The sequence below is a fragment of the Stenotrophomonas daejeonensis genome (assembly GCF_001431505.1).
Classification (GTDB): Bacteria; Pseudomonadota; Gammaproteobacteria; order Xanthomonadales; family Xanthomonadaceae; genus Stenotrophomonas; species Stenotrophomonas daejeonensis.
In genome coordinates this window covers 1-53,639 of sequence record NZ_LDJP01000029.1, presented here as the reverse complement: position 1 = coordinate 53,639, position 53,639 = coordinate 1, and the positions used below count along the sequence as shown (strand labels likewise).

The 53,639-nt window shown below is 68.0% G+C and carries 60 protein-coding genes and 7 tRNA genes; 37 read left to right on the top strand and 30 right to left on the bottom strand.

All coding sequences use genetic code 11. The features are described from left to right. The first annotated feature begins 268 nt into the window (after positions 1 to 268). A complete protein-coding gene (fdxA, locus tag ABB34_RS05670; protein ID WP_057640281.1) occupies positions 269 to 592 on the top strand; it encodes a ferredoxin FdxA in 324 nt (107 codons plus the stop codon). A gap of 69 nt (positions 593 to 661) precedes the next feature. Here the strand turns inward: fdxA and ABB34_RS05665 are convergent, their stop codons facing one another. Together ABB34_RS05665 and dapA are read right to left on the bottom strand one after the other, a co-directional pair. Beyond that, positions 662 to 1,162: a hypothetical protein gene (locus ABB34_RS05665; protein WP_057640280.1), complete on the bottom strand. Its 501-nt coding sequence runs from the start codon at positions 1,160 to 1,162 to the stop codon at positions 662 to 664. Between the two features lie 31 nt (positions 1,163 to 1,193). After that, positions 1,194 to 2,087: a 4-hydroxy-tetrahydrodipicolinate synthase gene (dapA, locus tag ABB34_RS05660; protein ID WP_057640279.1), complete on the bottom strand. Its 894-nt coding sequence runs from the start codon at positions 2,085 to 2,087 to the stop codon at positions 1,194 to 1,196. 161 nt (positions 2,088 to 2,248) lie between these two features. Here dapA and ABB34_RS05655 point away from each other — a divergent pair, with 161 nt between their 5' ends. The 10 genes from ABB34_RS05655 to ABB34_RS05610 all read left to right on the top strand — a co-directional run bounded on the left by ABB34_RS05655 (position 2,249) and on the right by ABB34_RS05610 (position 8,277). Then, positions 2,249 to 2,809, top strand: a complete 561-nt coding sequence (locus ABB34_RS05655; RefSeq protein WP_057640278.1) for a glycine cleavage system transcriptional repressor — start codon at positions 2,249 to 2,251, stop codon at positions 2,807 to 2,809. An 80-nt stretch (positions 2,810 to 2,889) separates the two neighbouring features. Then, complete coding sequence (locus tag ABB34_RS05650) at positions 2,890 to 3,369, top strand: peroxiredoxin (protein ID WP_057640277.1); 480 nt, start codon at positions 2,890 to 2,892, stop codon at positions 3,367 to 3,369. Between the two features lie 81 nt (positions 3,370 to 3,450). Then, a complete protein-coding gene (locus ABB34_RS05645; protein ID WP_057640276.1) occupies positions 3,451 to 4,851 on the top strand; it encodes a PhoH family protein in 1,401 nt (466 codons plus the stop codon). A gap of 28 nt (positions 4,852 to 4,879) precedes the next feature. After that, entirely contained in the window at positions 4,880 to 5,107 is a 228-nt protein-coding gene (locus ABB34_RS05640; protein ID WP_057640275.1) for a PF20097 family protein, read from the top strand. A 24-nt stretch (positions 5,108 to 5,131) separates the two neighbouring features. After that, the gene (locus ABB34_RS05635; RefSeq protein ID WP_057640274.1) at positions 5,132 to 5,626 is read left to right on the top strand and encodes a hypothetical protein; all 495 of its coding nucleotides are present in this window, start codon (positions 5,132 to 5,134) and stop codon (positions 5,624 to 5,626) included. An 18-nt stretch (positions 5,627 to 5,644) separates the two neighbouring features. Further along, positions 5,645 to 6,319: a YoaK family protein gene (locus ABB34_RS05630; RefSeq protein WP_057640273.1), complete on the top strand. Its 675-nt coding sequence runs from the start codon at positions 5,645 to 5,647 to the stop codon at positions 6,317 to 6,319. 35 nt (positions 6,320 to 6,354) lie between these two features. Beyond that, the gene (gene thiD / locus ABB34_RS05625; RefSeq protein WP_057640272.1) at positions 6,355 to 7,173 is read left to right on the top strand and encodes a bifunctional hydroxymethylpyrimidine kinase/phosphomethylpyrimidine kinase; all 819 of its coding nucleotides are present in this window, start codon (positions 6,355 to 6,357) and stop codon (positions 7,171 to 7,173) included. After that, a complete protein-coding gene (locus tag ABB34_RS05620; protein WP_057640271.1) occupies positions 7,170 to 8,033 on the top strand; it encodes an alpha/beta hydrolase family protein in 864 nt (287 codons plus the stop codon). Before thiD ends, ABB34_RS05620 begins: the two co-directional genes overlap by 4 nt. A gap of 40 nt (positions 8,034 to 8,073) precedes the next feature. After that, positions 8,074 to 8,150 (top strand) — tRNA-Arg (locus ABB34_RS05615). Positions 8,151 to 8,200: 50 nt separating this feature from the next. Then, positions 8,201 to 8,277: transfer RNA gene (locus tag ABB34_RS05610), tRNA-Arg, on the top strand. Between the two features lie 52 nt (positions 8,278 to 8,329). Here ABB34_RS05610 and ABB34_RS15180 read toward each other — a convergent pair. Then, positions 8,330 to 8,797, bottom strand: coding sequence for a hypothetical protein (locus tag ABB34_RS15180; RefSeq protein WP_161808897.1), 468 nt, complete (start codon positions 8,795 to 8,797; stop codon positions 8,330 to 8,332). Between the two features lie 98 nt (positions 8,798 to 8,895). Here ABB34_RS15180 and ABB34_RS05605 point away from each other — a divergent pair. From ABB34_RS05605 to ABB34_RS05590, 4 genes are all read left to right on the top strand, one after another. Further along, positions 8,896 to 8,971, top strand: a tRNA-Ala gene (locus ABB34_RS05605). Between the two features lie 52 nt (positions 8,972 to 9,023). Further along, a tRNA-Glu gene (locus tag ABB34_RS05600) sits at positions 9,024 to 9,099 on the top strand. A gap of 136 nt (positions 9,100 to 9,235) precedes the next feature. Continuing rightward, positions 9,236 to 9,311: transfer RNA gene (locus ABB34_RS05595), tRNA-Ala, on the top strand. Between the two features lie 54 nt (positions 9,312 to 9,365). Continuing rightward, positions 9,366 to 9,441, top strand: a tRNA-Glu gene (locus tag ABB34_RS05590). 246 nt (positions 9,442 to 9,687) lie between these two features. On the opposite strand, the gene ABB34_RS05585 is transcribed toward ABB34_RS05590, so the two are convergent. The 11 genes from ABB34_RS05585 to ppsR form a co-directional block, all read right to left on the bottom strand. Beyond that, positions 9,688 to 9,774 (bottom strand) — tRNA-Leu (locus tag ABB34_RS05585). Between the two features lie 163 nt (positions 9,775 to 9,937). Further along, a complete protein-coding gene (locus ABB34_RS05580) occupies positions 9,938 to 12,295 on the bottom strand; it encodes a Tex family protein (RefSeq protein WP_057640270.1) in 2,358 nt (785 codons plus the stop codon). Positions 12,296 to 12,394: 99 nt separating this feature from the next. Then, entirely contained in the window at positions 12,395 to 12,610 is a 216-nt protein-coding gene (locus tag ABB34_RS05575; RefSeq protein ID WP_057640269.1) for a hypothetical protein, read from the bottom strand. A gap of 231 nt (positions 12,611 to 12,841) precedes the next feature. Further along, positions 12,842 to 13,303, bottom strand: a complete 462-nt coding sequence (locus ABB34_RS05570) for a hypothetical protein (RefSeq protein WP_057640268.1) — start codon at positions 13,301 to 13,303, stop codon at positions 12,842 to 12,844. Between the two features lie 8 nt (positions 13,304 to 13,311). Continuing rightward, on the bottom strand, positions 13,312 to 13,671 hold the full coding sequence (locus ABB34_RS05565) for a YfeK family protein (protein ID WP_057640267.1): 360 nt from the start codon (positions 13,669 to 13,671) through the stop codon (positions 13,312 to 13,314). Continuing rightward, a complete protein-coding gene (locus tag ABB34_RS05560) occupies positions 13,668 to 14,735 on the bottom strand; it encodes a class III poly(R)-hydroxyalkanoic acid synthase subunit PhaC (RefSeq protein ID WP_057640266.1) in 1,068 nt (355 codons plus the stop codon). The genes ABB34_RS05565 and ABB34_RS05560 overlap by 4 nt, the downstream gene beginning before the upstream one ends. Further along, positions 14,732 to 15,715 carry a class III poly(R)-hydroxyalkanoic acid synthase subunit PhaE gene (gene phaE / locus ABB34_RS05555; RefSeq protein ID WP_057640265.1) on the bottom strand — a complete coding sequence of 328 codons (984 nt, stop codon included), beginning with the start codon at positions 15,713 to 15,715 and terminating at the stop codon, positions 14,732 to 14,734. Before phaE ends, ABB34_RS05560 begins: the two co-directional genes overlap by 4 nt. A gap of 49 nt (positions 15,716 to 15,764) precedes the next feature. Beyond that, positions 15,765 to 16,379 carry a CDP-alcohol phosphatidyltransferase family protein gene (locus ABB34_RS05550; protein ID WP_057640264.1) on the bottom strand — a complete coding sequence of 205 codons (615 nt, stop codon included), beginning with the start codon at positions 16,377 to 16,379 and terminating at the stop codon, positions 15,765 to 15,767. A 61-nt stretch (positions 16,380 to 16,440) separates the two neighbouring features. Beyond that, positions 16,441 to 16,929, bottom strand: coding sequence for an NUDIX hydrolase (locus ABB34_RS05545; RefSeq protein WP_057640263.1), 489 nt, complete (start codon positions 16,927 to 16,929; stop codon positions 16,441 to 16,443). 118 nt (positions 16,930 to 17,047) lie between these two features. Beyond that, positions 17,048 to 17,530, bottom strand: coding sequence for a DUF1249 domain-containing protein (locus ABB34_RS05540; RefSeq protein WP_057640262.1), 483 nt, complete (start codon positions 17,528 to 17,530; stop codon positions 17,048 to 17,050). 64 nt (positions 17,531 to 17,594) lie between these two features. Then, positions 17,595 to 18,416, bottom strand: coding sequence for a posphoenolpyruvate synthetase regulatory kinase/phosphorylase PpsR (gene ppsR, locus ABB34_RS05535; RefSeq protein ID WP_057640261.1), 822 nt, complete (start codon positions 18,414 to 18,416; stop codon positions 17,595 to 17,597). 196 nt (positions 18,417 to 18,612) lie between these two features. On the opposite strand from ppsR, the gene ppsA reads away from it, so the two are divergent. Beyond that, entirely contained in the window at positions 18,613 to 20,991 is a 2,379-nt protein-coding gene (gene ppsA / locus ABB34_RS05530; RefSeq protein WP_057640260.1) for a phosphoenolpyruvate synthase, read from the top strand. Between the two features lie 289 nt (positions 20,992 to 21,280). Here ppsA and ABB34_RS05525 read toward each other — a convergent pair whose 3' ends face one another. Continuing rightward, positions 21,281 to 22,108 (bottom strand): glycine zipper 2TM domain-containing protein, encoded by an 828-nt coding sequence (locus ABB34_RS05525; protein WP_057640259.1) that lies wholly within the window; start codon positions 22,106 to 22,108, stop codon positions 21,281 to 21,283. 155 nt (positions 22,109 to 22,263) lie between these two features. Here ABB34_RS05525 and ABB34_RS05520 point away from each other — a divergent pair, with 155 nt between their 5' ends. Both ABB34_RS05520 and ABB34_RS05515 read left to right on the top strand, forming a co-directional pair. Then, on the top strand, positions 22,264 to 22,488 hold the full coding sequence (locus ABB34_RS05520; protein ID WP_057640258.1) for a DUF6116 family protein: 225 nt from the start codon (positions 22,264 to 22,266) through the stop codon (positions 22,486 to 22,488). Between the two features lie 3 nt (positions 22,489 to 22,491). After that, on the top strand, positions 22,492 to 23,271 hold the full coding sequence (locus ABB34_RS05515) for a TatD family hydrolase (RefSeq protein ID WP_057640257.1): 780 nt from the start codon (positions 22,492 to 22,494) through the stop codon (positions 23,269 to 23,271). A gap of 73 nt (positions 23,272 to 23,344) precedes the next feature. On the opposite strand, the gene ABB34_RS05510 is transcribed toward ABB34_RS05515, so the two are convergent. Further along, complete coding sequence (locus ABB34_RS05510) at positions 23,345 to 24,139, bottom strand: tRNA threonylcarbamoyladenosine dehydratase (RefSeq protein WP_057640256.1); 795 nt, start codon at positions 24,137 to 24,139, stop codon at positions 23,345 to 23,347. Positions 24,140 to 24,212: 73 nt separating this feature from the next. Here ABB34_RS05510 and ABB34_RS05505 point away from each other — a divergent pair, with 73 nt between their 5' ends. After that, positions 24,213 to 24,644, top strand: coding sequence for a cytochrome c (locus tag ABB34_RS05505; RefSeq protein ID WP_057640255.1), 432 nt, complete (start codon positions 24,213 to 24,215; stop codon positions 24,642 to 24,644). Between the two features lie 111 nt (positions 24,645 to 24,755). Continuing rightward, positions 24,756 to 25,250, top strand: a complete 495-nt coding sequence (locus ABB34_RS05500; RefSeq protein WP_057640254.1) for a glycine zipper 2TM domain-containing protein — start codon at positions 24,756 to 24,758, stop codon at positions 25,248 to 25,250. Between the two features lie 72 nt (positions 25,251 to 25,322). Here the strand turns inward: ABB34_RS05500 and ABB34_RS05495 are convergent, their stop codons facing one another. After that, positions 25,323 to 25,532, bottom strand: coding sequence for a cold-shock protein (locus tag ABB34_RS05495; protein ID WP_057640253.1), 210 nt, complete (start codon positions 25,530 to 25,532; stop codon positions 25,323 to 25,325). Between the two features lie 224 nt (positions 25,533 to 25,756). Between ABB34_RS05495 and ABB34_RS05490 the strand changes: the two genes are divergently transcribed. From ABB34_RS05490 to ABB34_RS05475, 4 genes are all read left to right on the top strand, one after another. Next, on the top strand, positions 25,757 to 26,242 hold the full coding sequence (locus tag ABB34_RS05490; RefSeq protein WP_057640252.1) for a DUF456 domain-containing protein: 486 nt from the start codon (positions 25,757 to 25,759) through the stop codon (positions 26,240 to 26,242). An 83-nt stretch (positions 26,243 to 26,325) separates the two neighbouring features. Beyond that, positions 26,326 to 27,453 carry a phospholipase A gene (locus ABB34_RS05485; RefSeq protein ID WP_057640251.1) on the top strand — a complete coding sequence of 376 codons (1,128 nt, stop codon included), beginning with the start codon at positions 26,326 to 26,328 and terminating at the stop codon, positions 27,451 to 27,453. Positions 27,454 to 27,457: 4 nt separating this feature from the next. Continuing rightward, entirely contained in the window at positions 27,458 to 27,805 is a 348-nt protein-coding gene (gene arsC / locus ABB34_RS05480; protein ID WP_057640250.1) for an arsenate reductase (glutaredoxin), read from the top strand. A 191-nt stretch (positions 27,806 to 27,996) separates the two neighbouring features. Next, complete coding sequence (locus tag ABB34_RS05475; protein WP_057640249.1) at positions 27,997 to 29,106, top strand: sterol desaturase family protein; 1,110 nt, start codon at positions 27,997 to 27,999, stop codon at positions 29,104 to 29,106. 7 nt (positions 29,107 to 29,113) lie between these two features. Here ABB34_RS05475 and ABB34_RS05470 read toward each other — a convergent pair whose 3' ends face one another. From ABB34_RS05470 to ABB34_RS05460, 3 genes are all read right to left on the bottom strand, one after another. After that, positions 29,114 to 29,749 carry a glutathione S-transferase family protein gene (locus ABB34_RS05470; RefSeq protein WP_057640248.1) on the bottom strand — a complete coding sequence of 212 codons (636 nt, stop codon included), beginning with the start codon at positions 29,747 to 29,749 and terminating at the stop codon, positions 29,114 to 29,116. A 71-nt stretch (positions 29,750 to 29,820) separates the two neighbouring features. Continuing rightward, positions 29,821 to 30,135: a hypothetical protein gene (locus tag ABB34_RS05465; RefSeq protein ID WP_152979528.1), complete on the bottom strand. Its 315-nt coding sequence runs from the start codon at positions 30,133 to 30,135 to the stop codon at positions 29,821 to 29,823. Positions 30,136 to 30,211: 76 nt separating this feature from the next. Further along, positions 30,212 to 31,729, bottom strand: a complete 1,518-nt coding sequence (locus ABB34_RS05460; RefSeq protein WP_057640246.1) for a fumarate hydratase — start codon at positions 31,727 to 31,729, stop codon at positions 30,212 to 30,214. 102 nt (positions 31,730 to 31,831) lie between these two features. Between ABB34_RS05460 and ABB34_RS05455 the strand changes: the two genes are divergently transcribed. From ABB34_RS05455 to ABB34_RS05420, 8 genes are all read left to right on the top strand, one after another. Next, positions 31,832 to 32,731 carry an RNA polymerase sigma-70 factor gene (locus tag ABB34_RS05455; protein ID WP_057640245.1) on the top strand — a complete coding sequence of 300 codons (900 nt, stop codon included), beginning with the start codon at positions 31,832 to 31,834 and terminating at the stop codon, positions 32,729 to 32,731. Between the two features lie 35 nt (positions 32,732 to 32,766). Then, a complete protein-coding gene (locus ABB34_RS05450; protein ID WP_057640244.1) occupies positions 32,767 to 33,213 on the top strand; it encodes a carboxymuconolactone decarboxylase family protein in 447 nt (148 codons plus the stop codon). An 83-nt stretch (positions 33,214 to 33,296) separates the two neighbouring features. Then, a complete protein-coding gene (locus tag ABB34_RS05445; protein WP_057640243.1) occupies positions 33,297 to 33,941 on the top strand; it encodes a trimeric intracellular cation channel family protein in 645 nt (214 codons plus the stop codon). A gap of 159 nt (positions 33,942 to 34,100) precedes the next feature. After that, positions 34,101 to 35,966 carry an ABC transporter ATP-binding protein gene (locus ABB34_RS05440; RefSeq protein ID WP_057640242.1) on the top strand — a complete coding sequence of 622 codons (1,866 nt, stop codon included), beginning with the start codon at positions 34,101 to 34,103 and terminating at the stop codon, positions 35,964 to 35,966. An 88-nt stretch (positions 35,967 to 36,054) separates the two neighbouring features. Further along, positions 36,055 to 36,837, top strand: a complete 783-nt coding sequence (locus tag ABB34_RS05435; protein ID WP_057640241.1) for a ferredoxin--NADP reductase — start codon at positions 36,055 to 36,057, stop codon at positions 36,835 to 36,837. A 170-nt stretch (positions 36,838 to 37,007) separates the two neighbouring features. Beyond that, positions 37,008 to 37,286 (top strand): type II toxin-antitoxin system RelE/ParE family toxin, encoded by a 279-nt coding sequence (locus ABB34_RS05430; RefSeq protein WP_057640240.1) that lies wholly within the window; start codon positions 37,008 to 37,010, stop codon positions 37,284 to 37,286. After that, positions 37,286 to 37,579, top strand: a complete 294-nt coding sequence (locus ABB34_RS05425; RefSeq protein WP_057640239.1) for a HigA family addiction module antitoxin — start codon at positions 37,286 to 37,288, stop codon at positions 37,577 to 37,579. Before ABB34_RS05430 ends, ABB34_RS05425 begins: the two co-directional genes overlap by 1 nt. Before the next feature lie 220 nt (positions 37,580 to 37,799). Next, positions 37,800 to 39,968: a M3 family metallopeptidase gene (locus tag ABB34_RS05420; RefSeq protein WP_057640238.1), complete on the top strand. Its 2,169-nt coding sequence runs from the start codon at positions 37,800 to 37,802 to the stop codon at positions 39,966 to 39,968. 66 nt (positions 39,969 to 40,034) lie between these two features. Here ABB34_RS05420 and ABB34_RS05415 read toward each other — a convergent pair whose 3' ends face one another. The 5 genes from ABB34_RS05415 to ABB34_RS05395 all read right to left on the bottom strand — a co-directional run bounded on the left by ABB34_RS05415 (position 40,035) and on the right by ABB34_RS05395 (position 43,655). Next, positions 40,035 to 40,538, bottom strand: a complete 504-nt coding sequence (locus tag ABB34_RS05415; RefSeq protein ID WP_057640237.1) for a hypothetical protein — start codon at positions 40,536 to 40,538, stop codon at positions 40,035 to 40,037. A 73-nt stretch (positions 40,539 to 40,611) separates the two neighbouring features. Further along, positions 40,612 to 41,196: a TetR/AcrR family transcriptional regulator gene (locus ABB34_RS05410; protein ID WP_057640236.1), complete on the bottom strand. Its 585-nt coding sequence runs from the start codon at positions 41,194 to 41,196 to the stop codon at positions 40,612 to 40,614. A 133-nt stretch (positions 41,197 to 41,329) separates the two neighbouring features. Further along, positions 41,330 to 42,445, bottom strand: coding sequence for a cyclopropane fatty acyl phospholipid synthase (cfa, locus tag ABB34_RS05405; protein ID WP_057640235.1), 1,116 nt, complete (start codon positions 42,443 to 42,445; stop codon positions 41,330 to 41,332). A gap of 18 nt (positions 42,446 to 42,463) precedes the next feature. After that, positions 42,464 to 43,300, bottom strand: coding sequence for a DUF3298 and DUF4163 domain-containing protein (locus ABB34_RS05400; RefSeq protein WP_057640234.1), 837 nt, complete (start codon positions 43,298 to 43,300; stop codon positions 42,464 to 42,466). A 61-nt stretch (positions 43,301 to 43,361) separates the two neighbouring features. Further along, a complete protein-coding gene (locus ABB34_RS05395; RefSeq protein ID WP_057640233.1) occupies positions 43,362 to 43,655 on the bottom strand; it encodes a GNAT family N-acetyltransferase in 294 nt (97 codons plus the stop codon). A 200-nt stretch (positions 43,656 to 43,855) separates the two neighbouring features. Here ABB34_RS05395 and ABB34_RS15450 point away from each other — a divergent pair, with 200 nt between their 5' ends. Beyond that, a complete protein-coding gene (locus tag ABB34_RS15450) occupies positions 43,856 to 44,020 on the top strand; it encodes a hypothetical protein (RefSeq protein WP_169788705.1) in 165 nt (54 codons plus the stop codon). 100 nt (positions 44,021 to 44,120) lie between these two features. On the opposite strand, the gene ABB34_RS05390 is transcribed toward ABB34_RS15450, so the two are convergent. Continuing rightward, the gene (locus tag ABB34_RS05390; protein ID WP_057640232.1) at positions 44,121 to 44,738 is read right to left on the bottom strand and encodes a rhomboid family intramembrane serine protease; all 618 of its coding nucleotides are present in this window, start codon (positions 44,736 to 44,738) and stop codon (positions 44,121 to 44,123) included. Between the two features lie 11 nt (positions 44,739 to 44,749). Next, positions 44,750 to 46,318: a POT-type proton-dependent oligopeptide transporter gene (locus ABB34_RS05385; protein ID WP_057640231.1), complete on the bottom strand. Its 1,569-nt coding sequence runs from the start codon at positions 46,316 to 46,318 to the stop codon at positions 44,750 to 44,752. 158 nt (positions 46,319 to 46,476) lie between these two features. On the opposite strand from ABB34_RS05385, the gene ABB34_RS05380 reads away from it, so the two are divergent. Beyond that, on the top strand, positions 46,477 to 47,625 hold the full coding sequence (locus ABB34_RS05380) for a hypothetical protein (protein ID WP_057640230.1): 1,149 nt from the start codon (positions 46,477 to 46,479) through the stop codon (positions 47,623 to 47,625). A 129-nt stretch (positions 47,626 to 47,754) separates the two neighbouring features. Here the strand turns inward: ABB34_RS05380 and ABB34_RS05375 are convergent, their stop codons facing one another. Continuing rightward, positions 47,755 to 48,366, bottom strand: coding sequence for a superoxide dismutase (locus ABB34_RS05375; RefSeq protein ID WP_057640229.1), 612 nt, complete (start codon positions 48,364 to 48,366; stop codon positions 47,755 to 47,757). 233 nt (positions 48,367 to 48,599) lie between these two features. Between ABB34_RS05375 and ABB34_RS05370 the strand changes: the two genes are divergently transcribed. Both ABB34_RS05370 and ABB34_RS05365 read left to right on the top strand, forming a co-directional pair. Beyond that, positions 48,600 to 49,061 (top strand): guanyl-specific ribonuclease, encoded by a 462-nt coding sequence (locus tag ABB34_RS05370; RefSeq protein ID WP_057640228.1) that lies wholly within the window; start codon positions 48,600 to 48,602, stop codon positions 49,059 to 49,061. Then, positions 49,054 to 49,482 (top strand): barstar family protein, encoded by a 429-nt coding sequence (locus ABB34_RS05365; protein ID WP_057640227.1) that lies wholly within the window; start codon positions 49,054 to 49,056, stop codon positions 49,480 to 49,482. Before ABB34_RS05370 ends, ABB34_RS05365 begins: the two co-directional genes overlap by 8 nt. Positions 49,483 to 49,559: 77 nt before the next feature. On the opposite strand, the gene ABB34_RS05360 is transcribed toward ABB34_RS05365, so the two are convergent. Together ABB34_RS05360 and ABB34_RS05355 are read right to left on the bottom strand one after the other, a co-directional pair. Next, positions 49,560 to 51,437, bottom strand: a complete 1,878-nt coding sequence (locus ABB34_RS05360) for an ATP-binding cassette domain-containing protein (RefSeq protein ID WP_057640226.1) — start codon at positions 51,435 to 51,437, stop codon at positions 49,560 to 49,562. Between the two features lie 92 nt (positions 51,438 to 51,529). Next, positions 51,530 to 52,429 (bottom strand): LysR family transcriptional regulator, encoded by a 900-nt coding sequence (locus tag ABB34_RS05355; RefSeq protein WP_057640225.1) that lies wholly within the window; start codon positions 52,427 to 52,429, stop codon positions 51,530 to 51,532. A gap of 97 nt (positions 52,430 to 52,526) precedes the next feature. On the opposite strand from ABB34_RS05355, the gene ABB34_RS05350 reads away from it, so the two are divergent. Next, positions 52,527 to 53,582 (top strand): YeiH family protein, encoded by a 1,056-nt coding sequence (locus ABB34_RS05350; protein ID WP_057640224.1) that lies wholly within the window; start codon positions 52,527 to 52,529, stop codon positions 53,580 to 53,582. Positions 53,583 to 53,639 lie beyond the last annotated feature (57 nt).

The window sequence follows — 53,639 nt, the reverse complement described above, 5'->3', positions numbered from 1 at the left end:
CACCCCGCATCCGCGGGGTTTTTTGTTGCCGCCGTCCATGGCGGCAACCCTCCGGGCCATCGACAAGCGATGTCAAAAACCGCTCCCGGCGGTTTTTTGTTGTCCGCATGAATCACTGCAGGAGCGACGCGAGTCGCGACCGAGCTTTCCCGGTGAAGCCTCGGTCGCGACTCGCGTCGCTCCTGCGGACGTACTCCGAATTGAGAATGCCTCCGCCCATCTTCTGCTTACTGCACTAGAATTGAGCGGTTCAAAGCCGGACCCCGTCATGCCTTTCGTCGTCACCGAAAACTGCATCAAGTGCAAGCACACCGATTGTGTCGAAGTCTGCCCCGTGGACTGTTTCCATGAAGGCCCCAACTTCCTCGTCATCGATCCGGACGAGTGCATCGACTGCACCCTGTGCGAGCCCGAATGCCCGGTCAACGCGATCTTCCCGGAAGACGACGTACCGGCCGGCCAGGAGGGTTTCGCCGCGTTGAACGCAGAGCTGTCCAAGGAGTGGCCGGTGCTGGCCGTGCGCAAGGACCCGCCGCCGGATGCCGCCGAGTGGGACGGCAAGCCGGACAAGCTCAAGCTGCTGGAGCGCTGATAGGCGGCAGGGCCGCAAACGAAAACGGGCGCCGCAAGGCGCCCGTTTCGCATCCGTGGCCGGCCGGCATCAGCCGCCGAGCCTGGCCTTCAGCGCGTCGACCAGCTTGACCGCCGCCGCATCCGTGGCCGGGATGCCACGCGGGTCCACCGCCGACACGTAGGCGCCGGCGTCCACGGCCACCACGCGCACCAGGAAATTGCTGCCTTCGTAGGCCACGTCATAGGAACCCAGCAGCTGCGCGCGGCTGGCGATGGTCACGCCATCGATGGCTTCCAGCGCAGTGCCGACCTTGCCGAACACCTCGTCGCGGCTGCCGCCGACGGTGAAGCCACCCTGCGCCGGTGCGGCCTGTGCCGCCGGGCGCGAGGCCGAGGCCAGCGCCGGCACCTGCGAGGCGCCGGCGGTGTTGGGCAGGTTCAGGTCCGGCGGCACTTCGAGCGGGCGCATTTCCGGCGCCAGCGCATAGTCGCCACGCGCGCCGCGGTGGCAGCCGGTGGCGGTGACCGTGGTGGCGATGGCAAGCAACGCCAGCGAAAGTGCGCGGACAGCGGTTCGGGAATGACGCATCGTGGATCTCCAGGTTCAGGCCACTGCAGATTCAGTGGCTGGATAGTGCTTCCAGCGCGTCCACCGCGGCCGCCAGGTGGTCGGCGGCGGCATGGTGCGCGTCGGAAAGGGACAGCAACGGCAACCGCAACCCGTGGCCGATGCCCAGCCGCTGCAGCAGCGCCTTCACCGGAATGGGGTTGGGCTCGACGCCACAGAAGTCATGGTACGGCTGCAGGCGTGCATCCCAGGCTTCGGCAGCACCATGGTCGCCGGCCCGGGCAAGGTCGCACAAGGTGCGGAACGTCCCCGGCAGGACGTTGGACCCCACCGAAACCAGGCCGTCGGCACCGGCCAGCAGCGCGCGCGCGGCGCTGCCGTCGTCGCCACTGAGGATGGCGAAGCCGTCGCCCTGCAAGGCCAGCAATGCCTTGAGCCGGGCCATGTCGCCGACCGCCTCCTTGATGCCGACGATGTTCGGGTGGCCGGCCAGTTCGGCCACGGTCTCCGGCAGCAGGTCGCACCCGGTGCGCGCCGGCACGTTGTAGAGCACCACCGGCAGGCCGCCCTGCTCGGCCACCGCCAGGTAATGCTGGCGCAGGCCCTGCTGGGTGGGGCGCACGTAGGGTGGCGTGACTACCAGGGCATGGCTGGCGCCATTGCGCGCGGCGCGGCGGGTCGCTTCGATGGTCCGGGCGGTGGCCGAGGCGCCGGTGCCGGCCATCACCGGCATGCGCCCGCCGAGCGTGGCCACGGCCGCGCGCAGCAGGGCGTCGTATTCCTCGTCGGCGAGCGCCGCCGCCTCACCGGTGGAACCGGCCACCACCACGCCCTGCACGCCTGCGGCCAGTTGCCGCGCCAGCAGGCGCTGCCATGCCTCGGCGTCGACCGTGCCATCGGCCCGGAAAGGTGTCGCCAAAGCGGTGATGAGGCCGGAAATGGACAAGGAGGCGCCGTTGCGGGTGGGGGCTGGAAAACCCGCGGAAACGCGGGTTCGTGACCGGCCGCATGTTACTTGCCGGTCGAAAGCACGGGCAAGTATGCTGGACGCCAGCGAGCGCGCCGCCGTTGGCGTCGTTCAGACTCACAGCGCATCCCGGAACCGTCTTGACCAATACCACCCCGCGGCCGCAGCCGACCGAAAACCACCTCCTGATAAACGCCTACACGACGCATCCGGAGTCCCCCCTGCTGTCCGTCACCCGCCGCATCGCCGACAGCGGCTGCAACCTGGTCGACGCCCGGCTCTCCACCGTGGGCCGCGACGTCTCGGTCACCACGCTGGCCACCGGCTCGTGGGACGCGGTGGCCAAGCTGGAGGCGATGCTGGGCCGGCTGGAGCGCGAGGAAGGGCTGAAGCTGGTGTGGTACCGCACCGCGGCCAAGCAGGTGCAGTCCAACCTGCTGCCGTACATCGTCGAGGTCATCGCCGCCGACAAGCCCGGCATCCTGTTCCAGCTGGCCGACTTCTTCGACCGCCAGGGCATCACCATCGAGAACCTGCAGAGCACCCGCTACCAGGCGATGCAGACCGGGGCGGAAATGTTCTCGGCGCAGGTCACCATCGGCGTACCGGCGAACATGCACATCGCCGCGCTGCGCGACGACTTCCTCGAATTCTGCGACCACCTCAACCTGGACGCGATCATGGACCCGATGAAGTTCTAGAAGATATTCGCGCGCTCGTCACCGGCGCGCGGCGTTTCATGCAGTTGCAACCGGAACACCCCAGGCTCGGAAGACATCGGATGAACATCGGCGATACCCTGGACCGCACCACCCTCGACCTGCCGCTGGCGCTGTCCGGCGGCGACACCACCACCCTCGCCGCGCAGGCCGGCCACTGGCTGGTGCTGTACTTCTACCCGAAGGACAGCACCCCCGGCTGCACCACCGAGGGCATCGACTTCAACGCCCTGCTGCCGGCGTTCAAGCGCGCCGGCGCGCGGGTGTTCGGCGTCTCCCGCGACTCGGTGAAGTCGCACGACAACTTCTGCGCCAAACAGGGCTTCGGGTTCCCCCTCGTCAGCGATGCCGACGAGGCGCTGTGCACCGCCTTCGACGTCATCAGGATGAAGAACATGTACGGCAGGCAGGTGCGCGGCATCGAGCGCAGCACCTTCCTGATCGCGCCCGACGGCACGCTGGTGCAGGCGTGGCGCAAGGTCAAGGTCGCCGGCCATGCCGGGGCCGTGCTCGACGCGCTGCAGGCCGCACGCTCCAAGTGACATCCCCCGCTCCCCACCCACGCCATCGCCCTGCAGCGCAGGCGTGATGGCGCGTCCCTGTCCCGCCACCAGGAACCGACGATGACCCGAGGCAAGCGCATCTACGTGCTGGACACCAACGTGCTGATGCACGACCCCACCGCGCTGTTCAAGTTCGAGGAACACGACGTGCACCTGCCGATGCAGGTGATCGAGGAGCTGGACAACGGCAAGAAGGGCACTTCCGAAGCCAGCCGCAACGCGCGGCAGGTCAGCCGCTTCCTCAACGAACTGATCGAAGCGGCCGGCATCGGCAGCCTCGAACAGGGCATCCCGCTGGTGCGGCCGCAGGGCCTGCAGCTGCGCGGCGCGCAGAGCGCCGGCCGCCTGTACTTCCAGACCAGCCACTTCGATGCCGGCAAGAGCTTCGGCAAGGTCATCCCCGACAACGCCATCCTCGGCGCAATCCTGGCACTGAAGGAAAAGAGCCCCGAAGTGCCGGTGGTGTTCGTCTCCAAGGACATCAACCTGCGGATCAAGGCCGCCATCGCCGGCATCGACTCGGAGGACTACGAGAACGACCGCGCGCTGGACGACTTCAGCCTGCTCTACACCGGCGCCACCCAACTGCACGAAGACTTCTGGAAGAAGCACGCCAGCGACCTGCGCAGTTGGAGCGACAAGGGCCGCAGCAACTACGAGATCCATGCCGCGGATGACGAGGAATGGTTCCCGAACCAGTATGTCTACCTGCCCGGCGAGGACGAGGTCGAACTGAGGGTTACCCGGGTGGAGGCCGATGGCCGCGTCACCCTGGCGCTGGTGGACGACTTCCGCCACGGTTCGCATTCGGTATGGGGCATCACCGCGCGCAACCGCGAGCAGAACTTCGCGCTCAACGCCTTGATGGACCCGGAAATCGACTTCGTCACCCTGCTCGGCACCGCCGGCACCGGCAAGACCCTGCTGGCCCTGGCCGCCGGCCTGGCGCAGACGATGGACAGCCAGCGCTACCGCGAGATCATCATGACCCGCGCCACGGTCAGCGTCGGCGAGGACATCGGCTTCCTGCCCGGCACCGAGGAGGAAAAGATGACGCCGTGGATGGGGGCGCTCACCGACAACCTGGAAGTGCTCACCCACAACCAGGAAGGCGGCACCTGGGGCCGCCAGGCCACCAACGACCTGCTCGCCAGCCGCATCAAGATCCGCTCGCTGAACTTCATGCGCGGACGCACCTTCCTGTCGCGCTACCTGATCCTCGACGAGGCGCAGAACCTCACCCCGAAGCAGATGAAGACACTGATCACCCGCGCCGGCCCCGGCACCAAGATCGTCTGCCTCGGCAACGTCGAGCAGATCGACACGCCATACCTGACCGAAACCACCTCGGGCCTGACCTACGCGGTGGACCGCTTCAAGAGCTGGCCGCACAGCGCGCACATCACCCTGCGCCGCGGCGAGCGCTCGCGGCTGGCCGACTACGCCTCCGAAGTGCTGTAACTCCATCCTGCCCGAACGAGCCAACCCCATGCCTCGCCACGAAATCGAATGCAGCAAGTGCAATTCCCCGATGCAGCCCGGCTACCTGCTGGAAGAAGGCCACGGCAACGAACGCTCGATCACCGCCTGGGTCGAGGGACAGCCGCAGAAATCGTTCTGGATGGGGCTCAGGCCACCGCAGGAGAAACTGGAGACCTGCACCTGGCGCTGCATCCGCTGCGGTTATCTTGAAACCTACGCCCACGCCACCGCCTGATCCCCCTCCCTGCCTGGAGTTGCCGTGAAAGTCGTTCGCCTCCTGCCGTCGTTCGCAATCTGCCTGTTGGCGCTGGCCGCGTGCACGCCGGCCAACGTCAAGCCCGGCGCCCGCGTGTCGACCGCGCTCAAGGCCGGGCAGTCGTGGGTGGTCACCCGCCCGGTCGTCGCCGCACAGGTGCTCGACACCTGCTCGCGCGACAGCCCGGCGAAGCATGCCGACGGCATCGGCGGCTACTGGGCGCCGAGCCGCGCGCAGATCGACGAGCTGGAAAGCCGCCTGCCGCAACTGCAGCCGGCCATCGCCGAACCGGCGCAATCCGGCCGCCAGTACGTGGGCTTCGTGTCCGCCGGGCGCCAGCTGATCTACATCAACGCCTTCACCCTGCCTGACCACCAGAAGATCAACCCGGCGCGCGAGGCCGTGCGCGTCTGCGACGGCGGCGCAGGCTTCTGGGGCGCGGTGTACGACCCGCGCAGCGGCACGTTCTCCGACATCGCCCGCAACGGCGGTTTCTGAGGCGGGCGCGCGCGGCCGATGGGCATACAGCTTCCCCGCTGGGTATGGATCGGCGCGATCGCGCTGTCCTGCGTGGCCGGCATGGTCAACGTGGTCGGCTTCCTCGGTTTCGAGCACCAGGCCATCACCCACCTCACCGGCACCACCAGCCAGCTCGGCATGGCGCTGGTGCAGCGCGACTGGCGCAACGTCGGCCACCTGTGGGGCATCCTGATCGCGTTTTGCCTCGGCGCCACGCTCAGCGGCCTGATCGTGCAGGACGCCACCCTGCGGCTCGGCCGCCGCTACGGCGTGGTGCTGCTGCTCGTCTCGCTGTTGCTGCTGGTGTCGATCCCACTGTTCAAGCAGCAGCAGATATGGGGCGCGCTCGCCGCGGCGATGGCCTGCGGCCTGCAGAACGCGATGGCCACCACGTTCAGTGGCGCGGTGGTGCGCACCACCCACCTCAGCGGCATGTTCACCGACCTGGGCATCGGCCTGGGCCACCTGCTGCGCGGGCTGCCGCTGCCGATGAAGCGGCTCACCCTCAGCGGCCTGATCATCAGCGGCTTCCTCGCTGGCGGTGTCGGCGGCGCGTGGCTGTTCCTGCACTTCGGCTACGACGCCCTGCTGGCGCCGGCGCTGCTCACCGGCACCACCGGCGCCAGCTACATGGTCTACCGGCTGTCGCAGCGCCTGCGCGGGAACCGTTGACCGCAGCGCATTCCCAAACACGGCACAATCCGGCCATGACTGCTTCCACGCCCGTTTCCGCCCTGACCATCGCCGGTTCCGACTCGGGCGGCGGCGCCGGCATCCAGGCCGACCTCAAGGCCTTCGCCGCCCACCGCGTGCATGGCCTGTCGGCGATCGCCGCGCTCACCGCGCAGAACACCCGCGGCGTCACCGCCGTGCACGTGCCGCCGCTGGATTTCCTGCAGGCGCAGATCGACGCCTGCTTCGACGATTTCGACATCCATGCGGTCAAGCTGGGCATGCTGGCCAATGCCGAAGTGATCCACCTGGTCGCCGACGCACTGGAAAAACACCGTCCAGCGCAGGTCGTGCTGGACCCGGTGATGGTCGCCACCAGCGGCGCCAGGCTGCTGGAAGACAGCGCCCTGCGCGCATTGCGCGAGCGCCTGCTACCGCTGGCCACCCTGCTCACGCCGAATACGCCGGAAGCCGAACTGCTGCTCGGCCGCTCCATCGGCAACGCCGCCGAGGCCGAGGAGGCCGCCACCGCGCTGCTCGACCTCGGCGCCGGCGCGGTGCTGCTCAAGGGCGGCCACCTGCACGAAGGCCCGCGCGTGATCGACCGCTATTTCGACGGCGTCACCGGCGAGGAATTCAGCCATGTCCGCCTGCCACTGGATGCGCATGGCACCGGCTGCACGCTGGCATCGGCGATCGCCGCGCAACTGTGTCGCGGCCTGTCCCTGCCCAACGCCTGCGAAGCGGCCATCGACTACGTGGCGCGCGGCCTGCGCGGCGGCTACCGGCCCGGGCGCGGCGGAGTCATGGTGCTCGACCATTTCGGCGCGGCCCACGCCGACCACGCCGGATGAATGATTCCATCCACCACGTGCTCACCACCGCGGACGGGCACCGTTTCGAACTGCTCCGGCATGTGCCGGCAGATCCCGTGGCTACGCTGTTGTGGCTGCCGGCATTGGGCGTGGCCGCGCGCCATTACCAGGGCTTCGCCGAAGCGTTGGCAGCGCGCGGCATCGCCGTGTTCGTGCACGAATGGCGCGGCAACGGCAGCAGCAGCCTGCGCGCCGGCCGTGCACAGGACTGGGGGTATCGCGAACTGCTGCAATACGACCTGCCGGCCGCGATGGACGCGGTACGCGCCGCCTTCCCCGATCTCCCGCTGCAACTGGGCGGGCACAGCCTCGGCGGCCAACTGGCGTGCTGCCACGCCGGCCTGCATCCGGACGAAGTGCAGGGACTGTGGCTGGTTGCCAGCGGCACGCCGTGGTGGCGCGGCTTTCCGGCACCGCGCCGCTACCTGTTGCCGTTGGCCTATCGCTTCCTGCCGTGGCTGGCCCGCCGTTGCGGCGCCCTGCCCGGCCGCCGCGTGGGATTCGGCGGCAGCGAAGCGCGCGGCCTGATCCGCGACTGGGCCCGCGTCGGCCTGTGCGGCCGCTATGCCGCCGCCGGCCTGCCCGTCGACCTGGAAGCGGCGATGGGCAGGCTCGATGTTCCGGCGACGGCGTTGCTGTTCGACGCCGACTGGCTGGCCCCGCCCGGTTCGATGCGCCATCTGCTCGACAAGATGCCGATGGCGGAGAGCACATTGCGGGTCATGAGCGCACGCGAACTGGGCACCCATGCCGATCATTTCAGCTGGATGAAATCGCCTGTCGCCGTGGCAGATGCGTTGCTTGCGCAGGCATTACGGAAAATTTCACAAAAGCGTTGACGCACTGCCGCGACATCCGCATAATTCCGCTCCTGACAGCGCGCCCGTAGCTCAGTTGGATAGAGTACCTGGCTACGAACCAGGCGGTCGGGAGTTCGAATCTCTCCGGGCGCACCATCTTGAACATCGCAATGCGGCGTTCAATGTCAGGACAATCAAGTTGACATGCGCCCGTAGCTCAGTTGGATAGAGTACCTGGCTACGAACCAGGCGGTCGGGAGTTCGAATCTCTCCGGGCGCACCATCTTGAAAAGAAACAGCAGGCATTGCCTGCTGTTTTTTTATGCCCGCCATCCTCACCAGCAGGCGTCGTGGACACGGTTGTCCCAGTGGCTGGAAAGTTTGAAGCCACGCTTCAATCCCGCCTTCCGGTACGCGGCGTCACGACCGGCTTTTGCCTTCTCGCAGGCATCGGGCGGTGGCCTGCGGACGGAAGCAGGTTCGCGTCTTCGGGTCCGCCTGTTTCCCGAGCCATCGACCGCCGCATCACGCGTCGGGGTTGCGGCAACCACCGGCGATGCTGCCGGCTCGGCGGCAACCTCCCAGCTCTTTTCCGTCACGCCCATGCAAGGCATCGACTGGTACGCCACCGCGCCATCATCCACGCACTTGAACACCTGCTGCGCGGGCACCGGCGAAACCATCGCCAGCAGCAGGACACCCATGCCTCGAAGCAATGTCATCCCCGTTCCTTCCATCGCACCGGCAGGCACGATGCTTCGGCTCTCCGCTCCGCGCCATCGGTGAAACAAGTCGCCCTGCATCGGGTATTTCCCCGTATGCACGGACCTGAATATTTTTTTTCACGAACTGCTTGCCAGAAAAAAATGCCGCCGCTATCATTCCGCTCCTCGGCAACATCGGGGCCATAGCTCAGCTGGGAGAGCGCCTGCATGGCATGCAGGAGGTCAGCGGTTCGATCCCGCTTGGCTCCACCACTTCCGAACATCAGGCCGTTCGGAATGCCGGAAAAAACTTGATGATTTACGCGTCCCCATCGTCTAGAGGCCTAGGACATCACCCTTTCACGGTGGCGACCGGGGTTCGAATCCCCGTGGGGACGCCATTCATCGAAATCGAAGACCCAGTACCAGCGGGTCTTTTTTGTTGGAAATCGCCCTCTTCCAATGTGGCGAGGAAAGCTGAAAACAGCTTCCCATCCAGCAGGAAGCCCGATAGAATGCCGGGCTCGACAGAAATACGGGGCCATAGCTCAGCTGGGAGAGCGCCTGCATGGCATGCAGGAGGTCAGCGGTTCGATCCCGCTTGGCTCCACCACTTTTTCGGACATCAGGCCGTCCGGGCAAGTTAAAAACCTGATGAAGTTTACGCGTCCCCATCGTCTAGAGGCCTAGGACATCACCCTTTCACGGTGGCGACCGGGGTTCGAATCCCCGTGGGGACGCCATTTCAAGTTCGAGAAAGCCCCGCGCATGCGGGGCTTTTTTGTGTTCTTCAACCATCAGGGAAAGCCCATCTCTGCATGCAGGCTTCTCGTAGATGCGGGGCTTGCCCCGCATGGGGCATTACCGGGAAAAGCCCTGTGCCGGGCAAGCCCGACACCTACGCTGAGCCACACCCGCAATCGGGATGCCCTTGGCCGGTACAAAGCAAGAAAGCCGGGCATCGCTGCCCGGCTTTCCGCATGTGCTGCTGGTGCCGAAGGTGGGACTCGAACCCACACGCTTTTAAGGGCGGCGGATTTTGAGTCCGCTGCGTCTACCGATTCCGCCACTTCGGCTGGCAGGGGCGGAAGTATAGCGGACGGTGTTGCCGATGGGCAGGGGTTTTCACGCTCTTCGTGCGGGAAACGCTACCCGTTGAATCGTGCAGGAGAAGCGACTCCCGCCGATGTGGAAAGGCCCTGCATTGCAGGGCCTTCCGGGTGATCCATTGCTGGGCCATCAACCGCCGCGCTTGGCACGCGCGAAGGCTTCGGCAAGCGCGTTGTTCGCCGGCGGCGCCGCGGCGCCGGGACGACCCGCAGCGGGCCGGGCATTGCGGTTGCCGCCATCGCGGCGTGCGCCGCTGCCCTGCCCCGCACGTTCGCCGCGCTCGGAACGCGCGGCCGGCGCCGGGCTGTCGTCCAGCCGGCGGGTCAGCGCGATGCGCTTGCGGGCGACGTCCACCTCCAGCACCTTCACCTTCACGATGTCGCCGGCCTTGACCACGTCGCGCGGGTCCTTGACGAAGGTGTCCGACAGCGCGGAGATGTGGATCAGCCCATCCTGGTGCACGCCGATGTCGACGAAGGCACCGAATGCGGCGACGTTGCTGACCACGCCTTCCAGCACCATGCCCTCGCGCAGGTCCTTGATGTCCTCCACGCCGTCGGCGAAGCGTGCCGCCTTGAACTCGGGGCGCGGGTCGCGGCCGGGCTTTTCCAGTTCCTTGAGGATGTCGCGCACGGTCGGCACGCCGAACGTCTCGTCGGTGAACTGCTCGGCCTTCAACCCGCGCAGGTAGCTGCCGTCGCCGAGCAGCGTCTTGATCGGCCGCTGCGCGGCGGCGACGATGCGCTCGACCACCGGGTAGGCTTCCGGGTGCACGGCCGAGGCGTCCAGCGGCTCGTCGCCGTCGGCGATGCGCAGGAAGCCGGCGCATTGCTCGAAGGTCTTGTCGCCGAGGCGCGGCACTTTCAGCAGCTCCTTGCGGCGCTTGAACGGGCCGTTCTCGTCGCGGTGGCGGACGATGTTCTCGGCCACGCTCGCCGACAGGCCGGATACGCGCGACAGCAGCGCCGCCGAGGCGGTGTTGACGAACACGCCGACCGCGTTCACGCAATCCTCCACGCGCGCGTCCAGCGCCCGCGCCAGACGGAACTGGTCGACGTCGTGCTGGTACTGGCCGACGCCAATCGCCTTCGGTTCGATCTTGACCAGCTCGGCCAGCGGGTCCTGCAGGCGCCGCGCGATCGACACCGCGCCACGCAGCGACACGTCGAGGTTCGGGAATTCCTTCGCCGCGAATTCGGAGGCCGAATACACCGAGGCGCCGGCCTCGCTGACCACGATCTTCTGCAGCTTCGGGTTGTCGCAGGCCTTGATGACCTCGCCGGCCAGCTTGTCGGTCTCGCGGCTGGCGGTGCCGTTGCCGATGGCGATCAGCTCCACGTCGTGCCTGGCGCACAGGTGCTTGAGCGTCTGCAGCGACTGTTCCCATTGCCGGCGGGGCTCGTGCGGGTAGATGGTTTCGGTGGCCAGCAGCTTGCCGGTGGCATCGACCACGGCGACCTTGCAGCCGGTGCGGATGCCGGGGTCGAGGCCGAGCACGGTCTTCGGGCCAGCCGGCGCGGCCAGCAGCAGGTCCTTGAGGTTGTCGCCGAACACGGCGATGGCCTCGGCCTCGGCCTTTTCGCGGGCCTGGTTGAACAGGTCCAGCAGCAGGTGCATGTGCAGCTTGGCGCGCCAGGTCAGGCGGCAGGCGTCGAGCAGCCAGCGGTCGGCGGCGCGGCCCTTGTCGGCGATGCCGGCCTTGAAGGCGACGCGGCCTTCGGCGTATTGGTGGCCGCTTTCGGCCTCGTTGCCGGGGTCGAGTTCGAGGAACAGGATTTCCTCGCGGCGGGCGCGGAACAGCGCCAGCAGCCGGTGCGAGGGAATCTTCGCCAGCGATTCGGCGTGCTCGAAGTAATCGCGGTACTTGGCGCCTTCGGTTTCCTTGCCTTCGGCGACGCGGGCGCGGATCACCCCAACCTCGCCCAGCCACTGGCGCAGTTCGCCGACCAGCGCGGCGTCCTCGCCCCAGCGCTCCATCAGGATCGCGCGCGCGCCTTCCAGCGCGGCCTTGGCATCGGCCACGCCCTTTTCGGCATCGACGAAGCTAGCGGCGAAGGCCTGCGGATCGAGCGCCGGATCGGCCAGCAGGCCGTCGGCCAGCGGCTCCAGCCCGGCCTCGCGGGCGATCTGCGCGCGGGTGCGGCGCTTGGGCTTGTACGGCAGGTACAGGTCTTCCAGCCGGCTCTTGGTGTCGGCGGCGAGGATGTCGCCGCGCAGCTCGTCGCTGAGCTTGCCCTGCTCTTCGATGCTGGCCAGCACCGCGGCGCGGCGCTCTTCCAGTTCGCGCAGGTAGGTCAGGCGCACTTCCAGGTTGCGCAGCTGGGTGTCGTCCAGCCCGCCGGTGACTTCCTTGCGGTAGCGGGCGATGAACGGGACGCTGGCGCCCTCGTCCAGCAGCGCGATGGCGGCCTTGGCCTGTGCGGGCTGGGCGCCGATCTCCTCGGCGATGGTCTGCGCGATCTGCTGCGCGAGCTTGGTGTCTTGCATTGCCTGCTGCGATTCACACGATGGTGGAATGCCGCATTCTGGCAATGCCGGCGCATGGGCGGTAGCCGTTGACAGCGCCGCCCGGACGTGGCCGCGGGTTCAGCCCAGGTGGCGGCTCAGGTGCTGCAGGGCGATGTCCTCGCGCAGGTTTTCCAGCACCATCACCCGCATGCGGCCGCGGCCGCCGGTGTCCAGCATGCGCTCGACGTAGATTTCCGGGCCGTTGTCGGTATCCATGCGGGTCTTGCTGAAGCCATAGGGCACCACGCCCTTGTCGCCGTCCTTGCTGCCACCGATGTAGAGAACGATTGCCATGACGGTGGGTACTCCTTGCGTACTCGTAACGGCGCTACTTTAGGCGCGCGGGTGTTACCGCTTCGTTCAAGACAGGTTGAAATGCCGTGACCGAGGGAGGGCACTCGGGCGACGGGCGCGGGCAGGACCCCATGCGGGGCAAGGCCCGCACCTACAAGATGCTCCGTAGGTACCGGGCTTGCCCGGTACAGGGCTTCACCGGGAAAGCCCCATGCGGGGCAAGCCCCGCATCTACGGCCACCAGCCGCGCCCCTGCAACGCATAGCGGTCGGCGGCCCGCTCGAACGGATTGCGCACGCTGACGCCGCCGCACAGCAGGTAGACCGGCAGGAACAGCGGCCCCAGCACCAAGTACTGGAACACGTGCGCGCGCTCGTGGTCGCGCAGGCTGATGCGCGGGTGCCGGCAACGGCCGGCGCGGTGCTCGTAGGTATGGCAAGGCACGTCCAGGGTCGCGCCGGTGTGCAGGATCACCATGCCCAGCGTGACCGCCCCGCCCGGCCCCCACGGCCAGTGGTGGAACACCCAGGCGAAGTCCCGGCCGCTCCACCGCGGCCGCGCGCCCATCGGCATGCCCGCCAGCCCGGCCAGCAGACCGGCCAAGGTGTTGGGCGACGTCCAGAGCGCGCCCAGCAGGCGTGCGGCGGACAATGCCCGTCGGCCCGTTGGTGACTGCCCGGTCCCTTTCCGCATGGGTGCGCTCAGTGTCCGCGCAGCCCTGCCAGCTGCTGCCGGAACCACGGCGCCGCATCCTGCTCGGATCGGCCCGGGCAGGCCACCCGGTAGGGCTTGCCGCTCAGGCTGCTCCGCGATGCCGCGTTGTCGATGAACTGCTCGGCACTACCAGCCAGTTCGCGCTTGCGCAGGTAGTCGTACTTGCGCTGCAGGTGGGCACGCGCCTCGGCCGCGCCATGCCAGCGGCCATTGCGCTGGAAACGGCAGCCGGACTGCTCCAGTACCTGCATCAGCCCCGCGATCTCGCGCTGCGCCGTCGTGCCGGGCGCAGCCAGCGCCGGCATGGCCGCCGCGAGCAGCACGGCGAGCGGCAGCAGGCGCTTCATGCGCGCGCGCTCAACCAGCCGTGGATCGCGGATGGCACTTCGCGTTGCGCGCGGCCGGAGACGTAGATGCCGATGTGGCCGCCACGGAACCCCAGCTCGCTGTAGTCGTCGCTGCCGACCAGCCCGCGCAGTGCGCGCGATGCGGCCGGCGGCACCAGGTGGTCCTGCTCGGCATAGATGTTGAGCAGCGGCATCGTCAGCCGGCGCAGGTCCACCGGCTCGTCGCCGATGCGGATGCGGCCGTGCACCAGGCCGTTGTCCTGGTAGAACTGCTTGACGAACTGGCGGAAGGCCTCGCCGGCCAGGTCGGGGGAGTCGAAGATCCACTTTTCCATGCGCAGGAAGTCTTCCAGCGCCTGCCGGTCGTCGAGGATGTCCATCAGCCCCACGTATTTCTGCACGTTCAGGCGGAACGGCTTGAGCATCAGGTAGCTGGCGTTCATCAGGTCGGCCGGGATGTTGCCCAGCGTGTCGACGAACAGGTCCACGTCCACGTGCCGCGCCCAGTGCGAGAGCATGTTGTCCGGCGTGTGGAAATCCACCGGCGCCACCATCGTGACCAGGTTGCGCACCTTGTGCGGGCGCAGCGCGGCGTAGCACAGCGAGAACACGCCGCCCTGGCAGATGCCCAGCAGGTTGACCGGCGCGCCGCCGTGCTGCGCGCGCAGGTGCTCCACCGCGCCATCGACGTAGCGCAGCAGGTAGTCCTCCAGCGTGAGGTAGCGCTCGGAACGGTCCGGGTAGCCCCAGTCCAGCACGTACACGTCCTGCCCGGAGGCCAGCAGCTTCTGCACCAGCGAACGACCGTCCTGCAGGTCCACCATGTAGGGGCGGTTGACCAGCGCGTAGACGATCAGCAGCGGCGGCTGCCCGTTGCTGGCGCCGTCGCCGACGAAGCGGTACAGCTTGACCTTGCCGTCGCTCCAGACTTCCCGCCGCTCGGTGACGCCGTAATCGACGTCGGCCACGCCGGGCAGCAGCTTCAGGCCGTCGGCGAGCTTGCGCTGCCATTGCAGTGTTTCCTGCATCAGGTCGTCGGCGCCGAACCCCAGCGGACCCTTCATGCCTTGCTCCTGCCACGCGGCGGAGCCTTTTTCGCCGCGGCCCTGGCCGGCTTCGGGGCCGCCTTCTTCTTCGGCGCAGGCGTGGTTTTTTCCGGCCCGGGCGTCGCCGGCCGGGCGGTGCCGGCGGCCATCCGCCGCAGCAGCCGTTCCAGTTCGGCGATGCGGCGATGGGCGGCATCCATTTCGGTGCGGGTCGGCACGCCCAGCAACTCGCAGGCGCGCTCCAGTTCGTGCCGGGTCGCCGCCTGCAACCGCATCTGCGCGTTGGCCAGATCGGCGTAGATGCGCTGGAAATCCTCGGACAGCGCGACCGTCGCGTAGGCCTCTTCGGCCGCGTCGATCCACAGGTCGAACATCGCGCGGGCGCTGGTCAGCTGGTTGCCCGGCGCCTCGTGCCCGGCCAGCTTGGCCTCGAAACGGTGGAAGGCGTCGTCGAGCGCGCCACGGATCGCGGCGACGTAGCGCTCCATCTGCAACTGGTGGTCGCGCTGCAGCTTCGCCAGCGCCTGCCAGCGCACCTGGTGCTCGCGCGCCGGGCCGAACACCGGCGCATTCAGCCAGTCGGCATGGCCGAAGCCGGACTGGACGGCATGGGCGACGTCGCGCAGCCACGGCTGGTCGGTTACCGCGCTGCCGCCGCGCGCGGCGTCGAGCATCCAGCGCAGCATCGCATCGCCCTGCGCTTCCACCGCCTCGCGCCAGGCGCCGGCCACCTCGGCGGCGCTGCTGTCGCGGCCGGCGAAACCGGCGGCGACCTGCTGCATCGTGCCCAGCCAGTCACCGGCCTGGTGCTGGAAGCGCGCGCCCAGTTCCTGCACCTGCGCGGACGCATCGGTGCCGAGCAGCTGCGCCCATCGTTCCAGGCTTTCCCGCCACGGGAAGCTGGCGGTGCCGCCGGTCGGGTTCATGGCCTGCTGCCAGCCTTCCCAGCAGCGCCGCAGGCTGGCTTCAAAATCGTTGTCGCCACCATCGTTCACCATCGCCGCCCCCCGTTCGTACCCATTGCGGCAGGATCATAGCAACCGCAAATCAAGGCTTGGGGATGCGCAGGGTCTTGCTGACCATCAGCGAACCGGAAAGCGCGAACAGCAGCACCAGCGGGTGCAGCTGCCACGGCCCCAGCTGCCATGCGCCGCCCCACAGCGCGGGGCCGACCGCGCCGGAATGCGCGGCCACCGCCAGCACCACCACCAGCGCCAGGCTGGTGGGGATGGGGGTGCCCTCGAAGTACGGCACCTTGTCCGACTCGCCGGCGATTTCCTCGGCGGTGACGTTGTAGCGCGCCAGGCGGCTGACCCCGCAGCAGACGAAATAGCTCAGCACCAGCCAGTCCCAGCCGCCCTGCATGCCGCAGGCATAGGCCAGCGCGGCCGGGGCGACGCCGAAGGAGATCACGTCGGCCAGCGAATCCAGTTCGCGCCCCAGGGTGGAGGACGACTGCCGCCAGCGGGCGATGCGCCCGTCCAGCGCGTCGAACACGAACGCCAGCGGGATCAGCGCCATGCCGAACAACAGGTAGCCGCGCAGGCCATCCTGCAGGAAGCGCATCGCGGCGAACACCGCGCCGGTGCCGCAGAAGGCGTTGCCCAGCGTGAACCAGTCGGCCAGGCGGAATTCGCGCAGCATCGAGAAGTGGCGTTTCATGTCTCGGGTTTCCCGGTCGTGTGCCGCGCCAGCGTAGCGCGCCGGAGGTGAATGCGGCCGCTTACAGGCGGGTGTAGTTCCACGACTGCATGCGGCCGTCGCGGTACGGCATCACCCCGTGGAACGGGCGCGGGTCGCCGTCGAACACCAGCGGCAGGAAGTGGCGGTCGCCCTCCCACAGCGGCAGCGATTCGAGCTTGTCCAGCGGCACCCATTCCAGCGTGCCTTCCGGGTTGGATTGCAGCGGCGTGCCGGTCCAGTCGTCGATGACGAAGACGAAGGCGAACCAGTCCTCGCCGTGCTTGCCGAAGCCGGGCCAGCTGATGGTGCCGCGCAGCCGCGTGGTGCCGCATTCGATGCCGGCTTCCTCGCGGATCTCGCGGTGCATGCAGGCCAGCGCGTCCTCGTCGGTTTCCATCTTGCCGCCCAGCCCGTTGTACTTGCCCAGGTGCAGGTCGTCGGGGCGGGTGTTGCGGTGGATCATCAGGGCCTGGCTGCGGTCTTTGGACAGCACGTAGCCCAGGGTGGCGAGGATCGGGGTGTAAGGCATCGGTATCGGGTGCGGCGGTGAAGGCGTGCAGTATGACCGAACGGAATCCCGCCGTAGACGCGGGGCTTGCCCCGCGTTGGCCTTGTCGGGAAGGCCACGTGCGGGGCAAGCCCCGCACCTACGAGCAGGCCATTTCCTCGCCGACACGCCGCAGCGTGGCCACGCCGTGCCCGCGCTCGGCCAGGTATTCCAGCCACTTGCCGAGGAAGGTGTTCATGCGCAGGCGGTGGCCGACCAGCGCGTCGGCAGGCGGGTACATGCCCATCACGTCCTGCCAGCGCCGGCCGACGTAGCAGTGCGTCGTCTCCACCTGCCGCGCGTCGCGATACAGGCGCACGTAGGCCGACGGATCGGGCTCGCCGGTCAGCGGGTCGCGGATGTCGTAGGTCATCCGCAGCTCGACCGTATAGCGGTGGCATTCGATCACGTCCAGCCGCAGGTCCAGGCCATCGCCGATGGTGGACACGTGGCTGCCGGGGGCAAGCCGGTCGGGTGCGAACAGCCGCATCAGGTGCAGGTAGTTCTCCGCGTACAGGCCCATCAGCCAGCCGAGCCGGCTCAGGCGGGGGATGTGGTCGATGCGGGAAAGGGCCTGCGTCATGGGTCGATCGTACACGCCACGGCGTGCCCGCTGCAGTCACCGCCCGGCGATACCGCCGCCGGCCTCAATACATTTCCCGCTGCAACCCCAGCGTGCCCATGACCTTGCTGGAGATTTCCTCGATGGAGGTATGGGTGGTGCTCAGGGTCGGGATGCGCTCCATGCGGAACATCGTCTCGGCCGCGGCTACCTCGCGTCGGCAGGTCTCGATGCTGGCGTAACGCGAATTGGCGCGGCGCTCCTGGCGGATCTGCTGCAGGCGCTCGGGGTCGATGGTCAGGCCGAACAGCTTGTTGCGGTACGGGCGCAGGCGCGGCGGCAGGCGGTCGCTCTCCAGGTCCTCGTCGGTCAGCGGGTAGTTGGCCGCGCGGATGCCGTAGTGCAGCGCCAGGTAGATGCAGGTGGGCGTCTTGCCGGCGCGCGATACCGCCACCAGCACCACGTCGGCCTCGTCGTAGTTCACCGCGATGCCGTCGTCGTGGCTGAGCGCGAAGTTCATCGCGTTGATGCGGCGGTGGTAGGTGTCGAAATCGACCATGCCGTGCGCCTGCCCCACCTTGGAATGGCGGGCGGCGTTCAGTTCCTGCTCCAGCGGGCTGATGAACGGCGCGAACACGTCCAGCACCAGCGCCCCGCTCTCCTCCAGCAGCCGCCCCAGGCTGGTATCCACGCAGGAGCTGATGACGATCGGGCGCACCCCGTAGCGCTCGCCCGCGGCACGGATGCGCACCGCCGCATCCTGCGCCTTGTCATCATCGTCCACGAACGGCAGGCGATCGGTGACGAAACTGAAGCCGGTGAACTGGGTCAGCAGGCTGTGGCCCACGGTTTCGGCGGTGATGCCGGTACCGTCGGATACGTAGAACACCGGACGGGTCACCGTCATCTGCAAGCTCCTTGCGTAAAGGGGAAAGCCGCGGCCAAGCGATTGACCCGGCCTGTCCTGGGGAAGACAAGCACAAGACATGCCCGCGTCACAAGCGGTTCCGCTCGGCTGTGCAGTGCATCATAATGGCGGCTTCTTCCTACGGACGCGGCCATACCAGCCCGCCTCGGGCGATGGCCTCAACGGAGCATCGCGCTTGAACGAGAACATCCTCTGGTTGCATGAGCTGCGCCTGGCCGACCTGGCCCGCGTGGGTGGCAAGAATTCCTCGCTCGGCGAGATGATCGGCAATCTGGCCGGCCTGGGAGTCTCGGTTCCGGGGGGCTACGCCACCACCGCGGAGGCGTTCAAGGACTTCATCGCCCACAACGACCTGTCCAAGCGCATCTTCGACAAGCTGGCCACGCTGGACGTGGAGGACGTCGGCGCGCTGACCGCCGCCGGCAAGGAGATCCGCGGCTGGGTCATCGATGCCCCGCTGCAACCGGCGCTGGACACCGACATCCGCAGCGCCTATGCCAGGCTCTGCGCCGACAACGGCGGCGGCGACGTGGCGGTGGCGGTGCGTTCCTCGGCCACCGCCGAGGACCTGCCCGACGCCTCGTTCGCCGGCCAGCAGGAAACCTTCCTCAACGTCACCGGTGCCGATGACGTCGTGCACAAGGTCAAGGAAGTATTCGCCAGCCTCTACAACGACCGCGCCATCGCCTACCGCGTGCACCACGGCTTCAAGCACGAGGACGTGTTCCTGTCCGCCGGCGTGCAGTTGATGGTGCGCTCGGGCGTCGGCTCCTCCGGCGTGCTGTTCACGCTGGACACCGAATCCGGCTTCCGCGACGTGGTGTTCGTCACCTCCTCGTTCGGCCTCGGCGAGATGGTCGTGCAGGGCGCGGTGAACCCGGACGAGTTCTACGTCTACAAGCCCACCCTGGCCGCCGGCAAGCCGGCGATCCTGCGCCGCTCGCTGGGTTCCAAGGCGATCCGCATGGTGTATTCGGACGTGCCCGGCGAGCGCGTCAGGACCGAGGACACCCCGGCCGAACTGCGCAGCACCTTCTCGATCAGCGACGAAGACGTGCAGGAGTTGTCCAAGCAGGCGCTGGTCATCGAGAAGCACTACGGCCGCCCGATGGACATCGAGTGGGCCAAGGACGGTGTCAGCGGCAAGCTGTTCATCGTGCAGGCGCGCCCGGAGACGGTGAAGTCACGCGCCAAGGCCACCCAGATCGAGCGCTTCGCGCTGGCCGACAAGGGCGGCAAGGTGCTGGCCGAAGGCCGTGCCGTGGGTGCCAAGATCGGCGCCGGCGTGGCCCGCGTGGTGCGCTCGCTGGACGACATGAACCGCGTGCAGCCCGGCGACGTGCTGGTCGCCGACATGACCGACCCGGACTGGGAACCGGTGATGAAGCGCGCCAGCGCCATCGTCACCAACCGCGGCGGCCGCACCTGCCACGCCGCCATCATCGCCCGCGAACTGGGCGTGCCGGCGGTGGTCGGCACCGGCAATGCGCTGGACAGGATCACCGACGGCGAGGAAGTGACCGTCAGCTGCGCCGAGGGCGACACCGGCTTCATCTATGACGGCAAGCTCGCGTTCGAGCGCACCACCACCGACCTCGGCAACATGCCGGCGGCGCCGCTGAAGATCATGATGAACGTCGCCAACCCCGAGCGCGCGTTCGACTTCGGCCAGTTGCCGAACGCCGGCATCGGCCTGGCGCGTCTGGAAATGATCATCGCCAGCCACATCGGCGTGCACCCGAACGCGCTGCTGGAATACGACCGCCAGGATACGGCGACGAAGAAGAAGATCGACGAGAAGATCGCCGGCTACAAGGACCCGGTGAGCTTCTATGTGGACCGTCTGGCCGAGGGTATCGCCACCCTGACCGCCTCGGTCGCACCGAACCCGGTGATCGTGCGCCTGTCGGACTTCAAGTCCAACGAGTACGCCAACCTGATCGGCGGCAGCACCTACGAGCCGCACGAAGAGAACCCGATGATCGGCTTCCGTGGCGCCAGCCGCTACGTCGATCCGTCGTTCTCCAAAGCATTCGCGCTGGAATGCCAGGCCGTGTTGCGCGTACGCAACGAAATGGGCTTGGACAACCTGTGGGTGATGATCCCGTTCGTGCGCACGCTGGAGGAAGGCCGCAAGGTGGTGGAAGTGCTGGCGCAGAACGGCCTCAAGCAAGGCGAGAACGGCCTGAAGATCATCATGATGTGCGAGGTGCCGTCCAATGCGCTGCTGGCCGACGAGTTCCTCGACATCTTCGACGGCTTCTCGATCGGCTCCAACGACCTGACCCAGCTCACCCTGGGCCTGGACCGCGATTCGTCGATCGTCGCCCACCTGTTCGACGAGCGGAACCCGGCGGTCAAGAAGCTGCTGTCGATGGCGATCAAGGCCGCGCGCGCCAAGGGCAAGTACGTCGGCATCTGCGGCCAGGGCCCGTCCGACCACCCGGACCTAGCCGAATGGCTGATGGCCGAAGGCATCGAATCGTTGTCGCTGAACCCGGACACCGTGGTCGATACCTGGCTGCGGCTGGCCAGGAGCAAGGCCTCGGCATAAGCGATACCGCAACGTCGAAACAAACGAAGCCCCGGACGAAAATCCGGGGCTTCTTTGTTTTGTCTCTTCTCCCTCTAGGGGTAGACGTGTTGCTTGCGAGCCACGGGCTCGCACACGCCTAAACGCGATGAGGGTTCGGGCGAAGCCTCGTGCAGCCAAACAGGCGAGGGGCTTCACCCGACCCGCTCCGCGCCCCCGTCCTTGCGCTGGCGCATGGGCACTCAAGGGCAGCGAACCAATGGTTCGCAAGCTGCCCCTCTCACTCCGCAGGGAGGGGGACTCGAAATTCTTACTGCCGGCTACCCGCCGCATCCACCGCCGCGGTCTGCGTCACCACCTGGCCGTCGATGACCGGCAGGCGGTCGCTGGCCGGCTTCTCGTCCATGCGCAGCGTCTTTTCCTGGCCGTCGTAGCGGTAGGTGACGTCATAGCCGACGGTACGGGAGGCGTTGCCCAGCGCGACGCGGGTGCCCGGCTTGCTGTCCATGCGCATGGTGCCGGTGCTGCCGTCGTCGCGGCGGTAGGTCACGTTGTAACCGGTGACGCGCGAGGATTCGGAGGTCGCGTTCTCGGTGTGGCATTGGCGCTCGGTGCGCTCCACCACCTTGCCGCCGACATGGCGCTTGTCCACCTGGTTGCCGATCACGCCACCGGCCACGGCACCGGCCGCGGTGGCCGCCTTCCTGCCGTTGCCCTTGCCGACCTGGTTGCCGAGCAGGCCACCGATCACCGCACCGGCGACGGTGCCGCCGACGTTGCCGTCGCGCTCGGGCAGGCGTTCCTGCACCACCACGTCCTCGCAGACTTCGCGCGGCACCGTGGTCGTGGAGGTTTCGCGCACCGGCTCGCTGCCGATCACGCTGGCATAGGCCTGTTCGCTGCGGGTGACCGGCGCCACCTTCAGCACGTCGGCGTATTCCAGCTTGCCGGAGGGAGCGATGGCGCCGTCGGCCGCGGCATCGTCGGCCAGCGGCGTGGTATCCAGCAGCGGCTGCTCGGCCTGCACCTCGGCCGGTGCGGCGGCCTTGTCGCGCCCGCTCATGAAGGCCGCGGTGGCGATGCCGCCTACCAGCAGCGCCCCGGCCGCGACCAGAATCATGGTGGTGTTGCTCTTCATGGTCCTACTCCCTGGCGGGTCGACCGCCCGTTGACTTCGCGCAATTCCAGCATGATAAAGCTGAACGAAGCCATTGCCCCGGCCTGCTTTCGCTCGAAAGCATCCGCCGCGCCCACATATCTTTGTCCTGTCTGTCCACCATTGCAGGAACGCCGATGTCCAGCCCCATGCTGCTGCCAGTGTTGGAATGGGCGCGCAAGCTGCGCTACCCCACCCTGTTCAAGATCACCGCCGCGCTGTTCGTGCTGGACACGCTGTTCCTCGACCCGCTGCCGTTCGTCGATGAAATCCTGCTCGGGCTGGGTACCCTGCTGCTGGCCAACTGGAAAAGCCGCAAGGAAAAGACCCCCGAGCCACCGGCATTGCCGCGCAAGCCCTGAGTCGTGCGCCTGATCGACAGCCACTGCCATCTGGATGCGCCCGGGTTCGACGGCGACCGCGCCGCGGTCATCGCCCGCGCCAAGGCAGCGGGCGTGGCGACGCAGGTCGTGCCGGCGATAACCGCGGCGTCATGGCCGAAGCTGCGTGAGGTCTGCGCCACCGATGCCTCGCTGCATCCGGCCTATGGCCTGCACCCGATGTTCCTGTCCGAACACCGGCCCGGACACCTGCCCGAACTGCGTACTTGGCTGGAACGCGAGCGCCCCTGCGCCATCGGCGAATGCGGGCTGGATTTCTTCATCGAAGGGCTGGATGCCGATGCGCAGCGCCACTACTTCGATGGGCAGCTGCGGCTGGCACGCGAATTCGACCTGCCCTTGATCGTGCATGCACGCCGCGCGGTGGACCAGGTGATCCATGCCTTGCGCCGCACCGGCGGCCTGCGCGGCGTCGTGCACAGCTTTTCCGGCAGCCCGCAACAGGCACGGCAGTTGTGGGACCTCGGTTTCCTGATCGGGCTGGGTGGCCCGCTCACCTACCCGCGCGCCAACCGCCTGCGCACGCTGGCGGCGACGATGCCGCTGGACTACCTGCTGCTGGAAACCGACGCCCCGGACCAGCCGGATGCCGGCATCCGCGGCCAACGCAACGAACCGGCGCGGCTGGCGGACATCCTCGCCACCGTGGCCGAACTGCGCGGGCAGGCGCCGGAGGAAATCGCGGCGCAGACGACCGCCAATGCAAGGCGCCTGTTCAACCTGCCGAATCCCGATTTGCCGTAGGAGCGACGCAAGTCGCGACCGGAGTTTCCTCGGATAAGCCCCGGGTCGCGACTTGCGTCGCTCCTACGTCTTTTCAGCGCACCTTCGGCTTGAGCAGCATTTCCAGCGCCTTGCCGGCCGTGGCGAAGGCGAACGCGCCGGTGATATGGGTCGCCGCCCCCAGCCCGGCGCCGCAGTCGAGCTTCAGCGCCGCGTCGGCGCCGAGGTTCGGGCGCAGGCCGCAGACGCTGCCATCGGCCTGCGGGTACTTCACGTTCTCCAGCGAATACACCGCCGGCACGCCGAAATATCGCTGCGGGTTCTTCGGGAAGTTGAACTCGCCGCGCAGCTTCCTGCGGATCAGCGCCAGCATCGCGTCGTGCTCGGTGCGCGAGACGTCGCGTACCCGCACCAGCGTCGGGTCGGTGCGGCCGCCGGCCGCGCCCACGGTGACCAGCGGCAGCTTGCGGCGCCGGCACCAGGCGATGGTTTCCACCTTGACCCGGAAGCTGTCGCAGGCATCGATGACCAGGTCGAAACCGCGGTCGAGCAGCTCGGCCATGTTGGAACCGGTCAGGAAGGACTCCACCGCCTCCACTTCGGCATCGGGATTGATCGCGCGGCAGCGCTCTGCCATCGCCAGCGCCTTGTTGCGCCCGTATTGCCCGTCCAGCGCCGGCAACTGGCGGTTGGTGTTGGACACGCAGATGTCGTCGGCATCGATCAATGCCAGGTGTCCCACCGCCGAGCGCGCCAGCGCCTCGGCCACCCACGAGCCGACGCCGCCCATGCCCACCACCGCCACCCTGCAGGCGGCAAGCCGCTCGATCGAGCCGGCGCCGTACAGGCGGTCGATGCCGGCGAAGCGTTCACGCAGTCGTTCTTTCATCCGCGCATTTTAACCGTGGCCGGGAATGGGCCGCGCGTCGTAACATCGGTGCTGATTCCACCGGAGCCAGGGCATGAACGACCCCAGCCGCACGCAGTCCCCCGCTTCCCGCTACCTGATCGTGCTGATCCTCGGCCTGCTCATCGGCGTGGTCGCCACCGTCATGCTGATGCGCGCCATCCAGGCGCGGCAGGACCCCTTCCCGGACAGCCTGATGCAGGTCATGGCGCGCCAGTCGCAACTGCTCGGCGAGAGCCTCAAGCAGAACCGCTGCACGATCAACGACAGCACGCCGCGCCTGCAGAGCCTGCGCGCCCTGTCCAACGACCTGGAACTGGCCTTCCCCAGCCTGCGCGACGACGCGCGCTTCCAGCAGCATGCCAGCCGCTTCCGCGCCACCTTGAACGATGCGCTGGCCAACCCGCCGGCCGATTGCGCCACGCTGGCCGTCGTGACCGAGCAGGTCGGCAAGGACTGCAAGGCCTGCCATCAGGATTTCAGGTGAGCCCCGCCTCGCTCCGCACGTGATTGGCACGCCATTCACGCGCGAGGCGACACGATTCTCCCGCAGCGGGTGCCATGCCACCCGCCACCCACCTCGGCAAGGAGAACGACCATGAAAATCGCGTTGATCGCCGCAACCACCCTCGCCAGCCTCGCACTGGCCGGCTGCGCCACCTCACCGGGCTACGGCAATGGTGGCTACGGCAGTGGCGGATACAACAACGGTGGCTACAACAACGGCGGTTACAACACCGCGCGCTGTGCCGATTGCGGCATCGTCACCCGCATCGACACCGTCGCCTCGGGCCGCACCGCGCCATCGGCGACCGGCGCCATCCTCGGCGGCATCGTCGGCGCCGTGGCCGGCCATGAGATCTCCGACAAGACCGGCGGCAGCAAGGGCAACCAGAACATCTCCGCCGCGGCCGGTGCCGCCGCCGGCGCGCTGGCCGGCAACAAGATCCAGCAGAACGTCACCGGCAACTCCTACGACATCCAGGTGCGCATGGACGATGGCCGGGTGGTCGTGGTCAATCAGAAGGACCTGGGCGGCATCCGCGAGAACACCTACGTGCGCGTGGTCAATGGCCGCGTCGTGCTGCGCTGAGCCCGCCAACGGGCGCCGGAAAACGAAAAGGCCCGCTGACGCGGGCCTTTTCGCTGCCAGTGGCAGCCGGAATCAGTCCGGCTGCACGGCGTCGGCCTGCAGGCCCTTCTGGCCCTGGACGACGGTGAAGGTGACCTTCTGGCCTTCCTTCAGGCTCTTGAAGCCCTGGGTCTGGATGGCGCGGAAGTGCACGAACACATCTTCGCCATTCTCGCGGCTGATGAAGCCGAAGCCCTTGGCATCATTGAACCACTTGACGGTACCGGTTTCGCGATCGGACATCTCGACTGACTCCCTGTTGCTCTCTCAGTTGTTTGGATACGCCCGCAAGGACGGCTGACTGCAAGGGGGAAGCGAGGTGCAGCGATGTAAGCAAATCATGCGATCTACCCATCAGGCCACGATTCACGGTGACCTTGCCAAGCTCAGCGGCTGAAACTTAACCCGGCCATAACGAAAAATCAATCGGTGGAAAGACCGGATTGTCAACCCTCAAAGGTACGAGCGTGGACTATTCATTCATCCTGTATTTGCTGGCGGTGGTATTGGTCCTGGCCGGCATCGCCGGAATCGTGCTGCCCGCCCTGCCCGGGGTACCGTTGGTATTCGCCGGCCTGCTGGCGGCGGCCTGGGCCGAGGGCTTCACCCGGATCGGCTGGCCGACGCTGCTGGTGTTGGGCGTGCTGACCGTGATCTCCCTCGTGGTGGACGTGCTTTCCACCACGATGGGCGCGCAGAAGCTGGGGGCAAGCCGGCTGGCGATGGTCGGCTCGCTGGTGGGGACGGTCGTGGGCCTGTTCTTCATGCCGCTGGGGCTGTTCATCGGCCCGTTCGCCGGTGCCCTGCTCGGCGAATACCTGCATGGCCGCCATCTGGGCAGGGCCACCAGGGTCGGCATCGGCACCTGGCTGGGCATCGTGCTGGGGGTGGCCCTCAAGCTCGGGCTGGCGATGGCGATGCTCGGCGTGTTCGCCGTCGCCTGGTTCATGTGAGCCCGGCGGCTCCCCTTGCATCGCGCGATGGCCGACAATTCCGCCCGCGCCTCCCCACACCCTCCGGATGGACCGCTTCCACCATGCCTGACCGCCCTCTTCGCAGCGCCCTGCTGCTCGCCCTGTCGGCCCTGCCCGCCACCGCCCTCGCACAGGAATCCACGGCGCAGCCGCTCTCGCCCGAAGCCTGCTTCGCGCTGGACTCCGACGCCGTCCGCCTGAGCTGCTACGACCGCGTGCTGGGGCGCACGCCGGCCGACACCCAGGCCGCCGATGCCGCCGCCCTCGCCGCCCAGCAGCGGCGCCGGGAGGCCAGGGCGCTGGATGCCGAGGACCCGCGCGGCAAGGAGTTGTTCGCCCATGACGAGCTGGCGGCCGCGGCGGCCAACGCCGGGCGCGGCTCGCTGCTGGACAGCCGCTGGGAGTTGGCCCGGGACTCCAAGCTGGGCCGCTTCCAGCTGCGCGCCTACAAGCCGGTGTACCTGCTGCCGGCGTTCTGGAGCAGCAAGCCCAACGAAATGCCGCATTCGCCCAACCCCAACAACACCGTTACCCAGCCCGAGAAGCTGGACGACACCGAGCTGAAGTTCCAGCTCAGCTTCAAGACCAAGGTGGCCGAGAACCTGTTCGGCGACAACGGCGACGTGTGGGTGGGCTATACCCAGAGCTCGCGCTGGCAGGCCTACAACAGCGAGTTGTCGCGACCGTTCCGCGAAACCAACTACGAGCCCGAGGCAATGCTGGTGTTCCGCAACGGCTACTCGCTGCTGGGCTGGAACGGGCGCATGACCGGCATCAGCCTGAACCACCAGTCCAACGGCCGCAGCGACCCGCTCTCGCGCAGCTGGAACCGGGTGATCCTCAGCGTCGGCCTGGACCGCGAGAACTGGGCGCTGGTGCTGCGCCCGTGGTACCGCGTCCCCGAGAGCGGCAAGGACGACAACAACCCCGACATCGAGGACTACATCGGCCGCGGCGACGCCACGCTGGTGTGGAACCGCAACGGCCACGAACTGTCGCTCACCGGGCGCCATTCGCTGCGCAGCGGCGACCGCTCGCACGGTTCGCTGCAGCTGGACTACGGCTTCCCGCTCAGCAACCTGCTGCGCGGCCACGTGCAGGTGTTCGACGGCTACGGCGAAAGCATGATCGACTACAACCACCGCGCCACCTACATCGGCGTCGGCCTGTCCCTGCTGGAATGGTTCTGAGGCGATGAAAGCGACGATCTGGCACAACAACCGCTGCTCCAACTCGCGCGGCGCGCTGGCCCTGCTGCAACAGGCCGGCGCCGACATCGAAGTCATCGACTACCTGCAGGACCCGCCCGACCCGGCCACGCTGCGCCGGCTGCTGGACGAGATGGGCATGCCGGCTCGCGACCTGCTGCGCAGCAAGGAAGCCGCCTACGCCGAGCTGGGGCTGGCGCGGAAACTGGACGACGAGGCCGCGCTGATCGAGGCGATGGCGATGCACCCGCAGCTGATCAATCGCCCGATCGTGCGCACGGCCAAGGGCACCGCGCTGTGCCGGCCACCGGAAACGGTGCGCACGCTGCTGTAATCGCGGGGACTCGTGCCGGGCAAGCCCGGCACCTGCGGGATGGGGCCGTCCACCAATCCGTGGATGCCGGGTTGTTCCCGCATGCGCTTCCCGGCAACGGTGCGCGCGGGGCAGGTCCCATCGTCCCGGCAAGGTTGTCGTTCTTCGTCCCGTGCAGGCAGAATCCCGCCGTCCCGACAGGAAGTCCACGCATGGCCCGACCGCACCGCTCATTCTTCGCCTATTCGTCCGCGCTGCTGGGGCTGCTCAGCCTGCTGGCGGTGGCCTGCTTCCACTTTCCCGAACTGCTGACCAGCCGCGAGTTCCGCGCCGTCTACAACGAGCAGTTCGCGCGCCACCTGCTGCTGGTGGGGCTGGCGGCGGCCTTCGTCATGGGCACGATGGCGATCCTGCGCGACCGCAACAAGCGCATCGCCACGATCGGCGTCGGCAGCGCGACGCTGGCGGTGCTGCTGGGCGGCACCAACGTGCAGTTCGACAGCATCGGCCAGACGCCTTATTCGCTGGGGCTGGATTGGTTCGTGCTGTCGCTGTTCTTCTCGGCACTGGTGTTCGTGCCGCTGGAGCGCTACCTCGGCAAGCGCGCGCTGTCGCCGCTGCGGCCGGGCTGGCGCACCGACGTGGCCTATTTCTTCATGAGCCACGTGCTGGTGCAGTTCATCCTGATCCTGGTCACCGCCTCCACCTCCACCATCGCCGGGCTGGCCGTGTTCCCGTCGCTGAAGGCGACGATCCAGTCGCTGCCGGTGTGGGCGCAGTTCCTGATCGCGGTGTTCGTGGCCGACATGGCGCAGGCGCTGCTGCACCGCGCGTACCACAACATCCCGTGGCTGTGGCGCTTCCATGCCGTGCACCATTCCAGCCGGCACATGGACTGGCTGGCCGGCTCGCGCATCCACTTCGTCGAGATCGTGATGACCCGCAGCGCGGTGCTGCTGCCGCTGCTGGTGCTGGGCTTCTCGACCCCGGCGGTGAACGCCTACGTGATCCTGGTCGGCCTGCAGGCGGTGGTCGCCCACGCCAACCTCGGCATCCGCTTCGGCTGGCTGGAGTACCTGCTGGTGCTGCCGCGCTACCACCACTGGCACCACGCGCGGCAGCAGGACTACATCGACGTCAACTACGCCATCCATCTGCCGCTGGTGGACATGCTGATGGGCACCTTCAAGCTGCCGCGCGACCAGAAGGAATGGCCGCGGGAATACGGGGTGATGAAGCTGGAAACCGTGCCCAAGGGCATCGTCAGGCAGCATCTGATGCCGTTCCAGGGCGGGCGCAGGTTCGACGATTACGTGGACTGAGCGGGTTTCAGGTCCAGTCGCCAATGCCTTCGCGGCGGTAGACCTCGACCCGCGCCGGGCGGTCCTTCATCCGCCGCGCGTGCGCGGCCAGCGCCGGCCAGCCATCGCTCGGGCGCGGCATGTTGCGCGACCAGCGCATCAGCATGGTCAGCATGAAATCGACCACCGTGACCTGCTCGCCCAGCAGGTACGGGCCGCCGGCCTGCAGGTGGTCGGCCACCTGCTGCCATGCGCTTTCCAGTTGCAGGCAGGCCTGCTCCTTCACCGCGACAACATTCGACTCGCCTGCCGGCTCGTGCGGATAGAACCACGCGCGATAGGCCGGCATCAGCGTGTAGGTGCAGAAGCACATCCAGCGGTAATAATCACCGCGCGCCGGGGTGCCGGGCGCCGGCGCCAGCCCGGCTTCGGGGTGCAGGTCGGCCAGGTGCATGGCGATGGCCGCCGATTCGGTAAGCACCTGTCCGTCGATCAGCAGCGTCGGCACGCGGCCGGCCGGGTTGATCGCCAGGTATTCCGGCGACTTCTGCTCGCGCTTGTCGAAATCGAGCTGGCGCAGTTCGTGTTCGATGCCCAGCTCGATCAGCAGCCAGTGCACGACCAGCGAGGCGGTGCTTTGCGAGCCGTAGAGGATGACGGACATGCGGTTCTCCAGCGGAAATTCCGCATCTTACCTGCAGCGTCGATGCCGACGTTCGATGGCCTGCCGCTGCTTCAGTTGCAGCTGGCCATGCAACTGTTCAGCCGCTCGCCGCATACCGCGGCGGGCGAACGGTTCTGGCAGAACGCCTGCGAGGTCTGGCAGGCACCGCGCAGCTCCGGGTCGGTGATCTTGTCGCACTGGTTGCGCTTGTTCGCCTCGCCACAATCGCCGTAGCCGGATGGGTTGGCCATGCAGGCCTGGTGGCGGCTCTGGCAATAGTTCACGCAGGCTGCGGGGTCGCCCTTCGGTACATCGCGCCAGCCACCGCCAGCGCATCCGGCCACCAGCAGCGCCAGCGACATCACGATCCAGTGCATTGCGCTCACCTGTCTCTCCTTCCGAAACGGCGACGGCCCGAGCATAGCCCGGGCCGCCTTCGAACCTCCAACAACATGCGTTGGCTTACACCACCATCACCGGGATCTTGCCGATGCGGGCCTGCCATTCACGCGGGCCGGTCTGGTGCACCGATTCGCCGGTGGAATCCACCGCCACGGTCACCGGCATGTCCTGCACGGTGAATTCGTAGATCGCTTCCATGCCCAGATCGGCGAAACCGACCACCCTGGCCGCCTTGATCGCCTTGGACACCAGATAGGCCGAGCCGCCCACCGCCATCAGGTAGGCGGACTTGTGCTTGCGGATGGCCTCGATCGCCGCCGGGCCGCGCTCGGCCTTGCCGACCATGCCCAGCAGGCCGGTCTGCGCCAGCACCTGCTCGGTGAACTTGTCCATGCGGGTGGCGGTGGTCGGGCCGGCCGGGCCGACCACTTCGTCGCGTACCGGATCAACCGGGCCGACGTAGTAGATGAAGCGGCCCTTCAGGTCCACCGGCAGTTCCTCGCCCTTGTTGAGCATGTCCACCATGCGCTTGTGCGCGGCATCGCGGCCGGTCAGCAGCTTGCCGTTGAGCAGCAGGGTCTGGCCCGGCTTCCAGCCGGCGACTTCTTCCGGAGTGATCGTGTCCAGATCGACGCGGGTGCCCTTGGAGGCGTCGTAGGTCAGCGTCGGCCAATCTTCCAGCGACGGCGGGTCGAGCATCACCGGGCCGCTGCCGTCCAGGGTGAAATGCGCGTGGCGGGTGGCGGCGCAGTTAGGGATCATCGCCACCGGCAGGTTGGCGGCGTGGGTCGGGTAGTCCTTGATCTTGACGTCCAGCACCGTGGTCAGGCCACCCAAGCCCTGCGCGCCGATGCCCAGCGCGTTGACCTTGTCGTGCAGCTCGATGCGCAGTTCCTCGATGCGGTTGGACGGGCCGCGCGCCTTGAGTTCGTTGATGTCGATTTCCTCCATCAACGCTTCCTTGGCCAGCAGCATCGCCTTCTCGGCGGTGCCGCCGATGCCGATGCCGAGCATGCCCGGCGGGCACCAGCCGGCGCCCATCGTCGGCACGGTCTTGAGCACCCAGTCGACGATGGAGTCGGACGGGTTGAGCATGACGAACTTCGACTTCGCCTCCGAGCCGCCGCCCTTGGCCGCGACGATCACCTCCACCTTGTCGCCCGGCACCACCTTCACGTTGACCACGCCCGGGGTGTTGTCGCGGGTGTTGGTGCGCTTGCCGGCCGGGTCGGCCAGCACCGAGGCGCGCAGCTTGTTGTCCGGGTGGTTGTAGGCGCGGCGGATGCCCTCGTTGGCCATGTCCTCCACACCCATCGTGGCGTCGTCCCAGCGCACGTTCATGCCGATCTCGAGGAACACGGTGACGATGCCGGTGTCCTGGCAGATCGGGCGGTGGCCCTCGGCGCACATGCGCGAGTTGATCAGGATCTGCGCCATCGCCTCCTTGGCCGCCGGCGATTCCTCGCGCTCGTAGGCGGCGGCGAGGCTCTTGATGTAATCGACCGGGTGGTAGTACGAGATGTACTGCAAGGCGTCGGCGATGGACTGGATGAGGTCTTCCTGCTTGATCGATGTCACGGCTTGCTCGAGGCTGGCGGGGGATTGGAGCCGGCCATTTTAGTGCAAAGTGCCGCTCCGGCCCTTCCGTCACGCTGGCACACGCTGTTGCGTCCTTCCCGCATGGACATGACCGATATCTTCCAGAACCACCGCCCGCGCCTGCTGGCGCTGGCCTACCGGCTGCTGGGCAGCCGCGCCGATGCCGAGGACGTGGTGCAGGACGCCTGGCTGCGCTGGGCCGGCGCCGACACCGCCGCCATCCTCGACCCGGAGGCATGGCTGGTCACCGCCACCACTCGGCTCGGCCTGGACCGGCTGCGCGCGGCCACGCGCCAGCGCCTGGACTACGTCGGCCCGTGGCTGCCCGAACCACTGCACATCGCCGCAGAACTGCCGCCGGTCCCGGACCCGGCACAGGTCCACGCCGTCGCCGAGGAGGTTTCGCTGGCGTTCCTGACCCTGCTCGAACAACTCGGCCCCGAGGAGCGCGCCGCGTTCCTGCTCAAGGAGGCGTTCGGCCACGACTACGCCGGCATCGCCGAATTGCTCGGGCACAGCGAGGCCAACTGCCGGCAGTTGGTGCACCGCGCGCGCAAGCGTCTGCAGGAAGGACGGCCGCGCTTCGCCGCCGACGCCACTCAGCACCGGCGGTTGCTGGCGCGGTTCATGGAGGCCACCCAACGCGGCGATGACGCGGCCATCCGCGCCCTGCTGCATGCCAATGCACGCTTGCTTGCCGATGGCGGCGGCGTAGTCACCGCCGCATTGCGGCCACTGCTCGGCGCCGAGCGCATCGCCCGTTTGTTCTGGGCCATCGCCCGCCGCGGCGGCAGCCATCCGGCACGGCTGGGCAGCGTCAATGGCGAGCCGGCGATCCTGCGTTTCGACGGCGACCGCCTGCATTCGGTGACCACCATCGAGATCGATGGCGGGCGCATCGCGCGGATCTACAGCGTGCTCAACCCGCACAAGCTGCGCGCCCTTGTCACGGCCGGCGACGTCGGCGCGTCCCTGCAATGAAGGTGGCCATGCCGGCCACCACTGGAGCCGTTCCAATGAGCAATACCTCTCCCCGCGTCCCCTACACCCGCCTGGCCGCCGATGCGTTCAAGGGCCTGCTCGCCGCCAGCAAGGCCGTGCACGAAGGCTCGGTCGAGCACGCGTTGATGGAACTGGTGTTCCTGCGCGTGTCGCAGATCAACGGCTGCGGCTACTGCATGGACATGCACGCCACCGCACTGCGCCAGGCCGGCATCGAGCCGCGCAAACTCGACACGCTGCCGGCCTGGCACGAGAGCCGTTTCTTCGACGCGCGCGAGCGCGCCGCGCTGGGCTGGGCCGAGGCGCTGACCCGGCTGCCCGACGGTGCGCCTTCGCAGGCCGCGTTCGATGCGTTGGCGCCGCATTTCGACGAGAAGGGCATCAGCGACCTGAGCATGGGCATCGCCACGATCAACGCTTGGAACCGCCTCGGCGCCGGCCTGCTGCCGCCGCTGCCGTGATCCCCGCCGGAGCCGCCCCGCGCGGGCGGCTCCGTACCGGGTCCGATGGCCGCCATCGGTGGCAGGCCGCACAATACGGCCTCATGGAAACCCTGGTACTGATCCTCGACCTCATCGGCACCTTCGTCTTCGCCCTGTCAGGCGCGATGATGGGCGTGCGCCGCCGGTTGGACCTGTTCGGCGTGCTGGTGCTGTCCTTCGCCGCCGCCAGTGCCGGCGGCATGACCCGCGACGTGCTGATCGGCGCCACCCCGGTGGCGGCGCTGAGCGACTGGCGCTACCCGAGCATCTCGCTGGCCGCCGGCCTCGTCACCTTCCTGTGGAGCCCGTGGATCGAGCGCCTGAGCAACCCGGTGCGGATGTTCGACGCCCTCGGCCTGGCGGTATTCGCCGTGGCCGGCACGCAGAAGGCGCTGGCCTTCGGGCTGGCCCCGCCGATGGCCGCGGCGATGGGCATGCTCACCGGCATCGGCGGCGGCATCGCCCGCGACGTGCTGCTGGCGCAGGTGCCGCTGGTACTGCGCGCCGAGCTGTACGCGATCGCCGCACTGGCCGGCGCCGCGGTGGTCGCCGTCGGCCACTGGCTGCAATGGCCCGCCCTGCCCTGCGTGCTGGCCGGCGCCGGGCTGTGCTTCGGCCTGCGGATGATGGCGCTGCGTTACGGCTGGCACCTGCCGGTGGCGCTGCAATCCGGCGGCGACGGCGAGCCGCCGGGACCGATGCGGTAGCGCTCCTGCGCAGGAGCAATCCTGGCCGCAACGGGGCATTCTCCTTGTAGATGCGGGGCTCGCCCCGCATGGAGCTTTCCCGGTGAAGCCCAATGCGGAGCAAGCACCGCATCTACAAAAGCCCCGCCGAAATCCCTCACCTGTCACGGACGCGGCACAATGCCGGCCATGCCCGCTCCCCACGCTCCTGCCGCCCGTCCCAGCCTGCGCGAACGCATGGATGCATTGCGCAACCTGCCGCCGTTCCTGCGCCAGGTATGGCGGACCAGCCGCCTGCTGACCCTGGCCAGCCTCGGCCTGCGCCTGCTGCGCGCCCTGCTGCCGGTGGCGATGCTGTATGTGGGCAAGCTGATCATCGACGAGGCTGTCCACCTGGCCGGCAACGGCGGCATGCCGCCACTGCGCGAGGCGCTGGCCGGCGGCCAGCTCGACACCCTGCTGCAACTGCTGGCGCTGGAGCTGGGCATCGCCATCGGCTCGGACCTGCTGGGCCGGCTGGTCAACTACGCCGACGCGCTGCTGTCCGAATTGTTCACCAACGCCACCAGCGTGCGCCTGATGGAACATGCCGCCGAGCTGGACCTGGAGGACTTCGAGGACCCCGACCTGCAGGACAAGCTCGACCGCGCGCGGCGCCAGACCATGGGCCGGATGAACCTGATGGGGCAGCTGTTCGGGCAGGTGCAGGACGCCATCACCGTCATCAGCTTCGCCGCCGGGCTGGTCGCCTACGCGCCGTGGCTGATGGCGCTGCTGGCGGTGGCGCTGGTGCCGGCGTTCATCGGCGAATCGCATTTCAACACGCTCGGCTATTCGCTCAACCACAGCTGGACGCCCGAGCGCCGCCAGCTCGACTACCTGCGCCAGGTGGGCGCCAGCGTGGAAACCGCCAAGGAGGTGAAGATCTTCAACCTCCACCGCTTCCTGATCGAGCGCTACAAGCTGCTGGCCGAGCGCTTCTACCGCGCCAACCGCACGCTGGCGCGCAAGCGCGCGTTCTGGGGCACGCTGCTGGCGGCGCTGGGCACCCTGGGCTACTACGCCGCCTACGCCTACATCGCCTGGCGCACCATCAGCGGCGATTTCAGCATCGGCGACCTGACCTTCCTCGCCGGCAGCTTCATGCGCCTGCGGCAGCTGCTGGAAGGCCTGCTCACCGGCTTCTCGCAGGTGGCCGGGCAGGCGTTGTACCTGGACGACCTGTTCTCGTTCTTCGCCATCGAACCGGAAATCCGCTCGCGCCCGGATGCATTGCCGGTGCCGCGCCCGATCCGCGAGGGCTTCGTGTTCGAGGACGTCGGCTTCCGCTACCCCGACGCCGAGCGCTGGGCGGTGCGCCACCTCGACTTCCGGCTGGAGGCCGGCGAGGTCATCGCCCTGGTCGGCGAGAACGGCGCCGGCAAGACCACCCTGGTCAAGCTGCTGGCGCGGCTGTACGACCCGGACGAAGGCCGCATCCTGCTCGACGGCCGCGACCTGCGCGACTACGACCTGGACGACCTGCGCGCCAACATGGGCGTGATCTTCCAGGACTTCGTGCGCTACCACCTGAGCGCCGGCGAGAACATCGGCGTCGGCCTGGTCGAGGCCATGCGCGACGACGCCCGCATCCGCGACGCCGCGCACCGGGCGCTGGCCGACGAGGTGATCGAAGCGCTGCCCGATGGCTACGAACAACTGATCGGCCGCCGCTTCAAGACCGGCGTGGACCTGTCCGGCGGCCAGTGGCAGAAGATCGCCATCGCCCGCGCCTACATGCGCGACGCGCAGGTGATGATCCTCGACGAACCCACCGCCGCGCTCGACGCCCGCGCCGAGTTCGAGGTGTTCCAGCGCTTCAAGGAACTGTCCGCGCAGCGCACCGCGGTGTTGATCTCGCACCGCTTCTCCTCGGTGCGCATGGCCGACCGCATCCTGGTGCTGGCCGACGGCCGCATCGAGGCCAGCGGCACCCACGCGCAGCTGATGGAAGAAGGCGGCCGCTACGCCGAGCTGTTCGAACTGCAGGCCGCCGGCTACCGCTGAAACCGCGCCCAGAAAGATGAGATTCAATCTCATTTGACGGATTTCGGCTAGAATGGGCCGGTCAACCCATCCCCACGCAAGCCACCGCATGTCTTCCGCTTTCGGCACCGAGACGGTGCTCGACGTCCACCACTGGACGGACGCCTACTTCAGCTTCTCCACCACCCGCGACAGCAGCTTCCGCTTCGAGAACGGCCAGTTCGTGATGATCGGCCTGGAAAACGAAGGCGGCCGCCCGCTGCTGCGCGCCTATTCCATCGCCAGCGCCAACTGGGAAGAGCGCCTGCACTTCTTCAGCATCAAGGTGCAGGACGGTCCGCTGACCTCGCGCCTGCAACATCTCAAGCCCGGCGACACGTTGGTGGTCGGCAAGAAGCCCACCGGCACCCTGCTGATCTCCGACCTGCACCCCGGCAGGCACCTGTACCTGCTGGGCACCGGCACCGGGCTGGCGCCGTGGCTGAGCATCGTCAAGGACCCGGAGACCTACGAGCGCTTCGAGAAGGTCATCGTCTGCCACGGCGTGCGCTTCGAGCGGGACCTGGCCTACCGCGAGTACTTCGAGAAGGAACTGTTCGAGGACGAGATCCTCGGCGACATCGTCCGCGACAAGCTGCTGTACTACCCGGCCGTCACCCGCGAACCGTTCCGCAACCACGGCCGCCTGACCACGCTGATGGAAACCGGCGCCATGCCGCAGACCCTCGGCCTGCCGCCGTTCGACCCGGCCAACGACCGCTTCATGATCTGCGGCAGCCCGCAGATGCTGGCCGACCTGCGCGGCGTGCTGGACGCGCGCGGCTTCGAGGTATCCCCGCGCATCGGCTCGCCGGGCCACTACGTGTTCGAGCGCGCCTTCGTCGAGAAGTAGGCCGGGGCAGTGCCCCGGTGACGACCCCACGACGTGTCGGGGGACGTGGCCCCGACCCAGGCTGCCCAACGGCCGGATCCTGCCGATCCGGCCGTTTCCGTTTCCGAAGCCCTGCGATATGCATGTCGACCCATTTGTTGCGCGGTGCGCAACATGCTAGATTACGCGACATGATCCAGTCGTTCCGGCACAAGGGGCTGCGCAGGCTCTTCGAGACGGGGGACACCTCCGGCATCCAGGCCAGCCATGCCAAACGACTGCGGCTGCAGCTGGCCGCACTGGATACCGCGCAGACCATCGAGGACATGGACATCCCGGGGTTTCGGCTGCATGCGCTGAAGGGCGAGCTGAAAGGACGCTGGTCCATCAGCGTCAACGGCAACTGGCGCATCACCTTCGAGTTCAAGGATGGCAACGCCCATGTACTGGACTACGAGGACTACCACTGATGCACATGCACAATCCCCCGCATCCCGGCGAATTCATTGCCGGCCTCTATCTCGAACCCAACAACATCAGCGGCCGGGAACTGGCCCAGAAGCTCGGTGTCGCCGCATCCACCCTCAGCCGCGTGCTGAACGGCAGCAGCCGGGTCAGCCCGGAAATGGCATTGCGCCTCTCCAAGGCTCTGGGCCGCAGCCCGGAAAGCTGGCTGGCCATGCAGGACGCCCATGACCTGTGGGTGGCCCGCCAGCAGGTCGATCTGGATGATGTGAGCCGGCTGGAGCTGGCTCCGACCTGATCCCGGGCTTCCGCCCGGGAAGCAGGCGGCACTCCGGGCAATGATGGGCACATGGCGAACCTCCCGCCATTCCCGGCAAGCCTTTGCCGACCGCGACGGCGCGAAAGCCGCACGCGGCATGCCGCGAAAGGCCTTGCGCCGCAACCCTGCCGTTCGACACACCCACGGACCTGCGCGCGCGGGGTACCCTGCGTGTTCAGTATTTCCCGGAGTTTCCGACTTGAACACCCGCCTCGCCCTTGCCCTCGCCGTGTCCCTGGGCCTTGCCGCACCGGCTTACAGCCCGGCCGCCGATGCCGCCACCCAGGCCGCCGAGCAGGCCAATCCGTTCTTCGCCGAAAGCCCGCTGCCGCTGCACTACCCGCAGTTCGACAAGATCAAGGACAGCGACTTCGCCCCGGCCTTCGACGCCGGCATGGCGCAGCAGATCGAGGAAGTGGAGGCCATCGCCAACAACCCGGCCGCGCCGACCTTCGAGAACACGCTGGTCGCGCTGGAGAACAGCGGCGCCGTCCTCGACCGCGCCACCACCGTGTTCTTCTCGCTGAGCGGCGCGGACACCAACGACGCGCGCAAGCAGCTGCAGGCCGACTATTCGGCGAAGTTCGCCGCGCACCGCGACGCCATCAGCCTCAACGGCAAGCTGTTCGAGCGCATCAAGGCGCTGTACGACAAGCGCGACACGCTGGGCCTGGATGCCGAAGGCCTGCGCCTGGTCGAGAAATACCACGACAACTTCGTCCGCGCCGGCGCCGAGCTGCCCGACGCCGACAAGGCCAAGCTGAAGGAAATCAACGCCGAGCTGGCCAACCTGGGCACCAAATTCAGCCAGAACGTGCTGGCCGAGGTCAACGCCGCCTACATCGTGGTCGATGACGTGAAGCAACTGGACGGCCTGTCGGCCGAGCAGGTCGCCGCCGCCGCCGAAGCCGCCAAGGCGCGCAAGCTGGACGGCAAGTACGTGATCGCCCTGCTCAACACCACCGGCCAGCCGGCGCTGAGCAACCTGACCAACCGCGAGCTGCGCCGCAGGATCTTCGAGGCCTCGGTGGCGCGCGGCAGCAAGGGCGGCGAATACGACAACACCGCGCTGGTCTCGCGCATCATGACCCTGCGCGCCGAGAAGGCCGCGCTGATGGGCTTCGCCAACTACGCCGCCTATTCGCTGGGCAACCAGACCGCCAAGACCCCCGAAGCGGTCAACGCGATGCTCGGCCAGCTGGCCCCGGCCGCGGTGGCCAACGCCAGGCGCGAGGCCGCCGATCTGCAGGCGATGATCGACGCCGAGCAGAAGGCCGCCGGCCAGCCGACGTTCGAGCTGCAGCCGTGGGACTGGGCCTACTACAGCGAAAAGGTGCGCCAGGCCAAGTACGACTTCGACGAATCGCAGCTCAAGCCCTACTTCGAACTGAAGAACGTGCTGGAGAACGGCGTGTTCTTCGCCGCCGGCAAGGAATACGGCCTGAGCTTCAAGCAGCGCACCGACCTGCCGGTCTACCACGACGACGTCAGCGTCTACGACGTGTTCGACGCCGACGGCAGCCAGCTGGCGATCTTCATCTTCGACCCGTATGCGCGCCAGTCCAAGCGCGGCGGCGCATGGATGAATTCCTACGTGTCGCAGTCGGCGCTGACCGGCAACAAGCCGGTGGTCGCCAACCACCTCAACATCCCCAAGCCGCCGGCCGGCAAGCCGACGCTGCTGACCTGGGACGAGGTGACCACCACCTTCCACGAGTTCGGCCACGCCCTGCACGGCATGTTCTCGAACGTGAAGTACCCGTACTTCTCCGGCACCGCGGTGCCGCGCGACTTCGTCGAGTTCCCCTCGCAGGTCAACGAGATGTGGGCCGACGAGCCGAGCATCCTGGCCAACTACGCCATGCACTACCAGAGCGGCGCGGCGATGCCGCAGGCGCTGCTGGACAAGGTGGTGGCCGCGGCCAGGTTCAACCAGGGCTTCGCCACCACAGAGTACCTGGGCGCGGCGATGCTGGACCAGCGCTGGCACCAGATCGGCGTGGAGCAGGTGCCGGCGCCGAAGGACGTGCTCGCGTTCGAGCATGAAGCGCTGGTCAAGGACGGCATCTTCTACGCGCCGGTACCGCCGCGCTACCGCACCACCTACTTCAGCCACATCATGGGCGGCTACTCGGCCGGCTACTACGCCTACATCTGGTCCGAGGTGCTCGACGCCAACACCCAGAAGTGGTTCCGCGACCATGGCGGCCTGAGCCGCGCCAACGGCGACCACTTCCGCCAGACCCTGCTGTCCAGGGGCGGCAGCGTCGATGCGATGGAACTGTTCCGCAACTTCGCCGGGCACGAGCCGCAGATCGAGCCGTTGCTGGAGAAGCGCGGCCTGACCGAGGCCGAAGCCGGCAAGTAAGCCGCCGCGTCACACGTTGGATCGGAACCGCCCGGCTTGCCCGGGCGGTTTTGTTTCCCGGCCGGACTACTCGCGGACCATGCCGCGGCGACGCGAGCGGATCATCCATGCCTGAAGGACGAAGCCCACGATGAAGGTGGCGATCCATGCAAGCAGCGTGGTGCGCACCACCACGGACTGCGGCCCGTCGGCCAGGGGATGCGCCGACGGCAGCCGCGTCAAGGTTTCGGCGATGGCGGGCACCAGCAGCAGGAAGAAACTGAAGGAAATCCCGAACGTGGCCAGGTATGGCCGCAGCCGTCCCACGAAGGACATGCGGGGAACGAGCAGGCTGCCGATGGCCGCGAGGAGCGCGAGGATGCCCACCGCGTGCCCGGGATTGAAACCGCCCGTGCTGGACAGGCCGAACGCAGTGAATACCGATACGGCCAGTCCGGCCAGATAGATCCTGCCGGAACGGGTCGCCGGTTCGATCGCGCGGTGGCGGGCAAAGCCGTAGAAACCGGCCGCGACCGGTATCAGGCTGAGGGTGGTATGGATGGCGCCGAGAAGGGAGAGGGAATGCGTCATGGGATATCTTCTATCTATCAGTTGGTAGGTAATCAGGGCGAACCGAAGAGATGGACTGCGGCCATCCATGCGGCTAGCGGGAAACCAGCCGGTCCGTGAGCGGCTGGACGATCCCCGCAAAGACTTCCGGGTCGCCATGCGCGCGGGCCGCCAGCATGGCCCCGTGCACCGCGGCCATGAAGGCCATCGCCTCCGCCTCGGGACTGGCCTGCAGGGAAAAGGCCCCCTGCGAAGCCCCTCCGGCCAGCACGGATGCGAGCCACGCGGCCAGCTCCCGGAAATGGCCCCGGACCTCGTCCGCCACCTGCGGCGGAATGGCCGGCAGCTCGGCAGCCAGCAAGGCGCAGATGCAGAAGGACGACGTACCGTCGCGGATGCACGCCGCCCAATAGCCCGTATACGCGCGAAGCTGCGCCAGCGGATCGGGAAACCGCTGTTCCAGCATCGCCAACCCCAGCCGCGCCTCCTCGCGGTAGCGCGCCACGACCACCTGCACCAGCTCGGCCTTGCTGGGGAAATGGTGGTGGATGCTGGCCTTGCTGATATGCACCGACTCCGAGATGTCGGCGTAGCTGAAGCCGTTGTAGCCACCGCTGGCCAGGAGCGAACGCGCACATGCGGCGATCTCGGCGGCTCTCGGGGAAAGGTCGGTATTCATGCGTGCAATCTACCAACTAGTAGATAAAAGTCCAATCCAGTGGATCATGCCCCATCTGGGGTGCCATCAGACGCGGCGATACCGGCCTTCAAGCGCTCCCGACATTCCACGTGCGCCAAGGAGCGACAGGTCTTCAGCGCGGCGCGACGTAGCCGCCCGGCACGCCCTGCGGCGACAGCACCAGTTGCCACAGCTGCGCGTGGCGGGTACGGAAGCTGGCCATCGAGCCGGCCAGATAGAAGCGCCACATGCGCCGGAAGCGCTCGTCGTAGCGCGGGTCCAGTTGCTCCCATGCCGCTTCCACGTTGTCGCGCCAGGCCTGCAGGGTGCGATCGTAGTCGGTGCCGAAGTTGTGCCAGTCCTCCAGCACGAACAGCTCCTCAATCGCCGTGGCGATCTGCACCGCCGAGGGCAGCATCGAGTTGGGGAAGATGTAGCGGGCGATCCACGGGTCGGTGCGCTCGCGGCTGACGTTGCTGCCGATGCAATGCAGCAGGAACAGGCCGTCATCGCGCAGGCAGCGCCGCGCCACTTCGAAATAGGTGCGGTAGTTCTTGGCGCCGACGTGCTCGAACATGCCCACCGACAGGATCGCGTCGAACGGCTCGTCCAGCTCGCGGTAATCCTGCAGGCGGATCTCCAGCGGCAGGCCGACGCACAACTCGCGCGCGAATTCGGCCTGTTCCTGCGAGATGGTGACGCCCACGCCTTCGATGCCATAACGCTCGGCCGCGTACCTGAGCGCCTCGCCCCAACCGCAGCCGATGTCCAGCACGCGCATGCCCGGGCGCAGGCCGAGCTTGCGGCAGATCAGGTCGAGCTTGGCTTCCTGCGCATCGTCGAGGTCGCCGGCGTCACGCCAGTATCCGCAGCTGTAGACCAGCCGCTTGCCGAGCATGGCGCGGTACAGGTCGTTGCCGAGGTCGTAGTGGCGCCGGCCAACCTCGTAACCGCCCTGCCCGGCCTGCAGGTTGAACAGCTTCGCCTTGAGCGCGTCCCAGACTTCGCCGGCGCCGTGCACGCGCTCGTCCAGCCGCACCGCCAGCAGCCGGGAGAGGAAGGCATCGAGCGAACGCGCCTGCCACCAGCCGTCCATGTAGCTCTCGCCCAGCCCCAGCGAGCCGTCGCCCAGCACCCGCGCGTAAAAGCGCGGGTCGAGGATGTCGATGTCCTGCGGCCGTTCCCCGCCGGGGATGACGTCCGCCTCCTGCAGCAATGCCTCGACGCGTCGTTGCAATCCTGCTTCCATCGCCGGCCCTCCACGCTTCTATGGCTGCGCGAACAACTCCCGGTAATCGGCCGCCACGTGCGGCAGCAGCACCGCCGCCGGCACGTCGACGGTCCGGGTGCCGTCGGAATATGGACCGACCTGGTAGGGCGGGAACACGAAGCGCAGCGCGGCGACATGGCCGGCCGCGTCCATCACCGGCTGGAACTGGGCGAAGTTGGCGGCGTCCGGCGCCGTGCCCTCGTCGATCATCTTCGACAGGTTGCGCACCTGCGCCTGCTGTTCCTCCGGTGTCATATCCTCGCCCTGGGCACGGACCATCGCCTGTTCCAGCAGCTTGTCGCCGGTGTAGTCGCTGATCGCCTTCCAGCCGGCGGGGGAATCGACCAGCGCCTGCGCCGTCAGCATCCGCTCCTGCCGCGGCAACCAGACGAAGCGCGCCACCAGCGGCTGCCCGTGGGCGCCGCCGGTGTAGCTGCTGCCCTCGGCCGCCACCGCGACGACCTGCGGCGTTTCCACCAGCAGGTCGAACGCCAGCGACAGTTCGTAGGGCGCGCGCGGCTGGTCGTTGCCAAGCTCGTCCACCGCCTTGAGCAGCTCGGCCCTGGCCTGGTCGGCATAGGCGCCCAGTTCCTGCGCCAGCCCCGGGTACTTGTTGACCGCCGGCGGGTAGCTGATGCCCACCACGTAGCGGGGATCGTTCTCGATGACGTCGTGCAGCCCGGCCGTGGCCGGCGCCTCGTCGGCGGGCGCGGGCGCAGCTGCCGCATCCGGTGCCGCGGGCGCCGCATCCGGCGCGCCGGCCTGCTGTTTCCCGCAACCGGCCAGCGCCAGCAGCAACATCGCCACGCCCGTGCCTTGTCCCACTCTGTTCATGCCATGTGCTTCCTTGAAAGTGGCGCCGCATCGAACCGGCAGCGCAATCGGCCATACCCGGTTATTCCAACAGGTCCGCATATTCTCCATGACGCTGCATGAAGACCGCGACATAGCTGCATTCGGGCACCACTTTCAGCCCTTCGGCACGGGCATGCGCCAGCGCCGCCCGCACCAGCGCCGCGGCGATGCCGCGCCCGCCGATGGCGTCGGGCACCCGCGTGTGGGTGATGACCATCGCCCCGTCGCGGAGGCGGTATTCGAGCACCGCCCCGTGGCCGTCGAGATCGAGCCGGAAGCGCGATCCGGCCGGGTCGTGGATGACGGGCGGCAGCACGGCATTGGAAGCGGACATGGCAGATTCCCCGGTATGGAACGTGGATTGTGCGGCGCCGGCACCGGCACGGCGTGAAACCCTGACGCGAACGGGCGGCAACGCGCGCCGCCCTGCGTCACTTTCTGACCGGCCCGAGCAGCCGGATCACGATGGCCCGGGCCAATGCAGATGGCATGGCTCTTGCCTGAACAGGCACTGCGTACCACTGGTTTTCCCGCATGCCCGCCCCATTCCACGCACTGCCCTGCCCGCCCGACGACCACGATGCCCTGCTGCTGGAAGGCCTGTTCCAGCTCGCCGTCGCCGGCGACATCGACAGTTGCGAGTTCGAGAAGATCGAGCAGGAAGTGCACGCGCGGCTGCTGGCCGCCTACGCGGCCTGAAACGCGGGGGGCACCTGCAGGAGCGACGTGAGTCGCGATCGGAGCTTTCCCGGCAATGCCGGTCGCGACTTACGTCGCTCCTGCAAAAGCGGCATTCGCCTCAGCGCCCGAAGCGCGGGTGCATCACCTGTTCGAGGAAGGTCTGCAGCACCTGCGGCTCCATGAACAGCATGAACATCACGCCGAACGCGGCACCGGCCAGGTGTGCGCTGTGGTTGACGTTGTCGCTGCCCTTCCGGTCCATCCAGATGCTGTAGCCGACGTAGAACACGGCGTAGAGGATCGCCGGCGCGGGAATGAACATCACCAGGATGATCGTCCACGGCGACAGCAGGATGAAGGCGAACAGCACCGCCGACACCGCGCCCGACGCGCCCAGGCTCAGGTAGTTGGGGTTCTTCTGGTTCTTCAGGTAGCTGGGCAGGATCGAGACCGCCAACGCCGCCAGGTAGAACAGCGGATAGGTCAGGAAGCTGCCGGTCTGCCGCATCATCTCCGCTTCGATGCGCCCGCCGAAAAAGAACAGCGTGATCATGTTGAAGGCCAGGTGGCCGATGTCGGCGTGGATGAAGCCGTAGGTCAGCAGCCGGTCGTACTGGCGGTGGCGGTCGATGGCCGGCGGCCACAGCACCAGCCGGTCGGCCAGCTTGCGGTTGTTGAACGCCACCCACGAGACGATGACGGTGAGGGCGACCAGCAGCAGGTTGATGGGGGTCATGGCATGGATTCTCAGGCGGCGCGGTAGTTGTCCACCATCCGGTAGCGCCGCGCGTACAGGCCGAATGCCAGCGCCGCGACGAAGGCGAAGCCGGCGAAGAAGAACATCAGGAACGCGGCCTCGCTGAGCCCGGTGCTGGCGATGCGGTCGGTCACCGCGTGGTTGCGCACCGCCGCGTTGGACAGCAGCACCCACAGGTTGCCGATGGTGGTGGTCAGGTTCCAGAAGCTCATCACCACGCCCTTCATCGACGCCGGCGCCTGGCTGTAGGCGAACTCCAGCCCGGTGGCCGACACCAGCACCTCGCCGAAGGTCAGCAGCGCATACGGCAGCATCTGCCAGAAGATCGACATGGCATTGCCGCCGTCCATCACCACCTGGATGCCACCGACCACGATCCACGCCAGGCCGCTGAAGGCGATGCCGGCGGTCATGCGCCGCAGCGCCGTGGGCTCCCAGCCCAGCCTGCGCAGCGCCGGGTACAGCACCAGGTTGTTGAACGGGATCAGCAGCATCACCAGCAGCGGGTTCAGTGCCTGCATCTGCGAGGCGGTGAACCACGCCGGCATGGTCATCTGCTGGCCCTGCAGCACCCAGGTCGAGGCCTTCTGGTCGAACAGCGAGAAGAACGGCGTGGTCAAGGCGAAGATCACCAGCACCTTGAGCACCGAGCGCACGCCTTCCACCGACGCTTCCGGGTGCACGCCGCGGGCGCGGTCGAGCTGCAGCATGGTGCCGCCGCCGATGCCGGCCAGCACCAGCACCAGCGCGATGCACAGGCAGATCACGATGCCCAGCGACGGCACCAGCAGCAGCGAGGCCAGTGCCGCGACCACGCCGGCCACGGCGATCACCAGGCCGGCGCGCCCCTGCCCCGGCGCGCGCGCCAGCAGCGCGGTGCGCACCACGTTGGCGAACGAATGCGGGTCCTTCGGCGGCAGCGGCACCAGCACGTAGCGCCTGCGGCCCAGCCAGAACACGAAGGTGGCCACGAACATCAGGATGCCGGGGATGCCGAACGCCCACTGCGGGCCGAGGTTCTTCAACGCCAGCGGGATCAGCAGCGAGGCGAACAGCGAGCCGAAGTTGATGATCCAGTAGAACGCGTCGAACACGATCTTGGCCAGGTGCTTGTTCGACTGGTCGAACTGGTCGCCCATGAACGAGGCCACCAGTGGCTTGATGCCGCCGGCGCCCAGCGCGATCAGGCCGAGGCCGAGGAAGAAGCCCTGGCGGCTGTCCTCGAACAGCGCCAGGCAGGCATGGCCGGCGCAGTAGACCAGGCTGAACCACAGGATCGTGCGGTACTTGCCGAAGAAGCGGTCGGCCAGCCAGCCGCCGAGCAGCGGGAAGAAATACACGCCGATCATGAAGCTGTGCATGATGTCCTTGGCCTCGCCGGCACGGCCTTCGGCGGTGACTTCCTGCAGCAGCAGCGAGGTGATCAGGAACTGCACCAGGATGTTGCGCATCCCGTAGAAGCTGAAGCGCTCGCAGGCCTCGTTGCCGATGATGAAGGGAATCTGGCGTGGCATCCGTGCCCTGGGAGTGGCGCTCGCGGCCCCGGCGGTGTTCGTCATCTGCTGGCGATCCTGTCGTGCAAAGGGTGCAAGCCTAACGCATCGGGCCGGGTCGCCGCCCCTGTCGAAGCGCCCATTGCAATGGCCGCGGCGGGCGCGCATTGGCCGCCGGCCACGGCTCGGCTACAGTCGCGCCACGCCCCTCCGGAGTCGCACGGATGCCTCGCCTGCTGCCGCTGCTGTCGCTTCTCGTCCTGTGCCTGTCCGGCTGCAAGCCGCCTTCCGGGGCATCCACCGATGCTGCCGCCGCGGTGCCGGCCGATGCCGGGGCACGGGGTGGCACTGCGGCCATCGCGCCGCCCGCGGAGGCCCCCGTTGCCGAGGATGCCGCCACGCCGCTGTCGATGACCGCCGACGGTAGTTACCAGCCACCGGCAAGCCCGGCGGAAGCCGCCGGCGATACCCGGCCCTTCGCGTTCTCTGCGCATCCGGCGCCAGCGCCACTCGATGCCTGCGGTTTCGACGGGCTGGCCATTCCCCACGGCACCAAGGTCTATGCCGCCGGCGCGTATTCCGGCCGCAAGCTGGCCTTCCAGATCGACGACAGCGGCCACGAGGCCACGCTGATGGAGGTGGCGGTCAACCAGCCGCAGGCCCCCGTGATCCTGATGCTCGGCGCCTACGAGCCGACGGTATGGAGCATCGGCTGGAGCCAGGGCACCACGCTGGTAGCGGTGTTCGTCAGCGGGTATCACAAGCAGGTGGTCACCGGCCTGCCGGCGACGGTACCGGTGCTGGTCAGCACCTACGACAATCGCGGCAGCTGTGGTTCCAACTACGTGAGCCCGGAGCGGGCCGAGCGGCTCAACCCGATGGCACGGCGCCTGTTCGGGCAGCCGGTGGACATGCTCCATCCCGCCCGCGACGGCAAGGTGGTGGTGGGCGATGCACTGTCCCCGGGTACGCAGTTGCAGACCCGCCGCGACGCGCCGGGCGTGGAGAGCTTCCGCCTGCCCGATTCGCAGCTGGCCGGCCCGGCGGCGTTGCAGCATGCGGTAGCCCAAGGCGTGCTGCGTCCGGCCACGCTGGCCGACGTGCAGGCATGGAACACGGGCATGGCCGCGCAACGCGCGCAGCAGGACATCCCGCCCATCGCCGGTGGCGCACCACCCGCGCAGCGCGGCCTGCCGCACAATGGCTACGTGGTGCTCAAGCCGTTCCGTTTCCCCGCCGGCCTGTACGGCGCCAATTCAGCCACGTTCTATGTCCCGAAGGGGGTGCCCAACCCCACCGGGACGCCCGGCCATTCCACCGTCTACGACTTCAACACGCTCCAGTGCAGCGGCGTCGGTTGCCGCCGCGACTGAGCGATACCGTCGGAGCGATACCGTCGGGAGCACGCGCAACGGATTCCGGAAACGGCAACGGCCGGGCGACGATGCCCGGCCGTTGTCTGCAGCCACCTCCGGCAAGCCCCGCATGGCGGGGCCGCACGGTCAGGCGATGGCTTCCTGGTAGCGGCGCTCGACCTCGTTCCAGTCGACCACGTTGAAGAACGCGCCGATGTATTCCGGGCGGCGGTTCTGGTACTTCAGGTAGTAGGCGTGTTCCCACACGTCCAGCGCCAGGATCGGGGTGTTGCCGTCCATCAGCGGGCTGTCCTGGTTGGCCGAGGATTCCACGACCACCTTCTTGTCCGGGGTCACGCTCAGCCACGCCCAGCCCGAGCCGAAGCGGGTCAGCGCGGCCTTGGTGAAGGCTTCCTTGAACTTGTCGAAACCGCCCAGCTGCGCGTCGATGGCCTTGGCCACCTCGCCGACCGGCGCACCGCCGCCGTTGGGCGACATCACCGTCCAGAACAGGCTGTGGTTGGCATGGCCGCCACCGTTGTTGCGCACCGGGCCCTGCAGGTTCTCCGGCAGCGACTTGGTCTTCTTCACCAGTTCCTCGACCGGCAGGTCGGCGTACTCGGTGCCTTCCAGCGCGGCGTTGACGTTGTTGATGTAGGTCTGGTGGTGCTTGGAGTGATGGATTTCCATCGTGGCCGCGTCGATGTGCGGTTCGAGGGCGTCGTACGCGTAGGGCAGCTTGGGCAGGGTGTAGGCCATGAGGAATCTCCTGGGGGTTTTCGTCCGGCGACGGCCGGGCGTTGCACCTCCAATGGTAGGGACGAAGCCTCCACATACCAAGGGCGATGGCGGGAAAAACACTGTCCCGCGAACCCATCGGGCCGTGGCTTCGCGTCGTTGTTATTCCAGCGTGAACCCTGCCGTGAACCCGTCGTTCAAACATCGCCGCGCGCAGGCGCGATAATCCGGCATCCCCCGCAAGTTCCATCGCCATGCGCAAGCCCCTGCTCCTGTTCGTCGCCCTGTTCCTGCTCGTGGCAGGCCTGTGGGGCATGCGCGAACTGCAACGCCCGGCCACGCCACAGTTCGCCCCCGCGCTGGACGCCGGCGCCGCAGCGCAGGTCGAACAGGCGCCGGCGGCGGCTCCCGCAGGTGATGCGCTGCCGGCCTTCCTGCCGCGCGAAGCACGCGACACCATCGCCCTGATCCAGCGCGGCGGTCCGTTCCCGCACCGGCAGGATGGCAGCGTATTCGGTAACCGCGAGCAGCGCCTGCCGCAGCGCCCGCGCGGCCATTACCGCGAATACACCGTGGACACGCCCGGCCTTTCGCACCGCGGCGCACGCCGCATCGTCACCGGCGGCGACCCGCCCGACGCCTGGTACTACACCGACGACCACTACGAGAGCTTCCGCAGCTTCCACGTGCCGGCCAACGGAGAGCGCCATGAGTGACAGCGGTTTCGACATGGGGCTGGAAGACGCGGCGCAGGCCGGCGTCTATGCGGTGGGCCACGGCGACCTCGGCGGGCTGGCCGCGGCCGCCCGCGATGCCGGCCTGAAGGTGTTGCGCGTCGATCTTGAAGCCTGCACCGACAAGCGCACCCTGCTGCTGCGCATCGCCACCCAGCTGGACTTCCCGGCCGGCCTCGGCCGCAACTGGGATGCGCTGTCCGACGCGCTGCGCGACCTGTCGTGGTTGCCGGCCAACGGCTATGCGCTGCTGTTCGGTGAGGCCGGGGACCTGCGCCGGGGCAACCGTGGCGATTTCGACATGCTGCTGGACGTATTGGCCGAAGCGACAGCCAACTGGGCCGAAGACGGTGTGCCGTTCTGGGCCTTCCTGGAATTGCCCGACGACATGATGGAAGCGTAGGTACGGGGCTTGCCCCGTACGCGCGTTGTCACGGCAAAGCCCCTGCGGGGCAAGCCCCGCAGCTACTGCCGTAGCTTTCAGCCGTCCAGCTCTTCCCAACGGGCGTAGGCGGCATCCAGCTCGGCCTGTGCCTTCGCCAGTTGCTGGGTATGGGCGGTGACTTCGGCGCTGGAGCGGGTATAGAACGCCGGGTCGTTCATCGCGCTGGTCAGGCCTTCCACGTCCAGTTCCAGCTTCTCGATCTTCACCGGCAGCTGTTCCAGCTCGCGCGCGTCCTTGTAGCTGAGCTTGCGTTTGGCCGCGGCGGGTTGCGGTTCGGCGGCGGGCGCGGCGACCGGCTTTTCCGGCGCCTTCGCCGCAACCTCCTGCGCCACCTGCGGGCGCTGCCGCAGCCAGTCGCTGTAGCCGCCGATGTACTCGCCCACCCTGCCCTCGCCCTCCATCACCAGCGTGGAGGTGACCACGTTGTCGAGGAAGTCGCGGTCGTGGCTGACCAGCAGCAATGTTCCGGTGTAGTCGCCGAGCAGTTCTTCGAGCAGTTCCAGCGTTTCCACGTCGAGGTCGTTGGTCGGTTCGTCCATCACCAGCAGGTTGGACGGCTGCGCGAACAGCTTGGCCAGCAGCAGGCGGTTGCGCTCGCCGCCGGACAGACGGGTGATCGGCGCGCGCGCGCGTTCGGGGGTGAACAGGAAATCCTGCAGGTAGGCATGCACGTGCTTGCGCTTGCCGTTGAGGTCGATGAAATCCGCGCCTTCGGCGACGTTCTCGATCGCACTCCAGTCCTCGCGCAGGGTGGCGCGGTACTGGTCGAAGTAGGCGATCTGCAGGTTGGTGCCCTGGCGCACCTCGCCGCTGTCCGGCTGCAGTTCGCCCAGCAGCAGTTTCAGCAGCGTGGTCTTGCCGCTGCCGTTGGGGCCGACCAGGCCGATGCGGTCGCCGCGCAGGATGGTGGTTTCGAAATCCCTGACCATCACCCGCTCGCCGAAGGCAAAGGAGATGTTCCTGATGTCGATCACCTTCTTGCCGGAATTCTCCGCACCGGCCGCTTCCAGCCGCACGTTGCCGCCCAGCTCGCGGCGCTGGCTGCGTTCGTTGCGCATCGCCTTGAGCCGGCGCACGCGGCCTTCGTCGCGGGTGCGGCGGGCCTTGATGCCCTGCCGGATCCACACTTCCTCCTGCGCCAGCAGCTTGTCGAAGCGCGCGTTCTCCTGCGCCTGCGCGTTGAGCCGCTCCTCGCGGCGGCGCTCGTAGTTGGCCCAGTCGCCGGGCCAGCTGGTGACCTGCCCGCGGTCGATCTCGACGATGCGGGTGGCCAGCGCACGCAGGAAGCGGCGGTCGTGGGTGACGAACACCACGCAGCCGCTCCAGCCTTTCAGGAAGCCTTCCAGCCAGTCGATGGCCTCGATGTCGAGGTGGTTGGTCGGCTCGTCCAGCAACAGCACGTCCGGCCCGGCCACCAGCGCACGCGCCAGCAGCACGCGGCGCTTCATGCCGCCGGACAGGCGGCCGAACTCGGCATCGCCATCGAGCTCCAGCTTGGTCAGGGTCTCGGCCACGCGCTGGTCCAGCGCCCAGCCGTCGGCGGCATCGATCCTGGCCTGCACCTTGCCCATCGCGTCGCCGTCGAACACCTCGGCATGGCTCAGGCGGTGGAACTCGGCCAACCAGTGGCCCAGTTCGCCCAGACCATCGGCGACCACGTCGAACACGCTGCCGGCGGCGCCATGCGGCACTTCCTGCTCCAGCCGGGCCACGCGCACGCCCTGCTGCACGCGCACCTCGCCGTCGTCGGGCTTCAGTTCGCCGGCCATCAGCTTCATCAGGGTGGATTTGCCGGCGCCGTTGCGGCCGATCAGGGCGATGCGCTCGCCCGCGTCGATCGACAGTTCGGTTTTTTCCAGCAACAACGGGCCGCCGACGCTGTAGTCGACGTTCTGCAAGGTAATCAGGGGCATCCGCGCATTGTACGGGCTGCGCGCAGGTCGGGGTCACGTCCCCGACGGGGCTTGCCACGGAATGCATGAAGCGCCGGGGACGCTGCCCCGGCCTACGCAAGGACGTCCGGCCGCAATGCCAGCAACTGCCGCAGGCTGACCGGCACGCGCTTGCCGGGGTGGCGCACCACCCACAGCTGGCGCCGCAGCGGCGGCAAGGGCGTGGCCAGCACCTGCAGCCTGCCGAGCGCGACGAGGTCGGCCACCGCATGCCGCGACAGGCAGGCCAGCCCCAGCCCGGCCACCGCGCCCTGCTTGATCGCCTCGGTGCCGCCCAGTTGCAGCACCTCGGCAAAGCCGTGCAGGTGCGGCAGCAAGGCCTGCTCGGCGGCCTCGCGGGTGCCGGAACCGGGTTCGCGCAGCAGCCAGCACGCCCGTTGCAGCTGCGCCATGTCGACACCGGCGCGCAGTTCGGCCGCATGCCGGTGACCCTCGCCGAACACGACCAGCAATTCGTCCTGCTGCCATGCCGCCACGTCCAGCCCCGGCGCATGGCACGGGCCTTCGATCAGGCCGATGTCCACCTCCAGCCGCTGCACCGCGGCCACCACCTCGCGGGTGTTGCCGATCACCAGATCAACGTGGGCCTGCCCGTTGCGCTGCTGCAAGCCGGCGATGCGCGCCGGCATCAGGTAGTTGCCGATGGTGGTGCTGGCCCCCACCCGCCAATGCACCGGCGCGCGCAGTTCATCGGTGGTGCGGAAACGGCGCTCGATGTCGACCATGCCGGCCAGCAGCGTGCGCGCCTCCGGCAGCAGCGCCTGCCCGTGGCCGTTGAGCACCAGCCGGCGGCCGATGCGGTCGAACAGTGCCAGCCCCAGCAGGTTTTCCAGTTCGCTCAGCGCGGCGCTTACCGCCGATTGCGACAGGCCGATGGCCTCGCCGGCCGCGGTGGTGGTGCCTGCCTCGGCAATGGCCGAGAAGATCTGCAATTGGCGCAGCGACAGGTACACGATTTACCCATTAAACAGATTGAATGCAGAAATATTATCCGTTTTACCAATAAAACAACCGGGATCAGCATGGGCCACCTTCTGATTACCCGTCGTCATGAACACTGTCACACAAGGGCTGGACCGCCCCGCATCGCCCCGCCTGCCCGGCCTGTTGCTGGCCGCCGCCATCGCCGGGCTGTCGGCCTGGCTGGGCAATCTGCCGCCGTTGCAGGCGCATGGCATCGGCACGCTGACGCTGGCGATCGCGCTCGGCATCGCCGCCGGCAATGCCTTCCCCGACGCGCTCTCTTCCCGCGCCAGCGCAGGCGTGGACTTCGCCAAGGGCACCCTGCTGCGCGCCGGCATCGTCCTCTATGGCCTGCGCCTGACCCTGCAGGACGTCGCCCAGGTCGGCCTCCGCGGCGTGCTGGTCGACGCGCTGGTGCTGTGCTCGACGTTCGCCCTGGCATGCTGGCTGGGCTGCCGCGTACTGAAGCTGGAGCGCGGCACCGCCCTGCTGATCGGCGCCGGCAGCTCCATCTGCGGGGCCGCCGCGGTGATGGCGACCGCGCCGGTGGTCAAGGGCCGGGCCGAGCAGGCGGCCGTTGCCGTGGCCACCGTGGTGGTGTTCGGCACGCTGGCGATGTTCGCCTACCCGCTGCTGTACCGGTGGGGCGTGGGCGCCGGCTGGATGCCGCTGGACGAGGCCGGCTTCGGCGTGTTCACCGGCGCCACCGTGCACGAAGTGGCGCAGGTGGTGGCCGCCGGCCGGGCGATCGGCCCGCAGGCCGCCGATGCCGCGGTGATCGCCAAACTGGTGCGGGTGATGATGCTGGCGCCCTTCCTGCTGGGCCTGTCGCTGCTGCTGGCACGCGGGCGGAAGACGGTCGATGGCCCGCGTCCGGCAATCACCGTCCCGTGGTTTGCCTTCGGCTTCATCGGCATGGTCGCGTTCAACTCGCTGCGGTTGCTGCCGGCGCCGCTGGTCGAAGCGCTGGTCGGGCTGGACACCGCGCTGCTGGCGATGGCGATGGCGGCGCTGGGCCTGACCACGCGGGCCTCGGCCCTGCGCCGCGCCGGCCCGCGGCCGATGCTGCTGGCGGCGCTGCTGTTCGCGTGGCTGCTGGGTGGCGGGATGCTGATCAACCTGGCCATCCACGCCCTCCCGTAGGAGCGACGCGAGTCGCGACCGGGCTTCCTCGGGAAAGCCCCGGTCGCGACTCGCGTC

Coding starts and splice junctions, on each gene's coding strand:
- fdxA (WP_057640281.1), top strand. CDS start 269: ATGCCTTTCGTCGTCACCGAAAACTGCATCAAGTGCAAGCACACCGAT.
- ABB34_RS05665 (WP_057640280.1), bottom strand. CDS start 1,162: ATGCGTCATTCCCGAACCGCTGTCCGCGCACTTTCGCTGGCGTTGCTT.
- ABB34_RS05650 (WP_057640277.1), top strand. CDS start 2,890: ATGAACATCGGCGATACCCTGGACCGCACCACCCTCGACCTGCCGCTG.
- ABB34_RS05645 (WP_057640276.1), top strand. CDS start 3,451: ATGACCCGAGGCAAGCGCATCTACGTGCTGGACACCAACGTGCTGATG.
- ABB34_RS05640 (WP_057640275.1), top strand. CDS start 4,880: ATGCCTCGCCACGAAATCGAATGCAGCAAGTGCAATTCCCCGATGCAG.
- ABB34_RS05630 (WP_057640273.1), top strand. CDS start 5,645: ATGGGCATACAGCTTCCCCGCTGGGTATGGATCGGCGCGATCGCGCTG.
- thiD (WP_057640272.1), top strand. CDS start 6,355: ATGACTGCTTCCACGCCCGTTTCCGCCCTGACCATCGCCGGTTCCGAC.
- ABB34_RS05620 (WP_057640271.1), top strand. CDS start 7,170: ATGAATGATTCCATCCACCACGTGCTCACCACCGCGGACGGGCACCGT.
- ABB34_RS15180 (WP_161808897.1), bottom strand. CDS start 8,797: ATGCAGGGCGACTTGTTTCACCGATGGCGCGGAGCGGAGAGCCGAAGC.
- ABB34_RS05580 (WP_057640270.1), bottom strand. CDS start 12,295: ATGCAAGACACCAAGCTCGCGCAGCAGATCGCGCAGACCATCGCCGAG.
- ABB34_RS05575 (WP_057640269.1), bottom strand. CDS start 12,610: ATGGCAATCGTTCTCTACATCGGTGGCAGCAAGGACGGCGACAAGGGC.
- ABB34_RS05570 (WP_057640268.1), bottom strand. CDS start 13,303: ATGCGGAAAGGGACCGGGCAGTCACCAACGGGCCGACGGGCATTGTCC.
- ABB34_RS05565 (WP_057640267.1), bottom strand. CDS start 13,671: ATGAAGCGCCTGCTGCCGCTCGCCGTGCTGCTCGCGGCGGCCATGCCG.
- ABB34_RS05560 (WP_057640266.1), bottom strand. CDS start 14,735: ATGAAGGGTCCGCTGGGGTTCGGCGCCGACGACCTGATGCAGGAAACA.
- phaE (WP_057640265.1), bottom strand. CDS start 15,715: ATGGTGAACGATGGTGGCGACAACGATTTTGAAGCCAGCCTGCGGCGC.
- ABB34_RS05550 (WP_057640264.1), bottom strand. CDS start 16,379: ATGAAACGCCACTTCTCGATGCTGCGCGAATTCCGCCTGGCCGACTGG.
- ABB34_RS05545 (WP_057640263.1), bottom strand. CDS start 16,929: ATGCCTTACACCCCGATCCTCGCCACCCTGGGCTACGTGCTGTCCAAA.
- ABB34_RS05540 (WP_057640262.1), bottom strand. CDS start 17,530: ATGACGCAGGCCCTTTCCCGCATCGACCACATCCCCCGCCTGAGCCGG.
- ppsR (WP_057640261.1), bottom strand. CDS start 18,416: ATGACGGTGACCCGTCCGGTGTTCTACGTATCCGACGGTACCGGCATC.
- ABB34_RS05525 (WP_057640259.1), bottom strand. CDS start 22,108: ATGAAGAGCAACACCACCATGATTCTGGTCGCGGCCGGGGCGCTGCTG.
- ABB34_RS05520 (WP_057640258.1), top strand. CDS start 22,264: ATGTCCAGCCCCATGCTGCTGCCAGTGTTGGAATGGGCGCGCAAGCTG.
- ABB34_RS05510 (WP_057640256.1), bottom strand. CDS start 24,139: ATGAAAGAACGACTGCGTGAACGCTTCGCCGGCATCGACCGCCTGTAC.
- ABB34_RS05505 (WP_057640255.1), top strand. CDS start 24,213: ATGAACGACCCCAGCCGCACGCAGTCCCCCGCTTCCCGCTACCTGATC.
- ABB34_RS05500 (WP_057640254.1), top strand. CDS start 24,756: ATGAAAATCGCGTTGATCGCCGCAACCACCCTCGCCAGCCTCGCACTG.
- ABB34_RS05495 (WP_057640253.1), bottom strand. CDS start 25,532: ATGTCCGATCGCGAAACCGGTACCGTCAAGTGGTTCAATGATGCCAAG.
- ABB34_RS05485 (WP_057640251.1), top strand. CDS start 26,326: ATGCCTGACCGCCCTCTTCGCAGCGCCCTGCTGCTCGCCCTGTCGGCC.
- arsC (WP_057640250.1), top strand. CDS start 27,458: ATGAAAGCGACGATCTGGCACAACAACCGCTGCTCCAACTCGCGCGGC.
- ABB34_RS05475 (WP_057640249.1), top strand. CDS start 27,997: ATGGCCCGACCGCACCGCTCATTCTTCGCCTATTCGTCCGCGCTGCTG.
- ABB34_RS05470 (WP_057640248.1), bottom strand. CDS start 29,749: ATGTCCGTCATCCTCTACGGCTCGCAAAGCACCGCCTCGCTGGTCGTG.
- ABB34_RS05455 (WP_057640245.1), top strand. CDS start 31,832: ATGGACATGACCGATATCTTCCAGAACCACCGCCCGCGCCTGCTGGCG.
- ABB34_RS05450 (WP_057640244.1), top strand. CDS start 32,767: ATGAGCAATACCTCTCCCCGCGTCCCCTACACCCGCCTGGCCGCCGAT.
- ABB34_RS05445 (WP_057640243.1), top strand. CDS start 33,297: ATGGAAACCCTGGTACTGATCCTCGACCTCATCGGCACCTTCGTCTTC.
- ABB34_RS05440 (WP_057640242.1), top strand. CDS start 34,101: ATGCCGGCCATGCCCGCTCCCCACGCTCCTGCCGCCCGTCCCAGCCTG.
- ABB34_RS05435 (WP_057640241.1), top strand. CDS start 36,055: ATGTCTTCCGCTTTCGGCACCGAGACGGTGCTCGACGTCCACCACTGG.
- ABB34_RS05430 (WP_057640240.1), top strand. CDS start 37,008: ATGATCCAGTCGTTCCGGCACAAGGGGCTGCGCAGGCTCTTCGAGACG.
- ABB34_RS05425 (WP_057640239.1), top strand. CDS start 37,286: ATGCACATGCACAATCCCCCGCATCCCGGCGAATTCATTGCCGGCCTC.
- ABB34_RS05415 (WP_057640237.1), bottom strand. CDS start 40,538: ATGACGCATTCCCTCTCCCTTCTCGGCGCCATCCATACCACCCTCAGC.
- ABB34_RS05410 (WP_057640236.1), bottom strand. CDS start 41,196: ATGAATACCGACCTTTCCCCGAGAGCCGCCGAGATCGCCGCATGTGCG.
- cfa (WP_057640235.1), bottom strand. CDS start 42,445: ATGGAAGCAGGATTGCAACGACGCGTCGAGGCATTGCTGCAGGAGGCG.
- ABB34_RS05400 (WP_057640234.1), bottom strand. CDS start 43,300: ATGAACAGAGTGGGACAAGGCACGGGCGTGGCGATGTTGCTGCTGGCG.
- ABB34_RS05395 (WP_057640233.1), bottom strand. CDS start 43,655: ATGTCCGCTTCCAATGCCGTGCTGCCGCCCGTCATCCACGACCCGGCC.
- ABB34_RS15450 (WP_169788705.1), top strand. CDS start 43,856: ATGCCCGCCCCATTCCACGCACTGCCCTGCCCGCCCGACGACCACGAT.
- ABB34_RS05390 (WP_057640232.1), bottom strand. CDS start 44,738: ATGACCCCCATCAACCTGCTGCTGGTCGCCCTCACCGTCATCGTCTCG.
- ABB34_RS05385 (WP_057640231.1), bottom strand. CDS start 46,318: ATGACGAACACCGCCGGGGCCGCGAGCGCCACTCCCAGGGCACGGATG.
- ABB34_RS05380 (WP_057640230.1), top strand. CDS start 46,477: ATGCCTCGCCTGCTGCCGCTGCTGTCGCTTCTCGTCCTGTGCCTGTCC.
- ABB34_RS05375 (WP_057640229.1), bottom strand. CDS start 48,366: ATGGCCTACACCCTGCCCAAGCTGCCCTACGCGTACGACGCCCTCGAA.
- ABB34_RS05370 (WP_057640228.1), top strand. CDS start 48,600: ATGCGCAAGCCCCTGCTCCTGTTCGTCGCCCTGTTCCTGCTCGTGGCA.
- ABB34_RS05365 (WP_057640227.1), top strand. CDS start 49,054: ATGAGTGACAGCGGTTTCGACATGGGGCTGGAAGACGCGGCGCAGGCC.
- ABB34_RS05360 (WP_057640226.1), bottom strand. CDS start 51,437: ATGCCCCTGATTACCTTGCAGAACGTCGACTACAGCGTCGGCGGCCCG.
- ABB34_RS05350 (WP_057640224.1), top strand. CDS start 52,527: ATGAACACTGTCACACAAGGGCTGGACCGCCCCGCATCGCCCCGCCTG.